At 44.3% G+C, this 57671-nt stretch carries 55 protein-coding genes (2 of these 55 running past the window's edge); 35 read left to right on the forward strand and 20 right to left on the reverse strand.

The genetic code is table 11. The features are described 5' to 3' along the window. Positions 1-304, forward strand: the 3' portion of a protein-coding gene (locus D1B31_RS08085) for a ferritin (protein WP_118920248.1). The gene continues 221 nt to the left of window position 1, outside the view; the window shows 304 of its 525 coding nt (coding positions 222-525); its start codon lies off the left edge, out of view; it ends in the stop codon at positions 302-304. A 65-nt stretch (positions 305-369) separates the two neighbouring features. On the opposite strand, the gene D1B31_RS08090 is transcribed toward D1B31_RS08085, so the two are convergent. Then, positions 370-885, reverse strand: coding sequence for a hypothetical protein (locus D1B31_RS08090; RefSeq protein WP_240035209.1), 516 nt, complete (start codon positions 883-885; stop codon positions 370-372). Positions 886-978: 93 nt separating this feature from the next. Between D1B31_RS08090 and D1B31_RS08095 the strand changes: the two genes are divergently transcribed. From D1B31_RS08095 to D1B31_RS08110, 4 genes are all read left to right on the forward strand, one after another. After that, positions 979-1566 carry a vWA domain-containing protein gene (locus D1B31_RS08095; protein WP_118920249.1) on the forward strand — a complete coding sequence of 196 codons (588 nt, stop codon included), beginning with the start codon at positions 979-981 and terminating at the stop codon, positions 1564-1566. 19 nt (positions 1567-1585) lie between these two features. Further along, a complete protein-coding gene (locus tag D1B31_RS08100) occupies positions 1586-2140 on the forward strand; it encodes a DUF4352 domain-containing protein (protein ID WP_118920250.1) in 555 nt (184 codons plus the stop codon). A gap of 183 nt (positions 2141-2323) precedes the next feature. Beyond that, positions 2324-4051, forward strand: a complete 1728-nt coding sequence (locus tag D1B31_RS08105; RefSeq protein WP_118920251.1) for an ABC transporter ATP-binding protein — start codon at positions 2324-2326, stop codon at positions 4049-4051. 171 nt (positions 4052-4222) lie between these two features. Continuing rightward, the gene (locus D1B31_RS08110) at positions 4223-5590 is read left to right on the forward strand and encodes an MATE family efflux transporter (protein WP_118920252.1); all 1368 of its coding nucleotides are present in this window, start codon (positions 4223-4225) and stop codon (positions 5588-5590) included. 43 nt (positions 5591-5633) lie between these two features. On the opposite strand, the gene D1B31_RS08115 is transcribed toward D1B31_RS08110, so the two are convergent. The 3 genes from D1B31_RS08115 to D1B31_RS08125 form a co-directional block, all read right to left on the reverse strand. Then, positions 5634-5834, reverse strand: a complete 201-nt coding sequence (locus D1B31_RS08115) for a YwbE family protein (RefSeq protein ID WP_118920338.1) — start codon at positions 5832-5834, stop codon at positions 5634-5636. Then, positions 5834-6031: a hypothetical protein gene (locus D1B31_RS08120; RefSeq protein ID WP_118920253.1), complete on the reverse strand. Its 198-nt coding sequence runs from the start codon at positions 6029-6031 to the stop codon at positions 5834-5836. Before D1B31_RS08120 ends, D1B31_RS08115 begins: the two co-directional genes overlap by 1 nt. A 220-nt stretch (positions 6032-6251) precedes the next feature. After that, positions 6252-7907 (reverse strand): glycerol-3-phosphate dehydrogenase/oxidase, encoded by a 1656-nt coding sequence (locus D1B31_RS08125; RefSeq protein WP_118920254.1) that lies wholly within the window; start codon positions 7905-7907, stop codon positions 6252-6254. A 284-nt stretch (positions 7908-8191) separates the two neighbouring features. On the opposite strand from D1B31_RS08125, the gene D1B31_RS08130 reads away from it, so the two are divergent. Next, positions 8192-8746 (forward strand): hypothetical protein, encoded by a 555-nt coding sequence (locus D1B31_RS08130; RefSeq protein WP_118920255.1) that lies wholly within the window; start codon positions 8192-8194, stop codon positions 8744-8746. A 134-nt stretch (positions 8747-8880) separates the two neighbouring features. Here the strand turns inward: D1B31_RS08130 and D1B31_RS08135 are convergent, their stop codons facing one another. From D1B31_RS08135 to ilvE, 10 genes are all read right to left on the reverse strand, one after another. Next, positions 8881-9891 (reverse strand): threonine ammonia-lyase, encoded by a 1011-nt coding sequence (locus D1B31_RS08135; protein ID WP_240035210.1) that lies wholly within the window; start codon positions 9889-9891, stop codon positions 8881-8883. A gap of 25 nt (positions 9892-9916) precedes the next feature. Next, complete coding sequence (gene leuD / locus D1B31_RS08140; RefSeq protein WP_118920256.1) at positions 9917-10498, reverse strand: 3-isopropylmalate dehydratase small subunit; 582 nt, start codon at positions 10496-10498, stop codon at positions 9917-9919. Continuing rightward, entirely contained in the window at positions 10499-11917 is a 1419-nt protein-coding gene (gene leuC / locus D1B31_RS08145) for a 3-isopropylmalate dehydratase large subunit (protein WP_118920257.1), read from the reverse strand. It lies immediately after the preceding gene. A gap of 16 nt (positions 11918-11933) precedes the next feature. Further along, positions 11934-13037 (reverse strand): 3-isopropylmalate dehydrogenase, encoded by a 1104-nt coding sequence (leuB, locus tag D1B31_RS08150; RefSeq protein WP_118920258.1) that lies wholly within the window; start codon positions 13035-13037, stop codon positions 11934-11936. Positions 13038-13507: 470 nt separating this feature from the next. Beyond that, positions 13508-15055: a 2-isopropylmalate synthase gene (locus D1B31_RS08155; RefSeq protein ID WP_142922576.1), complete on the reverse strand. Its 1548-nt coding sequence runs from the start codon at positions 15053-15055 to the stop codon at positions 13508-13510. Between the two features lie 343 nt (positions 15056-15398). After that, positions 15399-16409 carry a ketol-acid reductoisomerase gene (gene ilvC / locus D1B31_RS08160; protein WP_118920259.1) on the reverse strand — a complete coding sequence of 337 codons (1011 nt, stop codon included), beginning with the start codon at positions 16407-16409 and terminating at the stop codon, positions 15399-15401. Positions 16410-16445: 36 nt separating this feature from the next. Further along, positions 16446-16967 carry an acetolactate synthase small subunit gene (ilvN, locus tag D1B31_RS08165; protein ID WP_118920260.1) on the reverse strand — a complete coding sequence of 174 codons (522 nt, stop codon included), beginning with the start codon at positions 16965-16967 and terminating at the stop codon, positions 16446-16448. Continuing rightward, a complete protein-coding gene (ilvB, locus tag D1B31_RS08170; protein ID WP_118920261.1) occupies positions 16964-18718 on the reverse strand; it encodes an acetolactate synthase large subunit in 1755 nt (584 codons plus the stop codon). The genes ilvN and ilvB overlap by 4 nt, the downstream gene beginning before the upstream one ends. Before the next feature lie 581 nt (positions 18719-19299). Further along, positions 19300-20967 (reverse strand): dihydroxy-acid dehydratase, encoded by a 1668-nt coding sequence (ilvD, locus tag D1B31_RS08180; protein WP_118920263.1) that lies wholly within the window; start codon positions 20965-20967, stop codon positions 19300-19302. A gap of 10 nt (positions 20968-20977) precedes the next feature. Beyond that, positions 20978-21886, reverse strand: coding sequence for a branched-chain-amino-acid transaminase (ilvE, locus tag D1B31_RS08185; RefSeq protein ID WP_118920264.1), 909 nt, complete (start codon positions 21884-21886; stop codon positions 20978-20980). Between the two features lie 496 nt (positions 21887-22382). Here ilvE and D1B31_RS08190 point away from each other — a divergent pair, with 496 nt between their 5' ends. The 12 genes from D1B31_RS08190 to D1B31_RS08250 all read left to right on the forward strand — a co-directional run bounded on the left by D1B31_RS08190 (position 22383) and on the right by D1B31_RS08250 (position 35117). Further along, positions 22383-24248 carry an FUSC family protein gene (locus D1B31_RS08190; RefSeq protein WP_240035211.1) on the forward strand — a complete coding sequence of 622 codons (1866 nt, stop codon included), beginning with the start codon at positions 22383-22385 and terminating at the stop codon, positions 24246-24248. A gap of 184 nt (positions 24249-24432) precedes the next feature. After that, positions 24433-25092, forward strand: coding sequence for an acetate CoA-transferase subunit alpha (atoD, locus tag D1B31_RS08195; RefSeq protein WP_118920266.1), 660 nt, complete (start codon positions 24433-24435; stop codon positions 25090-25092). Beyond that, complete coding sequence (locus D1B31_RS08200) at positions 25092-25742, forward strand: 3-oxoacid CoA-transferase subunit B (RefSeq protein ID WP_118920267.1); 651 nt, start codon at positions 25092-25094, stop codon at positions 25740-25742. Before atoD ends, D1B31_RS08200 begins: the two co-directional genes overlap by 1 nt. Positions 25743-25793: 51 nt before the next feature. Then, positions 25794-26981 carry an acetyl-CoA C-acetyltransferase gene (locus D1B31_RS08205; RefSeq protein ID WP_118920268.1) on the forward strand — a complete coding sequence of 396 codons (1188 nt, stop codon included), beginning with the start codon at positions 25794-25796 and terminating at the stop codon, positions 26979-26981. Between the two features lie 288 nt (positions 26982-27269). Then, positions 27270-28706, forward strand: coding sequence for a GntP family permease (locus D1B31_RS08210; RefSeq protein ID WP_118920269.1), 1437 nt, complete (start codon positions 27270-27272; stop codon positions 28704-28706). 33 nt (positions 28707-28739) lie between these two features. Then, positions 28740-29522, forward strand: a complete 783-nt coding sequence (locus D1B31_RS08215) for a 3-hydroxybutyrate dehydrogenase (protein ID WP_204562997.1) — start codon at positions 28740-28742, stop codon at positions 29520-29522. Positions 29523-29675: 153 nt separating this feature from the next. Then, positions 29676-31082, forward strand: a complete 1407-nt coding sequence (locus D1B31_RS08220; protein WP_118920271.1) for a sigma-54 interaction domain-containing protein — start codon at positions 29676-29678, stop codon at positions 31080-31082. 145 nt (positions 31083-31227) lie between these two features. Further along, on the forward strand, positions 31228-31989 hold the full coding sequence (yunB, locus tag D1B31_RS08225) for a sporulation protein YunB (protein WP_118920272.1): 762 nt from the start codon (positions 31228-31230) through the stop codon (positions 31987-31989). Between the two features lie 77 nt (positions 31990-32066). Then, on the forward strand, positions 32067-32561 hold the full coding sequence (locus D1B31_RS08230) for a DUF1259 domain-containing protein (protein ID WP_118920273.1): 495 nt from the start codon (positions 32067-32069) through the stop codon (positions 32559-32561). Between the two features lie 613 nt (positions 32562-33174). Further along, the gene (locus D1B31_RS08240) at positions 33175-33468 is read left to right on the forward strand and encodes a D-alanyl-D-alanine carboxypeptidase family protein (protein WP_118920275.1); all 294 of its coding nucleotides are present in this window, start codon (positions 33175-33177) and stop codon (positions 33466-33468) included. Positions 33469-33537: 69 nt separating this feature from the next. Next, complete coding sequence (locus D1B31_RS08245; protein ID WP_118920276.1) at positions 33538-34524, forward strand: proline dehydrogenase family protein; 987 nt, start codon at positions 33538-33540, stop codon at positions 34522-34524. Between the two features lie 143 nt (positions 34525-34667). Beyond that, positions 34668-35117, forward strand: a complete 450-nt coding sequence (locus tag D1B31_RS08250) for a CBO0543 family protein (protein WP_118920277.1) — start codon at positions 34668-34670, stop codon at positions 35115-35117. Here the strand turns inward: D1B31_RS08250 and D1B31_RS08255 are convergent. From D1B31_RS08255 to D1B31_RS08270, 4 genes are all read right to left on the reverse strand, one after another. Next, positions 35114-36223 (reverse strand): GerAB/ArcD/ProY family transporter, encoded by a 1110-nt coding sequence (locus D1B31_RS08255; RefSeq protein WP_158587496.1) that lies wholly within the window; start codon positions 36221-36223, stop codon positions 35114-35116. The genes D1B31_RS08250 and D1B31_RS08255 overlap by 4 nt on opposite strands. A 19-nt stretch (positions 36224-36242) precedes the next feature. Further along, the gene (locus D1B31_RS08260; protein WP_118920279.1) at positions 36243-37331 is read right to left on the reverse strand and encodes a Ger(x)C family spore germination protein; all 1089 of its coding nucleotides are present in this window, start codon (positions 37329-37331) and stop codon (positions 36243-36245) included. A gap of 17 nt (positions 37332-37348) precedes the next feature. Continuing rightward, positions 37349-38854, reverse strand: a complete 1506-nt coding sequence (locus D1B31_RS08265) for a spore germination protein (protein WP_118920280.1) — start codon at positions 38852-38854, stop codon at positions 37349-37351. 131 nt (positions 38855-38985) lie between these two features. Further along, positions 38986-39891, reverse strand: a complete 906-nt coding sequence (locus D1B31_RS08270) for a TetR/AcrR family transcriptional regulator (RefSeq protein WP_118920281.1) — start codon at positions 39889-39891, stop codon at positions 38986-38988. 185 nt (positions 39892-40076) lie between these two features. Here D1B31_RS08270 and D1B31_RS08275 point away from each other — a divergent pair, with 185 nt between their 5' ends. The 14 genes from D1B31_RS08275 to D1B31_RS08340 all read left to right on the forward strand — a co-directional run bounded on the left by D1B31_RS08275 (position 40077) and on the right by D1B31_RS08340 (position 51043). Beyond that, positions 40077-41597, forward strand: a complete 1521-nt coding sequence (locus D1B31_RS08275; RefSeq protein ID WP_118920282.1) for a DHA2 family efflux MFS transporter permease subunit — start codon at positions 40077-40079, stop codon at positions 41595-41597. Positions 41598-41736: 139 nt separating this feature from the next. After that, positions 41737-42084, forward strand: a complete 348-nt coding sequence (locus tag D1B31_RS08280) for a sulfurtransferase (RefSeq protein WP_118920283.1) — start codon at positions 41737-41739, stop codon at positions 42082-42084. 16 nt (positions 42085-42100) lie between these two features. Next, the gene (locus D1B31_RS08285; RefSeq protein ID WP_118920284.1) at positions 42101-42361 is read left to right on the forward strand and encodes a metal-sensitive transcriptional regulator; all 261 of its coding nucleotides are present in this window, start codon (positions 42101-42103) and stop codon (positions 42359-42361) included. 91 nt (positions 42362-42452) lie between these two features. Beyond that, the gene (locus D1B31_RS08290; protein WP_118920341.1) at positions 42453-42680 is read left to right on the forward strand and encodes a sulfurtransferase TusA family protein; all 228 of its coding nucleotides are present in this window, start codon (positions 42453-42455) and stop codon (positions 42678-42680) included. Between the two features lie 59 nt (positions 42681-42739). After that, positions 42740-43216, forward strand: a complete 477-nt coding sequence (locus D1B31_RS08295) for a DsrE/DsrF/DrsH-like family protein (RefSeq protein WP_118920285.1) — start codon at positions 42740-42742, stop codon at positions 43214-43216. A gap of 14 nt (positions 43217-43230) precedes the next feature. Next, complete coding sequence (locus D1B31_RS08300) at positions 43231-43590, forward strand: rhodanese-like domain-containing protein (protein WP_118920286.1); 360 nt, start codon at positions 43231-43233, stop codon at positions 43588-43590. 26 nt (positions 43591-43616) lie between these two features. Next, positions 43617-43913 (forward strand): rhodanese-like domain-containing protein, encoded by a 297-nt coding sequence (locus tag D1B31_RS08305; RefSeq protein WP_118920287.1) that lies wholly within the window; start codon positions 43617-43619, stop codon positions 43911-43913. Between the two features lie 35 nt (positions 43914-43948). Beyond that, positions 43949-44515, forward strand: coding sequence for a sulfurtransferase TusA family protein (locus D1B31_RS08310; RefSeq protein WP_118920288.1), 567 nt, complete (start codon positions 43949-43951; stop codon positions 44513-44515). Between the two features lie 98 nt (positions 44516-44613). Then, positions 44614-45741: an MBL fold metallo-hydrolase gene (locus D1B31_RS08315; protein WP_118920289.1), complete on the forward strand. Its 1128-nt coding sequence runs from the start codon at positions 44614-44616 to the stop codon at positions 45739-45741. A gap of 13 nt (positions 45742-45754) precedes the next feature. Further along, positions 45755-46531: a sulfite exporter TauE/SafE family protein gene (locus D1B31_RS08320; protein WP_118920290.1), complete on the forward strand. Its 777-nt coding sequence runs from the start codon at positions 45755-45757 to the stop codon at positions 46529-46531. Positions 46532-46698: 167 nt separating this feature from the next. Continuing rightward, the gene (locus D1B31_RS08325) at positions 46699-47874 is read left to right on the forward strand and encodes a tetratricopeptide repeat protein (protein ID WP_118920342.1); all 1176 of its coding nucleotides are present in this window, start codon (positions 46699-46701) and stop codon (positions 47872-47874) included. 145 nt (positions 47875-48019) lie between these two features. Continuing rightward, positions 48020-49690: a glycoside hydrolase family 13 protein gene (locus D1B31_RS08330; RefSeq protein WP_118920291.1), complete on the forward strand. Its 1671-nt coding sequence runs from the start codon at positions 48020-48022 to the stop codon at positions 49688-49690. A gap of 16 nt (positions 49691-49706) precedes the next feature. Beyond that, the gene (locus tag D1B31_RS08335; protein ID WP_118920292.1) at positions 49707-50228 is read left to right on the forward strand and encodes a methylated-DNA--[protein]-cysteine S-methyltransferase; all 522 of its coding nucleotides are present in this window, start codon (positions 49707-49709) and stop codon (positions 50226-50228) included. A gap of 293 nt (positions 50229-50521) precedes the next feature. After that, positions 50522-51043, forward strand: coding sequence for a hypothetical protein (locus D1B31_RS08340; protein ID WP_118920293.1), 522 nt, complete (start codon positions 50522-50524; stop codon positions 51041-51043). A gap of 111 nt (positions 51044-51154) precedes the next feature. On the opposite strand, the gene D1B31_RS08345 is transcribed toward D1B31_RS08340, so the two are convergent. Further along, entirely contained in the window at positions 51155-52000 is an 846-nt protein-coding gene (locus tag D1B31_RS08345; protein WP_118920294.1) for a hypothetical protein, read from the reverse strand. Between the two features lie 437 nt (positions 52001-52437). Here D1B31_RS08345 and D1B31_RS08350 point away from each other — a divergent pair, with 437 nt between their 5' ends. Continuing rightward, complete coding sequence (locus D1B31_RS08350) at positions 52438-53157, forward strand: toast rack family protein (RefSeq protein ID WP_118920295.1); 720 nt, start codon at positions 52438-52440, stop codon at positions 53155-53157. A 175-nt stretch (positions 53158-53332) separates the two neighbouring features. Here the strand turns inward: D1B31_RS08350 and D1B31_RS08355 are convergent, their stop codons facing one another. After that, complete coding sequence (locus D1B31_RS08355) at positions 53333-54115, reverse strand: SDR family oxidoreductase (RefSeq protein ID WP_118920296.1); 783 nt, start codon at positions 54113-54115, stop codon at positions 53333-53335. Between the two features lie 201 nt (positions 54116-54316). Between D1B31_RS08355 and D1B31_RS08360 the strand changes: the two genes are divergently transcribed. Together D1B31_RS08360 and D1B31_RS08365 are read left to right on the forward strand one after the other, a co-directional pair. Beyond that, positions 54317-56275 carry an LTA synthase family protein gene (locus D1B31_RS08360; RefSeq protein WP_118920297.1) on the forward strand — a complete coding sequence of 653 codons (1959 nt, stop codon included), beginning with the start codon at positions 54317-54319 and terminating at the stop codon, positions 56273-56275. Between the two features lie 68 nt (positions 56276-56343). After that, positions 56344-57671: the 5' portion of a PAS domain-containing sensor histidine kinase gene (locus D1B31_RS08365; RefSeq protein ID WP_118920298.1), read on the forward strand. It continues 145 nt past the right edge of the window; the window shows 1328 of its 1473 coding nt (coding positions 1-1328); its start codon is at positions 56344-56346; its stop codon lies off the right edge, out of view.

Genomic DNA, 57671 nt, shown 5'->3' on the forward strand with positions numbered 1-57671 from the left:
GCAGCAAAGTGACTTTGGGACTCCGCTGGAAACGTTTCAAAAAGTGCTTGCTCATGAACAATTTGTCACCAATGCTTATAGACAGGCTTTTAATTATGCAAATCAATCTGACCCGCAGACTGCTGTCATCATTCAGGAGTTTTTAAGGGAACAGATTGATGAAGAAGCACAGGCGCAAACCATCGTATCCCGTCTGACATTGGCAGGCAATAATCCATCTGCTCTGTTACTGCTTGATCAGGAGCTTGGCCAAAGAGGCGCAGGTGGAGCGGCAGCTGCTCCCGCGGCTCCAACGGCGGGCTGATCGAAAGGTAAATAAATAGTTGAGAAAACCCAGAGAATGTTTATCCATCCCTGGGTTTCGTTTGTTTAAAGCATTACCCCGCCAAGCGGTTTTTGGCTGAAGTATTCCAATGCGAGATTGACCTGGTGGATATCATAAATCTTCCTTTCCAGGCAAAATTGAATCACCAAATCAGACATATCACTGCTTGATAACGAGTAGCCGGCCGAGCTTAACAGCTTGCCGGTTTCTTTTTTATTGAGCTCAAGTGCTAGCGCCAGGGCAATAACCGTGTTTTTGCCAGGACGGTAGTCGGGGTTGGAGCGAATCTTTGAGAAGTGGCGGCGGTCGATCAGCGCTTTCTTATATATATCTGCGTCAGCCGCTCCTTTGCTGTCAATGAAATTGAAGAGAACTTCCCGGAGGACAGGCTGTCGCTTTTGTTCAATAAACTCTTCGATTTCCATTCGTGAAATGCTTTCCAGAATAATTTCCGGTTCTGAAACCTTATGGGAGTAAGTAGCGCTTTCAAGGGCTATTGTCTCCAGATGTTCATTTATATAATGTTCCAATTCAATAAGGATTCTTTGATCGAGCATCATGGCGCACCTCCGTTTTTGTCGCCCGGCAGGCGACCAATTGATAGGCTTATCAAGTTACCATTATATCAATTAAACCAAAGGAGTTGACGGATTGTGAACAAAGAATTAACGGAAATCATTTTTCTCCTCGACCGCAGCGGTTCCATGGCCGGGCTCGAGCAAGATACGATTGGCGGGTATAATTCCTTTCTTGGACGCCAAGCCGGCCATAATGGGGAAACAATCGTAACGACAGTCCTGTTCGATGACAAATATGAAACGTTATGGGGCGGAATCAACGCGAAAAACGTCAAACTGACAGAAAAAGAATACTTTGTGAGGGGAACGACCGCTTTGCTTGATGCCGTCGGGAAAACGATTGTCGATGTTGGCTGCAGGTTAGCCAAAACTGGCGAGCAGCAGCGTCCCGGCAAAGTCATTTTTGTCATTACAACTGATGGAATGGAAAACGCGAGCCGCGAGTTCACCTATGAAAAAATAAAGGAACTCATCCGGCATCAGCAAGAGAAATACAGCTGGGAATTTATCTTCATGGGAGCCAATATTGATGCGGCAGAGGAAGCCGGCAATTTGGGCATAGATGAAAAACATGCCTATAACTTTGAGGCTTCCAGCGATGGCATGGAAAAAATGTACGATATGGTAACTGAAGCGGTTTTGGAAGCCAGGAACAGAAAATAGTAGCGTGGGGGGAAATAAAATGAGACTAATTGGAACAAAGAATCTTTTCGCGGGACTGTTGGGAGCCAGTGTCATCTTTGCATTGGGCGGTTGCGGAGCGGAAGAGAAGCCTGAAAAGGTGAGCCAGGCTGCCGGTGCTTTTTCTGAGGAAAATAAGCTTGAAGCAAAAGAAGAAAAACCCGAAAAGGAAATTTTCGCAGTCGGAGAACAGGTCAAGCTGGGGGATAATATTCTCACTGTTTCCAAGGTCGCAAAGTCCAACGGCAGTGAGTTTGATAAGCCGAAGGCCGGCCATGAATTCGTCATCGTTACTGTAGAAATCAATAATTCAGGCAAGAAGAACATATCTTATAACCCATTGGATTTCAAAATGGCCAACAGCCAAGGGCAAATCGTCGACCAGGCATTCACAACGGTGGACAGCGATACGGCCCTTCAATCAGGGGAATTAGCACCAGGCGGAAAAGTTTCAGGCACGCTGTCCTTTGAGCAGCCTGTAGGAGACAAGGGGCTAGAACTCCATTATACACCTGATTTCTGGTCTGACAGCACGGTTAAAATAAACCTTCAATAAACGTAGGGAGCATTTTCTGCTCTCTATTAAACATGATTATTTACTTGTTTGGCATTAAACGTCCTATCTCAACCAATCTATTTCGGTTCTCGAAAAAATATTGAATGAAATTGAGTTTTTTCTGTTGTAGATTCTCCCGCCCTTGGCATATAATCACAGGAAGAACATGGGGGGATATATAGAATGATACGGCGTTTTTTTACTTACTACAGGCCTCACCGCAGGCTTTTCATCATTGACTTTTCCTGTGCAGTCATTGTAGCCGCGCTTGAGCTGGCTTTTCCGCTTGCGGTTCAACATTTTATTGATACACTTCTGCCAAGCGGTAATTGGAATGCAATTGTCGGAGTGAGCATCGGACTTCTTCTATTATATATCGTGAGCACGCTGCTTCAGTTCATTGTCAACTACTGGGGCCATAAGCTTGGAATCAATATCGAGACAGATATGAGACAAGAGCTTTTCCAGCATGTCCAAAGGCAATCCTTCCGCTTTTTTGACAATACGAAAACCGGCCACATTATGAGCAGGATCACCAATGATTTATTTGACCTTGGTGAGCTTGCGCATCATGGTCCGGAGGATTTGTTCATTGCTGTCATGACGTTTGTCGGTGCTTTCTGGATTATGCTCACAATCAATGTGAAGCTCGCACTGACGGCGATGATCATCGCACCTTTCCTCGTCTGGCTGATTTCATATGCCAATAAAAAGATGAATGCGGCATGGAAAAACATGTACAGTGATATCGCTGATGTGAATGCGCGTGTTGAAGATAGCGTTGCGGGTGTAAGGGTTGTCCAGTCATTTACAAATGAAGAATTTGAAATCGAACGGTTTACAAAGAACAACCGCAAGTTCCGCCTTGCAAAATTGGCTGCTTATAAGGTGATGTCATTCAGTTCTTCAGGCATGTACATGTCGACAAGGATGATGGTATTAATTGTCCTCGTTTATGGGGCTTGGCTAAACTTTACAGGGAACTTGAGCCATGGTGAGATGGTCGGGTTCGTCCTCTATGTCAATGTACTGTTTAAACCGATTGATAAAATCAGCGCCATTCTCGAGCTCTATCCAAAAGGGATGGCTGGTTTCAAACGTTTTACTGAACTCATGGACCAGCAGCTGGACGTCGTTGACAAGCACGACGCCATTGAAGTTCCCCATTTGAGAGGCGACATTTCATTTAGGGATGTTACCTTCAGCTATGATGAACATAAGCCTGTTTTAGAAGGAATTGATTTGGATATCCATCACGGTGAAACAGTTGCATTCGTCGGGCCGTCCGGTGCAGGCAAAACGACGATTTGTTCGCTGATTCCCCGCTTTTACGATGTAAGTGGCGGCGGAATTTATATTGATGGCATCGATATCCGTGACATAACGAAAAAATCGCTTCGATCGCAAATTGGGATTGTCCAACAGGATGTGTTCCTCTTTACCGGAACACTCCGGGAAAACATTGCCTATGGCTCGCTCGGCGCCTCGCAGGAGGAAATCAAGGATGCGGCTAAACGGGCCCATCTTGAAGACTTTATCGCTTCACTTCCTGATGGCTACGAGACGCAGATCGGCGAGCGGGGGCTAAAGCTTTCCGGCGGGCAAAAGCAGCGGATTGCAATTGCCAGGATGTTCTTGAAGAATCCGCCGATACTTATCCTCGATGAGGCAACATCTGCCCTCGATACGGAAACAGAACGAATTATCCAAGAGGCGCTGAGTGAACTGGCCAAAGACAGAACGACGCTTGTCATTGCCCATAGGCTCGCTACAATCCGAAATGCCGACCGGATTGTCGTTGTAACCGAGGATGGTATAGCCGAGGAGGGCAGTCACGAGGAACTGATCGAGCAAGATGGTATTTTTGCCAACCTTTATAAAGTTCAATACGAAACATCGCTATCCAACTAACAAACAGCCCAAAGGATGAAGCCTCTTTAAGAGTTATCCGGAGGGCTGTTTTTTGCCAAAAGCCTGAAAAAAGATTGGACATAAACTGGAAAATGCACTAGAGTAAAAAGGTTGGGGTTTTAAAGAACACAAATTTATGGAAGTTTTATATAGAAGAAGGTGGAACATTTTATGCAAGCAGCAAAGAATAAGAGCTTCCTGGAACCCGGGCTTTTTGCCTTAACATGGCCAATATTCATTGAGTCATTTTTGCATATGCTTATGGGCAGTACGGATACCTTTATGCTTTCCTATGTTTCAGATGAGGCCGTTGCTGCGGTTGGGGTAGCCAACCAACTAGTTTTCTTCACAATTCTCGTTTTCGGTTTTGTCGCAACTGGTACAACCGTCCTTGTTTCTCAAAATCTTGGGGCTGGACTAATAAAGGATGCAAGAAGAATATCCGGCATTTCCATTTCTCTTAATCTTATTTTTGGTATTGCAATCAGTGCGCTCGTTGTCCTATTCAAGGGACAGTTTTTAAATCTATTTGATCTTACATCGGAGATTCACCGGCTTGCCGGGCAATATTTAACGATTGTCGGAGCCACTTTATTTTCCCAGGCACTCCTTGTAACGGCTTCGTCCATTTTAAGGGCGAATGGCTTTTCTAAGGAAGCCATGTTGGTTTCAATTTTTATGAACATCATCCATCTAGCAGGGAACAGCGTGTTGATTTATGGCCTGTTCGGCATGCCGCAGATGGGGATTCAGGGAGTTGCCATTTCAACCGCGGCAAGCCGTATCATCGCTGTCGTGATGATTTTCTGGTTATTGTATAAACGTCTTCCTGTCAAAATCAAAAAGGAAGACTATCTAAACTTCAGTCCCGTTTTTATTAAAAAAATCCTTAAAATCGGCGTTCCCTCTGCTGGTGAGAACCTTGTTTATAATACAAGCCAGATGGCGATGACGGCAATTATTGCAATGATCGGAGCAATGGCTCTGACAACAAGGGTCTACACCTGGAATATCATGGCGTTCATGATGCTTTTTGCGATTGCGCTTGGTCAGGGCACCCAAATCCTTGTTGGCTATCGAGTCGGGGCAGGCGACTATGACGGCGCTTACCACCGTCTGCTGAAAAGCTTAAGATGGAGCCTCATCATGACGATTGTTGTCGTGATCCCGATGGTTGTATTCAGGGAGAATCTACTGGATATCTTTACCGACAATCGTGAAATTATCAACCAGGGGGGGAAGCTCCTTTTGCTCGGTATCATCCTTGAGCCCGGCAGGACATTAAATATTGTTATTATTGCCGCGTTAAGGGCAGCTGGCGATGCCAACTTCCCGGTAAAAATGGCTTTTGTTTCGATGTGGGGAATCGGCGTTCCGCTCGCTTATTTCCTTGGGATTACGATGGGATACGGATTGGTCGGAATCTGGATCGCCTTCATTGCCGATGAATGGTTCCGGGGCATTGTTATGTATTTCCGATGGAAGAGCCGCGTGTGGGAAAGCAAGGCGCTAGTTGAACAAAAGGTGCAGACGATTTAAATAAAAAGGAAAAGCATTCGGGAACGTTTCCCCGAATGCTTTTTTACTGTTCATGATGGATGTGTTTTACCCGGCCAACTTGGCCATCCGTCAGCCTGACTTTGATGCCGTGGGGATGGGTGCCTGATTTCGTCAGGATATCCTTCACCACACCTCTAGTAAGCTTCCCGGTTCGCTGATCTGCCTTACGGACAATATCCACTGTTAGCCCTGGAGAAAGATCTTGTCGATTTTGCCCGTTCATCATACACCCATTTTCCGGCGCGTATTGCTTGGTTTCTTTGTCATCTGGCTTTGCATTTTCTTTGTGGATGTGTCGGCGCCGCCTTTTCCTTTGGCAAAATTGGCAGCTGAATTTTTCTTGTTTGCCAGCTGCTGCTTCATTGCTTCCTGCAGGCTGATTTTCTTTTTAGGCTCTTCTTGTCTTGTGTTTTCGTCCATGTGGGATTCTCCTTTTCGGATGGTGGTTAGTAAAGTATACTCTATTTTTGACAGTAATTGAACTTGATGCCCTAATAGCGGAAAAACATTGAAAAAGTCGCCAAGAGGGGGTCTTGATATCCTTTTCGTTAAAAAAGCTATTTAAAAGTCACCAAGAAGCTTCCTTGGTGCCCTTTTGACCAAAAAAGCTAAGAAAAAGTCATCAAGAGCAGGAAGTTCTTTACTGCCCCGGTTCTTCAGCATGCGCCACTGCTTCATCAAGCCCCATGATATACGCTGATTTTTCTTCTTCCATCCATCCAAGCTTATATGCCATGTATTCGATAACGGGCTGTTTGTACTCCCTGACCAAATCAATATTAAACAATAAATCTCCCGTTCTGCGATTGAAAAAGTCGACAGGTGTTACAGCCATTTCACACTTGATTGCATAAATCAGCTGGGCGAATAGGACAAGGGGGAGGCCATGTTCAGCCGCTTCTTCCTTATGGCGGGCGACAAGTTCAAACACTTTCGGTACATTCGATCCGTAAAAGTATGCAAGCTGTTTTGCCTCTTCCTTTGAAAAGCCTGTCATAACCCCGCTTTCTACTTTGCTCTCGACATAGGCATCAAGGTTGGCTGCGCCGCCAACATGCCCGCCTGAAATCGGCAGCATGTGTGTTGTGCAAGGTCGAAAGCTGCGCCCTTCTTCACCAGACAATTCCTTGGTGAGTAAATCAGTGATTGTTTCCGCCATTTTGCGATAGCCTGTCAGCTTTCCGCCGGCGATTGAAATCAGGCCGGTAGGGGATTCCCAAATTTCATCCTTTCTGGAAATCTCGGAAGGCGCTTTGCCATCTTCATGGATGAGGGGCCTGAGTCCCGCCCAGCTCGATTCAATATCCTTTTCGCTAATCACAACTTCCGGGAACATATAGTGGATGGCCTCGAGAAGATAGTTCTTATCAGCATCTGTAATATCGGGATCAGCTATATCGCCGTTGTAGAATGTATCGGTCGTTCCAACATACGCCTTGCCATTTCGCGGAATGGCAAAAACCATTCGGCCATCGGGCGTGTCGAAGTAAATCGCCTGTTTCAGAGGGAAAACTGACTGATCAATGACAATATGCACCCCTTTTGATAAATGCAGGGTTTTGCCAGTCCGCGAGTTATCGATGTCCCTCACTTGATCAACCCAAGGCCCTGTTGCGTTGACGACTTTTTTTGCCCGGACTTCATATTCCTCATGCGTCAATAGATCCTTTACGACGATTCCGCAAATCACTCCGTCCTCATAGATGAACTTATCGGCTTTTGAATAATTCACTGCGGTGGCGCCACTCTCAACGGCCTCTTTCAAAACTTCAATTGTCAGCCGCGCGTCGTCAGTCCGGTACTCAACATAATAGCCGCCGCCTTTTAAACCGGTTTTTTTAATCAGCGGTTCTTTTGCGAGCGTTTCGTCTGCATTGAGCATCATCCGCCGTTCGCCTTTTTTGACCCCGGCCAAGAAATCATATAACTTGAGGCCGAATGAAGTTGACATCTTTCCAAACGCTCCGCCTTTATGAAAGGGGAGCAGCATCCATTCAGGTTTTGTCACATGTGGCCCGTTTTCGTGAACAATTGACCGCTCATGGCCAACTTCCGAAACAAGTTTCACTTCAAATTGCTTTAAATAGCGGAGGCCGCCATGAACGAGCTTTGTCGAGCGGCTGGAAGTCCCGGCGGCAAAATCCTGCATTTCGACAAGAGCCACCTTCATTCCTCTCGCAGCAGCATCCAAAGCGATTCCAGCCCCGGTGATTCCGCCGCCAATAATCAATACATCAAATTGTTCTCCTTTTAATTTATCAATCATGTTGTTCCGGTTGAGATTTGAAAACGCCATGGCGATACTCCTCCCTAATCAGTTCAGCATTCCTATCTTTCCGCACAAATTGGTTTCCTATCTCTATATCCTATATCACCCTTAGGGAAACGTGCCAAAGATAAAGCTTCATAATGGCAAAAAAGAAAGCCAACTCATCGAAAAAAACTGGCTTTCTTCTATTGTTATAAGAAGGACTCACAACAAAAATGAATAGAGTACTTTTATGGTAGTATCTAAAATTTACCATTAACTCTATAATAGAATAAAGGACAATGACAATAATGGGGGTAGGAGTAACTGACATGGATGAGAACAAAGTTTTAAATTTTGCGGTTGAGATGGATTTGATTGAAAAATTCAATATGGCATTAAAGCTAAATAATGAAGAATCTAAGGTTGTTTTTACCCGTTTAATGAATGAGTATATTGCTGAAGCCTTTTCTAAGGCAGCTGGAATTGTACCAAATCGTATCAGAAAAACAAAGCAGGTTAAGATTACTGAGGAAATGACTCATGTTGCTTATACATATGCCAAGAAGGTCTATCGGGGTGAGTTAAGCAGAACAGAAGGCAAGTTGGAAGTAGAACGGATTTCAGGTATGAAAGCTGGCTCTGCTCAAGATTATATTACCGACTTCTTAGCAATGATGGAAGGTAAGGAATATCAAAGGGTTATGAGTAATTATGGAACTCAATATTTTTTAGAGAATATTAGAAAGGATTTTGGAGAACAAGCTTTTTTAAATGCGATTGAGGCAACAGAAAAGCATATTAAGTATTATAATAGCCTAGGCTATGGGAGATTAAAGGCAAAAGAAGAATTAGTAAATAAATTACGGGAAACTGTTAATGTATAGAAGTCTAATCTATTAATGATTATGAAGCCAAAACTAATTTTTGTTATTAAAAAGACGATGCCAATTTAAGCATCGTCTTTTTGGGGTTTTCATATAAACGGAACGTTAAGTCATTTTCATAAGTGCATAGAATGTTATGCTAAACAAGTCAGTGGCCCATCATAAGCAAGCTGTTGGATGGACCCGAGCCGGGACACATCCATGTTACCGCCGCTTACAATGATTCCGCAGTTTTTGGAGCGAATCGTGCTGCGATGGGCGAAGAGCGCGGCAAAGGCCGCTGCGCCCGCCCCTTCGACTAATGTTTTTTTCCTTTCGAGCATGGTAACAATGGCAGAGGCAATATCGCTCTCACTGACAGTAACCATATCGTCCACAAAGTGGCGGATAATTGGCATCGTCAGCATTCCAGGCTCCTTGACAGCTATGCCTTCCGCAATCGTTCCGTTAAACGGGCTGCCGGGGGAGGGGAGGTTGTGAAAATGATCGTGAACAACCTTTGCTCCTTTAGCTTGGACGCCGATAATCCGGATTTTTGGCTGCAAATGTTTTGCCGCAACCGCAACGCCGCTAATCAGGCCACCTCCGCCAACGGGAACAATCAGCGTATCGAGAAAAGGTTGCTGCTTCAGCATTTCAACCGCAATTGTTCCTTGGCCCGCCATAACATCGTAATCGTCAAATGGATGGAGAAAATAGCCTCCGGTCCTTTTTTGCTCCAAGCAGGCCGCCTCATACGCTTCCTGAAATGAAGCACCGGTGATGACAGTCTTCGCTCCATAATACTCCGTCGCCTTGATTTTTGCGTCAGGCGTATTTTCAGGCATGAAAATTTTAGCAGAGACCCCTCTTTGGGAGGATGCAAAAGCCACGCCCTGGGCATGGTTTCCGGCGGAAGCGGCAATCACACCATTCTGGGCTTCCATTTCAGTGAGGCGCGACATTTTGTAGCTGGCGCCGCGAATTTTGAAGGCACCGGTTTTTTGCTGATTTTCCATTTTAAAATAGACGTTTTTCCCGACAAGATGATTCAGGAAGGTAGATGTCGTAAGCGGAGTCCGGTATACGGTTCCTGCCAATTGTTCCATTGCATCGGAAATCATGTTAGTCGTTAAAGAATCCCCAAGGGGTTCACGCTCCTTCATACTTGAGTTTTGCAACGAATAAATTTTATTGGCTGTTTTCAAACTGTGAAATTTTATCTTCATATTGTAAGGTGATGCCGATGTCATCCAGCCCGTTATAGAGCATTTCCTTGGAATATTCGGCAATATCGAAATGATACGAGAATTCTTTCCTGTCCGTGACTGTCTGGGCTGCGAGATCAACCGTTAAGGAGACATGGCCTGATTCGGCTTTTTGCATAAAGGGCTGGATTCGTTCATAAGGCATTTCAATCGCCAGGATGCCATTTTTGACACAATTGTTTTTAAAAATATCGGCAAAGCTCGGAGCGATGATAATCTTAAAGCCGTAATCCAGGAGCGCCCAAGGGGCATGTTCCCTAGAAGAACCACAGCCGAAGTTATCACCTGCGAGCAAGATGGAGGTCCCGGTGTATTTCTCTTCATGGAGCGGAAAATCTTTTATCGGGTTGCCTTCATGGTCAAAACGCCAATTGTAAAAAAGGAACTCACCGAATCCCTGGCGTTCAATCCGCTTCAAAAACTGCTTTGGAATGATTTGGTCGGTATCAACATTGCTGCGGTCAAGCGGAAAGACAAGACCGGTATGGACTGTAATGGGTTCCATTTATATCACCCCCACTGTGGCGTATTCCCGGATATCGACAAAACGGCCTTCGATTGCAGCGGCGGCTGCCATTTCCGGACTAACGAGATGGGTACGGGCGCCTGTTCCCTGGCGACCTTCGAAATTCCTGTTTGACGTCGATGCGCATCGTTCGCCTGGAGGAACGAAGTCGTCATTCATCGCCAGGCACATGCTGCAACCGGCATCTCGCCATTCAAATCCGGCATTTTTGAAAATAACATCCAGCCCTTCCTGTTCCGCGGCTGTCTTTACACTCTTTGAACCAGGCACTACAATTGCCCGGACAGTAGGATTGACTGCGCGTCCCTGGATCACGGATGCAGCCCTCCGCAAATCGCTTAACCTCGAATTCGTACAGGAACCTATAAAGACATGTTCAATGGTGACGGAGGAAATAGGTTGGCCGCCTTCAAGCCCCATATAGTCCAGAGCGCGAACAATTTCCTGCTTTTCGTTCTCTGTGGCTGCTGATTCCGGAGTTGGAATCGTGGCATCAACTGGGATGCACATGCCTGGATTCGTGCCCCATGTGACCTGAGGGGCAATTTTGGAAGCGTCGATTTCAATCGTTTTGTCGTAGACGGCGCCTTCGTCAGTAACAAGCGCACGCCACTTTTCAACGGCCTTCTCAAAATTTTCCCCTTGCGGTGCATACCTTCTTCCGCGAAGGTAGGTAAAGGTCGTTTCGTCAGGGGTAATCAAGCCCGCCCTTGCACCTGCTTCAATGGACATATTGCAGACGGTCATCCTTTCTTCCATTGAAAGAGAGCGGATCGCTTCGCCTGTATATTCAATGACATAGCCGGTTCCAAACCGGACGCCATTTTGGGCAATGATGGCCAAAATCAAGTCTTTTGCCGTAACCCCATAGCCGAGTTTGCCGTTCACTTTGATATTCAGCGTTTTTGGGCGCTGCTGCCAAAGGGTCTGGGTCGCAAGGACATGCTCGACTTCACTCGTTCCGATTCCGAAGGCAAGTGCCCCGAATGCACCGTGTGTGGAAGTGTGGCTGTCCCCGCATACAATCGTTTTTCCAGGCTGGGTTAAGCCAAGTTCAGGGCCAATGACATGGACAATCCCATTATCCGGGTGCGTGATATCCGCGAGCGGAATATTGAATTCAGCGCAATTTTGCTGTAATGTATCAATTTGCTTTCTTGAAACTAAATCCTTAATGACCGATTGATTTTTCGTCGGAACATTATGGTCCATTGTCGCAAAAGTAAGGTCGGGCCTGCGAACAGTCCTGCCGTTCATTCTTAAACCTTCAAATGCCTGCGGCGAGGTTACTTCGTGGACAAGATGCAGGTCAATATATAGGAGATCCGGCCTGCCTTCTTCCTGATGGACAATGTGAGAGTCCCAAATTTTCTCAATGATTGTTTTGGCAGTATGCATAGTCAAACCTCCTTGTTTAGGCGTAGCAGCTCATTATGCAGTTCGCTGCACTTCTCGTTTTAATCGATCCAATAATTAAACTCGTCATTTCTTCAGTTCCGACTTTTTTGCCAGCGTTTTTAAGGTCAGCGGTATGGAAACCGGCATTCAAAATCGATTCAACCGTATCCTCAATTACGTCGGCTTCCACTGTCAGCTGGAACGAATGTCTCAGCATCATCGCAGCAGATAGAATCATGGCGACCGGATTGGCCACGCCTTTTCCAGCAATATCCGGAGCCGATCCATGGACCGGTTCATAGAGACCGAAACCATCTTCTCTCAGGCTGGCAGAAGGAAGCATTCCAAGCGATCCTGTCAAAACTGATGCTTCATCACTTAAAATATCGCCGAACATATTCTCTGTCACGATGACATCAAACTGGGATGGGTTTGTAATCAGCTTCATTGCCGCTGCATCCACAAGAACATGTTCTACTGTGACATCCGGATATTGCTGCTTTTTCTTTTCAACGACTTCGCGCCAAAGCTTACTCGATTCAAGCACGTTCGCCTTATCAACAGAAGTTAGATGGCCCCGGCGCTGCTGCGCGCATTGGAAAGCTTTATCGACGATTCTTTCGATTTCGGAACGCGTATAAAAGAGGGTGTCGACAACGACTTGACCGTTATCCCGCCGTTCACTTGGTGTTCCGAAATAGAGCCCGCCTGTCAGCTCCCTGACAATAAGGAGGTCACTGCCTTTTACCACTTCTTCCTTCAAAGGAGAAGAATGGAGGAGTTTCTCAAACCCTTTAATCGGGCGCAAGTTTGCAAAAAGGCCAAGTTCCTTTCGGATCCCAAGCAAACCTCTCTCCGGTCTGAGGTGGGAAGGATTGGCGTCCCACTTTGGACCCCCGACCGCCCCAAGTAAGACTGCATCTGCCTTTTTGCAAGCAGCGGTTGTTTCAGGAGGAAGCGGGTTGCCATGGCGGTCAATTGCTGCTCCGCCAATATCATGGCTTTCAAAACTGAAGGAGTGGTTGAATTCTTCGGCAATTGTATTCAATACGGCCTTTGCAGATTCCATTACTTCTTTTCCAATTCCATCACCGGGGAGCAAGACAATATGTTTTTTCACGGCATTGGCCTCCTTGTATTGTTTAGTGTGTATTCGGACTCTTGTAGCCTCAAAAACTCGATCAGAGTCCGAATTCGGGGTTTATTCGGACTCTTGTAGCCTCAAAACCCCGTTGAGAGTCCGAATTCGTGGTTTATTCGGACTCTTGTAGCCTCAAAAACTCGATGAGAGTCCGAATTCGAGGTTTATTCGGACTCTTGGAGTCTAAAAAACTCGTTTAGAGTCCGAATTCGTGGTTTATTCGGACTCTTGTAGCCTCAAAAACTCGATGAGAGTCCGAATTCGAGGTTTATTCGGCTCTTGGAGTCTCAAAAACTCGATGAGAGTCCGAATTTGGGGTTTATTCGGACTCTTGGAGCCTAAAAAACCTGATCAGAGTCCAAATCCGATGGTTTCTTCAAACTCACCAAGCCATCAAAATGCATTCATTCAATGGCCGAATCCCGCAAGCAGTGAATAAATAAATCAACTTAGCTATTGGCAGGCTGTAAAACCTTAACAGGCTGGCTATAGAAGACGCGGTTCACAGCATTTAAAAATGCTCTTGCGGATGCTTCGAGCACATCTTGGGATGCACCCCGGCCGCTTACCGGAAAGTCATTGACGACCATTTTCACATGCACCTCTGCCAGGGCATCACGTCCTTGCCCGACCGAACTTAATTGGTATTTTGCCAAATGGATTTCCTCTTTTATAAGAGCCTCGAGGGTATTATATAAAGCTTCGACTGGCCCTTTTCCTGTTCTCGCAGTCTCTACCCTGATTCCTTCAGGCGTTGCTAAAGCAACCGTTGCAGTTGGGAGATTCATCGAACCGGACTGAACCTGATAGGCGAGCAGTTCATACTTCTTCACGTCCGTTACTGATGTCTGGATGTCTGTCAAAATCGTAAACAAATCTTCATCCGTGACTTCTTTTTTACGGTCAGTCAGTAGCTTGAACTGCTTAAACGCTTCTTCAGCCTTGTCATCTGCAAGCGAAAACCCTAGTTTCTCAATCTTATCCTTAAACGCATGCCGGCCCGAATGTTTTCCGAGTACAAGTTCGTTCGATTGGATTCCGACCATGGCTGGGTCAATAATTTCATAGGTTTGCGGATGCTTAAGGACCCCGTCCTGATGAATACCCGATTCATGGGCAAAAGCATTCTGTCCGACGACCGCCTTATTCGGCGCAATTGCCATCCCAGTCAGCTTACGGACTAAATCACTAGTTCGCTTAATCTCTTTCAAGTTGAGACTTGTAGAGTAAGGGTATTGGTCCTGCCGAATCGCCATTGCGACTGCAAGCTCCTCAAGGGCTGCATTGCCGGCCCGTTCCCCAATACCGTTGATTGTTCCCTCTATTTGCGTTGCACCGTTTTCGACAGCAGCGAGGGAATTGGCAACCGCCATTCCTAAATCATTATGGCAATGCGCGGATAGTACCGCTTTATGAATGTTCGGGACGTTTTCCTTTATATATCGGAACATCCGGCCATATTCTTCAGGGGTTGCATAGCCGACAGTATCAGGAAGGTTGATGACTGTCGCCCCGGCATCAATGACTTTTTCAATAATCTGAGCGAGGAAGTCCAGGTCTGAACGGGATGCGTCTTCTGCGGACCATTCAACCTGGGGAAACTTCTCCCTGGCATACCGGACCATATCAACAGCGAGTTGTACGACTTGATCAGGTGATTTTTTCAGCTTATACGTCATGTGAATGGGGGAGGTGGCAATGAATAAATGAAGGCGGGGGGCTTCCGCAACCTTCAATGCCTCCCAAGTAGTATCAATATCAGACTTCGTTGCCCTCGCCAGGCCAGCAATTGATACATTCCTCACTGTACGGGCAATCGCTCTGACAGCTTCGAAGTCACCCTGTGAAGAAGCGGGAAAACCGGCCTCCATCACATTCACGCCAAACCTCTCAAGCTGCCTGGCAATCTCCAGCTTCTCCAGCTGATTTAAATTGACTCCGGGAGATTGCTCCCCGTCGCGCAGTGTTGTATCGAAAATGTGAATGTTCTGCACCATTTGAATTCCCTTCCTTCATTTTTTTCGACCCCAATCCTTTTGAACGAAGGAAAGGGGGCCGGATAAATAGATAATTATTGAACATTGAAATCTCTTTAGAGCCCGAAGGACTGTCTGGCCAAGGCCGTTCGGTCGCTAAGTCTTTCTTTAGAGCCCGAAGGACTATCTGGCCAAGGCCGTTCGGTCGCTAAGTCTTTCTTTAGAGCCCAAAGGACTATCTGGCCAAGGTCATTCGGTCGCTAAGTCATTCTTTAGAGCCCGAAGGACCATCTGCCCATAGCCGTTCGGTCCCTAAGTCTTTCTTTAGTAGCCAAAGCACCGCGCCCGGCAATAACCATATTTATTAACGGGACATGACTGGTTGTTTAGGTTTCACAAATGGCATCAGCTCGCGGAGCTCACGTCCAACCTTTTCGATCGGATGATTATTTTCTTTTGCATTAATCGCATTGAATTGCGGGCGGTTCGCCTGGTTTTCAAGAATCCAGCCTTTTGCAAAAGCACCGCTTTGAATGTCTTCGAGAATTTCCTTCATGCGGGCCTTCGTCTCTTCATTGACAACACGCGGTCCGGAAACAAAGTCTCCCCATTGGGCAGTATCAGAAATCGAGTAGCGCATATTCTCAAGGCCGCCTTCGTACATAAGGTCGACAATCAGTTTCAATTCATGCAGGCATTCAAAATAGGCAACTTCAGGCTGGTAGCCGGCTTCAGTCAATGTTTCAAAGCCCGCTTTCACGAGGCTCGTCACCCCGCCGCAAAGGACAGCCTGCTCACCGAACAGGTCGGTCTCCGTTTCCTCCTGGAAGGTTGTTTCCAATACGCCCGCTCTTGCTGAACCGATTGCTTTCGCATAGGCGAGGGCGACTTCCCGTGCCTGACCCGAATAATCTTGATGGACAGCAAATAGGGCAGGGACTCCCGCGCCTTCCTGGTACGTCCGGCGGACAAGATGTCCAGGTCCTTTTGGCGCAACGAGGAATACATCAACATTGGCAGGCGGGACAACCTGGCTAAAGTGGACATTGAAGCCGTGGGCAAAAACGAGCGCTGAACCCGGCTTCAGATTTGCTTTAATGCTCTCTTCGTAGACCTGCGGCTGCCTTTCGTCAGGCAGGAGGACCATGACGACATCCGCCTGGGCGGTAGCTTCTGCAACGGAACAAACGGCAACTCCATCTTTCGCTGCCTTATCCCATGATTTACCTTCTCTTAAACCAACGACGACATCAAAGCCGCTATCTTTCAAATTCAGCGCGTGTGCATGTCCTTGTGAACCGTAGCCGATTACCGCGATTTTTTTTGCTTTCAAAACCTCGTCGAAAATGTCTTGATCATAAAATACTTTTGCCATTTTAAATTCATCCTTTCAATTTAGAAAATTTCCGTTTTAAATTTGTAAAGTGTATGAAGAAAATTCGGTTATTTGTGGCTGGCTTCCGCGTAGGAGGGCGGTTACGCCTGTCCTGGCTATTTCCTTAATCCCGTAAGGCCGAAGCAGTTCAATTAACGCTTCCACCTTTTCGGGTTTCCCGGTTACTTGGACGGCGAGGCTTTCTTTGCTGACGTCTATGACCGCCGCCCGGAATGGGTCAATGATTTCTTTGATTTCCCTGCGGAGCTGTCCGCTGCTTGTGACCCTAATTAGTGCAAGCTCGCGAAGGACCAGTGCTTTATCGGTAATGTCTGAAACTTTGAGAACATCAATTTGCTTGTTTAATTGTTTAGTAAGCTGTTCAAGTTTTTGGCTGTCCTCCACATCGACGACAAGTGTCATTTTTGAGACGCCGTCAACTTCGGTTTGGCCGACGGAGATGCTTTCGATATTGAATTGCCTTCGCTGAAGAAGGCCTGTCACCCGGTTAAGCACGCCGCTTTTATTTTGAACGGTAGCCGTAATGATCCGTCTCATGGTTTCACTCCTATCATTTCATGCAGTCCTTTGCCCGGGGCGATCATCGGATAGACATTTTCGGTTAAGACAACTCTGCAATCAATGACGACAGGGCCGTCATAGGCCAGTGCTTCTGGCAAAATCGTCCTCAATTCTTCTTTCGTTTCAATTTTCACTCCCTTAATCGAATAACTTTCCGCCAATTTCACAAAGTCGGGCTGGACAGGGAGGAGGGATTCTGAATAGCGTTCTTCATAAAACTCTTCCTGCCATTGGCGAACCATCCCGAGTGCGCCATTGTTGACGATGATCACCTTGACTGGAAGATTCCTTTCCTGAAGGACCCCTAGTTCCTGGAGAGTCATCTGGAAACCGCCATCACCGACGAGTGCGATGACTGTTTTATCGGGTGCCGCTAGCTGGGCGCCGATTGCGGCAGGGAAGCCGAAGCCCATCGTTCCAAGTCCTCCGGAAGTTACCCAACAGTCCGGATTGTTTAAGATATAATGTTGGGCGGCCCACATTTGGTGCTGCCCGACATCAGTGGTCACAATCGCTTCGCCACCTGAAGCATGATAAACTGCCTGAATGAGTTCCTGTGCGCTGAGCGCCTGCCCATAATCTTCGTGCCAAAGCGGATAGTGCCGTTTATTTTCCTCCAGCTTGCTTAGCCAGTCCGCATGATGGAGCACTTCAAAGGATTGTTTCAAAAGTTCAGTCAAGGCTTCACGAGCATCTGCGACGATAGGGATGCTTGTCGGGACGTTTTTTCCGATTTCAGCCGGATCGATGTCAATATGGACCACTTTCGCGCTAGGCGCAAAATGGTTCAAATTGCCTGTCAGCCGGTCATCAAAGCGGGCTCCGATATTCACGAGCAAATCACATTCATACAAGGCCATGTTCGCGGTGTACGTACCGTGCATACCGGCCATTCCGAGTGATAACTCATGGCTGCCTGGAAAACTGCCGAGCCCGAGCAAAGTTGTCGTGACCGGGAGCCGATGCCTTTCTGCCAGTTGCCTTAATTCAACGACCGCTTTGCCATGCAGGACGCCCGCACCCGCCAGGATGACTGGCCGCTTTGCTTTCGATAAAGCGTCCGCCAGTTTAATGATTTGTAGCGGATTGGGCCTTGTCGTCGGCTGATATCCGGGAAGGTGGAAATCCGTATTCATTTCACCTCTAGGAACAGGATTGGCCGAGATATCCTTCGGCATATCAATTACGACCGGACCGGGTCTGCCGGTGGTTGCAATATGGAAGGCCTCCTTGATGATTCTTGGCAATTCCTCAATTGACCGGACCTGATAGTTGTGCTTCGTGATCGGGGTTGTAATTCCGATGATATCCGCTTCCTGGAAAGCATCTGTCCCAATGACGCCAGTTGCAACTTGGCCAGTAAAGATGATGAGCGGAAGTGAGTCCATCATCGCATCGGCGATTCCGGTAATCAGGTTGGTTGCGCCCGGGCCGGATGTCGCAATCACGACGCCGGGCTTTCCGGTTACACGGGCATATCCTTCGGCAGCATGAATGGAGCCTTGTTCATGCCGGAAAAGAAGGTGTTTGATTTGGTCCCTGGCCCGATAGATGGCATCGTAAATGGGTAAAACGGCCCCTCCAGGATATCCAAAGATCGTTTCCACGCCCTCATTTACTAATGATTCGATTAGGACATCGGCACCCGTTTTCGGTGCTACGGCCCGTTCGATGGCCGGCATTGTTTCCACTTTCACGTTGTCATCCCTCCAGATTTTTAATTTCATATACGAGGTTGTTGATTTCTGCTCCAGGCGCTTCGCTTTCCGCGGGCGGTCTGGGAGCCTCCTCGGCGCAAGCGCCTGTGGGGTCTCCCACTGACCTTTTCTCCCGCAGGACAAACCCGCTTCTGCGAATAATCATCGCACGAAGGAAATGCGATAGCATTTTCGAGGAGTCTACGCGCCTTTCGCTCCAATCAACTGTGTTGGATATCAACTATCGTCTTTAACACAGCCATCAATAAAAAAAGCCTTTTCCCCCACGAAATTCCTGCCGTTTTGAATAACAGCTGGATTTTCGGGGAGAAAAGGCATGTGTCTTTCCTCGGTACCACCCGGATTTGCAACAGTCTTACAACTGCCGCCTCATGGAGCGAAAAAAGTGATCCGCTCCGTTTTTGTAACAGGTGCTGAAAAACACCCGGTCGAGCCTAGTAGGGGGTTGGCCCGTTCAGCTTAACACTCAGGGATGATGTCGGAATAAGTGGTATTTCCGGGCTTCCACCATCCCCGGATCTCTGTAAATACCGAATTCTTATTCCTTTATTCCCGTCATCGATTTATCGATATGCACATATGCAAGTTTTTTAAAATTTCATGATTCCGCCTGTACTGGCCGAGGTGACGAGTTTGGCGTATTTTGCAAGGTAGCCGGTTTTGATTTTCGGTTCCGGCTTCACCCAGTTTTTCCGCCGGTCTTCCAAAACCTCACCATCAATAATCAGATTGATGGAACGGGCTTCAAGGTCGATGATGACCAGATCGCCATTTTCGACAAGTGCGATTGGACCGCCTTCAGCCGCTTCGGGTGAAATATGGCCAACTGAGATGCCGCGGCTGGCTCCGGAGAAGCGGCCGTCCGTAATCAACGCGACTTCTTTATCCAAACCGCGTCCGGCGATGGAAGCGGTAGGAGCAAGCATTTCCGGCATTCCCGGACCGCCTTTTGGCCCCTCATACCGGATGACAACAACATGCCCTGGTTGGACGATGCCGCTGTCAATTCCAGCTTGGGCTTCTTCCTGCGATTCAAACACAATCGCCTCGCCGGTGAATCTCTTGATCGATGGATCGACCGCTCCGACTTTAATGACGCCGCCGTCAGGTGCGAGATTGCCGAACAGGATGGACAAACCGCCTACCGGGCTGTAAGGGTTATCCCTTCTGCGGATGACCTGATCGTTTGTAATTTCAGCATCCTTTATATTTTCATAAAGGGTTTTTCCTGTAATGGTGATGGCATCCTTGTGGATCAGCCCGTCAATTTTACACAACTCGTTAATAATGGCACTAACTCCGCCGGCATGATGCACATCCTCCATGGAATAATCGGAAGCTGGACTTATTTTTGAAAGGTAAGGAACCTTTTCAGCAATCCGGTTGATGTCCTGCAGGTCATAATCAATTCCGGCCTCATGGGCAATGGCCAATGTATGCAGAACTGTGTTCGTTGAGCCGCCCATTGCCATATCAAGTGCAAGGGCATTATTAAAAGCTGCCTTCGTCATAATGTCGCGCGGTTTGATATCTTTTTTGATAAGGTCAATCAAGTGTTTCGCCGCATTGTTAATCAATTCGTGCCTTTTATTGGAAGTGGCAACAATCGTTCCGTTATCAGGAACAGTCATGCCGAGCATTTCCATGAGGCAGTTCATTGAGTTTGCTGTGAACATGCCTGAACATGAGCCACAGGTCGGACATGCATTCGTTTCAATATCCAATAGTTCCTTCTCGGTAATTGCTCCTTTGTTATACGCTCCCACCCCTTCGAAAACAGAAACGAGTGAAAGGGGTTTTCCTGTTGACGAAACGCCGGCTTCCATCGGACCACCTGAAACGAAAACCGAAGGGACATTCGTCCTTGCTGCCGCCATCAGCATGCCGGGAGTAATCTTGTCGCAATTCGGGATATAGAAAACCCCGTCGAACCAATGGGCGTTAATAACGGTTTCCGCACTATCGGCGATAATTTCGCGGCTCGGCAGGGAATAACGCATCCCAATATGGCCCATCGCGATTCCATCATCAACACCAATCGTGTTGAATTCGAACGGGACGCCGCCCGCCTCGCGGATTGCCTGCTTGACGACTTCAGCAAAAACATTCAGATGCTTATGGCCGGGAATGATGTCGATATAAGAATTGCAAACTCCGATAAACGGTTTATCAAGGTCGCTTGTTTTCACTCCGGTTGCATAAAGCAGGCTGCGGTGCGGGGCCCTGTCGAACCCTTTCTTAATCATGTCGCTTCGCATATTGACCTCCTTAACCCACTACTGCTTTTTGTTTGGCCTCCGGGTAGCATTGGACGCCATCTACTGTAACTAGCTTTCTAAATTCTTCGAGGAGATGATTCGTAACCGGTCCCGGCTTGCCATCCCCAATTTTTCGTCTATCCACATCAATGACGGCGATCACTTCTACGGCAGTGCCCGTAAGGAACACTTCATCCGCTATATATACGTCATGCCTAGTGAATGGCTGTTCTTTGACTTCATAACCATTTTGCTTGGCAAGTTCGATAATGGCGTTTCGGGTAATGCCCTCCAGAGCGCCAAGATAGACAGGTGGGGTGAAAATGACCCCGTTTTTGATAATTAATATATTGTCGGCAGACCCTTCCGTTACATAGCCCTGATCATTGAGCATGAGAGCTTCATCAACGCCTGCCTGGTTGGCTTCAAGTTTTACAAGGATATTGTTTAAATAGTTCAGGGATTTAATTTGCGGGCTTAACACATCCGGACGGTTCCGTCTCGTCGCAACCGAACCAACTTTCAGGCCGCGCTCGTATAGTTCTTTTGGAAAAAGGGACAGCGGTTCGGCTATCACGATGACCCTTGGCATTGAACATGACGCCGGATCCAGCCCGAGGTTTCCCATGCCCCTGGAAACGACCACGCGTATGTAAGCGCTGGATAATTCATTTTTTCTTACTGTTTCAACAATGATTTGGGTCATTTCCTCGGCTGTATAGGGAATGGCCAACATGATGGAATGGGCCGATTCATACAGCCTTTTCAAGTGGGCATCCAGCCGGAAGACATTTCCGTCATAAACACGGATTCCCTCGAAAACTCCATCGCCGTAAAGAAAACCGTGGTCGTAAACTGAAACGACCGCATCTTCTTTCCTTACAAACTCACCACCAAGAAAAATATACTGACTGCCCAAAACACATTCACTCCTCTTAAACCATTCGCTAGGTTTATATTCTTAGTGATTAAAATAATTTGGTATGTCCCAGAAAAGCTGCAAATGAAGTACGTGAAACCGATAACTAACTTTTCTGAGATTTCCGTCTATAATACACCCATCCTTTAACACTTTCAAGTCGAAAAATAAGATTAGTCTGATAAATTAGAATCTTTAAGTAATATGTTAGCGTTTACAATGCTGGTAGATGAAGGAAAGAGGGAATCAAAATGTTTTTTTAAAAAAATTAAAAACTACTCACGTATCGTTTTAGTTTAGAAGGAAGGAGGAGAGGAAATTCATGAGCAGACACTCATGTATAAAATGAAAATAGGCGTATAATATGAAAAGTATTGTGATAAGGGAGGGTTTTGCCTGAATGTATTTTTAGGCAGATAAATGGATGGACAACGCAAATAAAACATCGAATAAATCTAATATTTATACAGTTTTTCAAACTTTTAAAAGTGCTTTTATGTTCAAAAGAAACCCATTTCCATGGCGAAAGGCTTTATGTGCAGGATTGGCATCTTCACTGCCAATTTTGATTGGAATTCTAATGGGAAATATGGGATATGGGCTTGCAGCCGGCATTGGGGGATTTGCGTATTTATACGTCTTTAATCAGCCTTACGCACAGCGTGCTAAAATGATCTTCTTAGTGGCACTGGGACTTGCTTTTTCCATGGCATTGGGAATCCTTCTTTCCCCTTATCCGGTCGGAATGGCGATTGGGCTCGGGGTTCTAGGTGCTCTTGGAATTTTTTTGTTTGGCGCTCTCAAAATCCCCGGTCCTTCTGCAGTGTTTTTCGTTCTATGCTTTGCCATTGCAACAGGGCTTCCCGCAACACCGGACGAGGCGCGGATACGGGCAGGCCTCGTTTTACTAGGAGGATTATTATCGTGGCTGATTAGCATGGCTGGCTGGTTTTTTCATCCGCATGGTCCCGAAACTGCAGCAATGAAAAAAGCGTATAGCCAGCTTGCCAATTTTGCGGTATCGGCCGCGGTGGGGAAAAGCGAAGAACAGTATAAAACGGTAACTGCCTTAAAAGAGGCGGAAGCGATTCTCCTCTCTGGCTACTCTTTCTGGACTCATAGTGAACAATATAAACGCCTTTATCTACTGAACGATCATGCCAATCGTTTGTTTTTGGAAATCCTTGATTTAACCCGTAATGGGAAGGCGCTTCCTCTAGAAATCAGCCAGTCTTTGCTGGCACTGGCCGGGGCAATTGGCTCGCGGAAGAAAAACGAGGCTAAGATTCTGCAGCCTGAAATGAGCAATGGTAGGATTGCCAATTTATTCATGAAAATTTATGACGCGGATGCCATTATGAATGAGCCGATCGAAAAAATTGAACAATCTGTAAAAATTGTCAAGCCCTCAGTAAAATCGCAGTTGCTTGGTGCTTTTGATAAGAACTCAATTGTTTTTTTATCTGCTCTGAGATACGGCATTGTTCTCATCGTTGCTTCGCTTATTTCCTATGCATTGCCAGTTGAGCGGCCGTATTGGATCCCGCTTTCGTGTGCAGCTGTCATGCTCGGGTCAACAATCGTTGCGACATTTCACCGTGCCATACAGCGAACGTTCGGTACGATGATTGGGCTTATTATTGCAAGTGTCATCCTGCTCAATATCCAGAATGCCTTCTTGGTCGTGCCCACGATTTTTGTACTTACTTTCCTGACAGAGCTGTTCATTGTCCGAAACTATGCCTTGGCAGTAGTGTTCATTACGCCTTCAGCTTTGTTGATTGCCGAATATTCAACGAGCATTCATAACTTCACCCTATTTGCGTCAGCCAGGGCCGAGAACATTGTTATTGGCAGCCTGATTGGTTTATCAGGGGTCCTGTTGTTTGGGCGTAAGGCAGCTTCAAGCAAGTTGAATCATTTTCTTGCAAAAACAATTCGCAGCCAGGGGCAATATGTGGTCGGGCTGTTTTCAGAGGACAATAAAAAAATGTCTTTTCATGAAAGCGGCGAGCGGAGAAAAATGCATGTCAACCTGGTGAACCTGATTACGATTTACACGTCCGCCCTAGGTGAGCGCGCGGTTGGGAAAAGCAAACTGGAATCGTTATGGCCCGCCATCTTTTCAATCGAATTATTGGGTTACTATCTTGATTCTGCCTTGAAATATGAGGAGAGGCCGATTCTTTCCGACCAGGAACTGGCGCAACTGCTCTATGTATTTGAAACAATGGCCAGGGCAGTGGAACAAAATCTCCCGCCAGTGCCAAGACAAATCCCAGAACTGCAAAAATTCTCAACGATCCGAAATGAAATCATTCGGCTTCAGAAGGCCTTAACAATTGGGGTGGAGTTTGCTTGATAGAGCAGACAAAATACTATTTAACAAAAATAGAATGGCATGAATCGGAATCGAGCCTGCTTCAGTAGCAGGTTCTTTTTACGGGAAAATTGTGAACATCTAAACTTTGGCACACTTCTTGCATCTTAGAATGGTGTGAGAAAGAACAACCTCACGTACAAATACATTCGGGGGTGTTTTTAGGGTGAACAAAGTAATTTCAAGAGAAGAAGTTTCTTCGTTTTTCCGGGACGGAATGACAGTGATGGCGGGCGGCTTTATGGGGGTGGGAACTCCACAGGAACTCGTTGATATTATGCTAGAAAAAAACATTAAGGACATTACACTGATTGCAAATGATACCGCCTTCATTGAGTCCGGGGTCGGGCCACTGGTTGTTAATCACCGGGTAAAAAAAGTTATTGCTTCGCATATAGGAACAAATCCGGAAACCGGAAGGCAAATGATTGCAGAAGAAATGGAGGTTGAACTAGTTCCCCAAGGAACTTTGGCTGAACGTGTCCGTGCTGGCGGCTCTGGTCTTGGCGGAGTATTAACACCAACTGGAATAGGAACAGTTGTCCAGGAAGGCAAAGAAGTCATCACGGTTGATGGGCGTGAATTCCTGCTTGAGAAACCACTTAGGGCAGAGGTGGCGATTCTTAAAGCTTATAAAGCTGATAAAGCGGGGAATCTTGTTTATCACCGTTCCGCTCGTAACTTTAATCCGCTGATGGCTTTAGCTGCTGACGTTGTGATTGCCCAGGTGGAGAAAGTCGTCGGGGTAGGCGAGATTGATCCGGATGAGGTCATGACTCCGGGTATTCTAGTTGATAAAATTTTGGTTCAGGGAGGCTGCCAATAATGACTATTACACTCTTAAGCCCAAAACAAATCATTGCAGCGCGTGTTGCAAAAGAAATGAAAGACGGTGATGTTGTCAATCTTGGAATAGGACTACCGACTATGATACCGAATTTCCTGCCGGAAGATGTCAATGTTATTTTGCAATCGGAAAACGGCTATATCGGCCTAAAGCCGCTTGAAGGGGAAATAGATCCTGATCTTGTCAATGCGGGAGGCCAGCCGGCAGGGATTATTCCCGGAGGAGCATTTTTTGACAGCTTGTTTTCATTCGAACTGATTCGCGGCGGGCATGTGGATGTAACTGTGCTTGGTGGACTTGAAGTTGATGAAAAGGGCAATCTTGCAAACTGGATGGTTCCTGGCAAAATGGTTCCTGGCATGGGGGGAGCGATGGACCTTGTGACAGGCGCAAAAAAGGTAATCGTCGCGATGGAGCACTGCGCAAAAAGCGGAACTTCCAAAGTCCTTAAAGAATGCCGGCTTCCGTTGACCGGTAAAGGAGTGGTAGACCTGATTGTGACCGAGATGGCGGTATTCCGTGTTACACCGGAAGGACTCCTGCTTGAGGAATTGCAAGAGGGAGCAACTCTTGAGGAAGTTAGGGGAAAAACTGAAGCATCATTTAAAGTCAATCCAGCTTTATTATAGGTAAAACACGCTTTAGGTTTACACAAAAAGGTAAAAATAGGGGGAGAAGATATGCGTGATGTTGTAATTGTAAGTGCGGTCCGGACTGCAATAGGCAGTTTTATGGGGACATTGAGCAATACGCCAGCAACAGAGCTTGGGGCAATAGTAATTCGGGAAGCTTTAAAACGGGCGGGAATCAGTGGAGAACAGGTAGACGAAGTGATCATGGGCAATATTCTTCAAGCCGGTCTTGGCCAAGGGCCCGCCCGCCAAGCAGCACTTAAGGCCGGATTACCTGTTGAAGTGTCTTCGATGGCAATCAACAAGCTATGCGGCTCGGGGTTAAAGGCGGTCCATCTTGCTGTACAGGCGATACAAACTGGCAATGCCGAAATTGTTGTCGCAGGCGGAATGGAGAATATGAGTATGGCGCCTTATCTACTGCCTAACGGGAGAAGCGGCTATAGAATGGGCGATGGCAAGGTTTTAGATAGCATGATAAAAGACGGCCTTGAATGTGCGATCAACAACTATCATATGGGGACCACAGCCGAAAACCTCGCCGGCAAATACGAATTATCAAGAGAAGAACAAGACGAGTTCGCAGCCTGGAGCCAGCAAAAAACTGAAATAGCCATTAAGGAAGGAAAGTTCAAGGATGAAATCGTGACAGTGGAAATTCCGCAGCGCAAAGGGGAGCCAATCAGGTTTGATACAGATGAATTCCCGCGCCAGGGGATAACCGCGGAAAAGCTTTCAAAGCTAAAGCCTGCTTTTAAAAAAGATGGTACTGTTACAGCTGGAAACGCTTCGGGAATTAATGACGGGGCAGCTGCTTTGATTGTGATGAGCAGAGAGAAAGCAGTCGAATTGGGCATCGAACCGCTCGCAGTCATTAAGGCAAACAGCACAGCGGGGGTGGATCCTAGTATTATGGGCATTGGGCCAGTTCCTGCAGTGAAGAAAGCACTGCAAAAAGCTGGTCTTTCCATGGAGGAAATCGATTTGATTGAGGCGAATGAGGCGTTTGCCGCCCAGGCCTTGAGTGTTGGTCGCGAGCTTGGCATCTCAAAGGAAAAGCTGAATGTAAACGGCGGGGCAATCGCGCTTGGACATCCAATCGGAGCAAGTGGCGCCCGCATACTTGTCACCCTGCTCCATGAAATGAAACGCAAGAGAGCCCGCTTTGGTTTAGCGACTTTGTGCATCGGCGGCGGCCAAGGAATTGCTACAATTGTAGAAATGGAAGGAAAATAGATAAGAGTCAAACTTCCTTGATTCCGGAATTCCGGAGTGAAACTTGTCCGGTTTTCCGGAATTACGGAAAAAAACAAACAATTAATAAGTGATTTAGCAATAATGAAAGGAGTTAAAATGATTGAAAAGTGGGTATTTTTCAATTATTTTAATAAATAATGGAATTTTTCAAGTTTAATTATTTTTATGGCACGATACTTGCATCTTAATTAGATTGCTAGCTTCATTTTGTAAACGCTTACCAAGGGGATGAAATGGAGCTCGCACAAAAAGTGAAGGGGGATTTACATGGAATTATTCGGTATTCTTTTAGCGCTTGGGCTTCTAATGTTTGTCGCCTACCGCGGGTTTTCTGTCATTCTTTTCGCGCCAATCTGTGCACTCTTAGCTGTCGTACTTATTGAACCAAGCCATGTCCTGCCATTCTATTCAGGTGTTTTCATGGAAAAAATGGTTGGATTCATCAAATCATACTTCCCTGTATTTTTGTTGGGGGCAATATTCGGGAAAGTAGTTGAGATGTCCGGCATTGCAGAATCAATCGCCAAGACAATTGTTGGCTGGCTTGGTGCTAAAAGGGCAATTTTGACAATCGTTTTATTGGGCGCCATTCTGACATACAGCGGGGTCAGCCTGTTCGTAGCTGTTTTCGCCATTTATCCGTTTGCTGCCCAGATGTTCAGGCAGTCCAACATTCCTAAACGGCTCATTCCGGGTACAATCGCACTCGGCGCATTCACATTTACAATGGATGCTTTACCCGGCACCCCGCAGATTCAGAACGTTATCCCGACGTCATTTTTTAAGACTAATATTTACGCATCTCCTATTCTGGGTATTATCGGTGGGATTTTCGTCTTTGCATTAGGAATGGTTTACCTCGAATGGAGAAGAAAAAAAGCTGCGGAAGCCGGAGAAGGATACTTCGGTTTCGATTCTGAAAATGCCGCAGCCGCGGAACAGCTTGCCACAGAACAAAATGAATCGGTTCCGGATATGTCACAGGGACAATCCCGTGCAAGACAAATCCTGGCATTTGTACCGCTCGTCCTTGTCGGAGTGACGAATAAATTGTTTATCACTTTGATTCCAAAATGGTATCCTGAAGGGTTTGATTTTGCCGCCATCGGCCTCAATGCATTTACTGTAGATGTATCGGCGGTTATGGGAATCTGGGCCGTTGAAATGGCCTTGATTGTGGGAATCATTTCAGCTTTGTTTTATAACTGGAAGCGTGTAACGTTTAAATTCAAGGAAGGCCTTAACCTAGCTATTGCAGGCTCGCTCCTGGCCACAATGAATACAGCTTCCGAGTACGGATTTGGGGGAGTTATCTCATCTCTTCCTGGTTTCGCGAAAATAAGCGACGGCATCTCCAATACATTTACAAACCCACTTGTAAATGGCGCGGTTACAACAACTACTCTTGCTGGTATTACTGGTTCGGCTTCCGGAGGAATGGGGATTGCGTTAAGTGCGATGGCTGACAAATACAATGCGGCGATTGCTGCGGCAAATATTCCACCTGAAGTTATGCACCGAGTTGTATCAATGGCTTCCGGCGGTATGGACACGCTTCCGCATAACGGGGCGGTCATCACGTTGCTTGCTGTTACGGGCTTGACCCATAAGCAATCATACCGGGACATTTTTGCGGTAACGATCATTAAAACATTGGCAGTATTCGTCATTATTGGCCTTTATTCTATGTTCGGCCTTGTCTAAAAAGGGAGTGTTAAACAAATAGGGAGGTTTATTATGAAACAGTTAGATGGAAAAGTCGCCTTTATTACTGGATCAGCAAGCGGGATTGGACTCGAAATAGCCACTGCTTTTGCCAAAGAAGGGGCGAAGGTTGTGATTTCAGACCTGAATGCGGAAAAGAGTGAGCATGTAGCAGAAACGCTACGCAGCGAAGGCTTTCAGGCATTTTCCGCGCCATGTGATGTCACGAATGAAGAAGCATATAAAAATGCCCTTCTGTCTGCAGCTGAAAAGTTCGGTAAAATCGACATCCTGGTCAACAATGCAGGGCTGCAGTTTGTTTCGCCAATCGAAGAATTCCCAACCGAAAAGTTTGAGCTGCTTGTAAAAGTCATGCTGACCGCCCCGTTCATCGGCATTAAAAGCGTATTTCCAATGATGAAAAAACAGGGCTTTGGCCGCGTAATCAATATGGCTTCCATTAATGGTGTAATCGGTTTTGCCGGAAAGGCTGCTTACAATAGCGCGAAGCATGGGGTAATCGGCCTGACCAAGGTGGCCGCCCTTGAAGGCGCTGCAGATGGAATTACTGTCAATGCACTTTGCCCGGGCTATGTCGATACACCGCTCGTCCGCGGCCAGCTTGGCGACCTTGCCAAGACAAGGAACGTTCCATTGGAAAGCGTCCTTGAGGAAGTCATTTACCCGCTAGTTCCACAGAAGAGGCTTTTATCAGTATCAGAGATTGCAGACTACGCCATCTTCCTGGCAAGTCATAAAGGCCGGGGAATTACTGGCCAGGCAGTCATCCTTGATGGAGGCTATACTGTCCAATAGAAGAATGGCTAGTTTACTATCTCTGTCTTTCTAGTCCCATCAATCCTGTCCAGCGTTCCGGACAGGGTTCTTTTTTGTAAAACGATTGAAAACGGGTACATTTCTTGAAGTTCCTTGTTATAATTACCGTAATAGTCTGTCAAAGGTGGGGAAATGGTGAACGTACGAATTGATGACATTCCTGTGCATTGGCTTGAGGAAATTATTAATCTATCTGCTGAGAAAATCGTTGTGACCGACCGTGACGGCATCATTCTTTATATCAACGAATCCTATTGCAATTTTCTCGGGACAACTGTGGAACAGGCGATGAGAAGGCCTGTCCAGGAAGTGATAGAGAATACAAGAATGCATATTGTGTCCCGCACCGGTCAGGCTGAAATTGCAGCCGTCCATCACATTAATGGTTCCGAAATGATTGCTAACCGGTTTCCGCTTATTGTATCGGGTGAACTGGTAGGAGCCGTTGGGACTGTCATGTTTAAAAATCCGGAAGAATTGCATTCATATAAGGGGAAAATTCACCATCTTGTCGAAGAGTTAAAATACTATAAAACAAAATTAGAAAAAGAGCTAACGAGTAAATATAGCTTTTCCGACCTCATTGGGACAAGCCGGGCCTTCATGGAAGCGAAAACACTCGCAGAAAGAACTTCCGGCAGTAAATCGGCGGTTCTGCTGCTTGGGGAATCTGGCACAGGTAAGGAGCTGTTTGCCCATTCCATCCATTCATGCAGTTTGCGGAATGGCTTTCCGTTTGTCGCTATTAACTGTGCATCCATTCCTGAGCATTTGCTTGAATCTGAACTGTTTGGGTATGAGGACGGGGCGTTTACTGGTGCAAAAAGAGGCGGGAAAAAAGGCCAATTCCAGTTAGCGAACCGAGGTACTATTTTTCTTGATGAGATCGGCGATATGCCGCTGGCGATGCAAAGCAAGCTTCTCCGTGTACTGCAGGAAAAGGAAGTACATCCGGTAGGCAGCCAGAAATGTGTCAAGGTGGATGTCAGGATTATTGCGGCGACTCACCGGGATCTTGAACAGATGGTGGAAGAAGGCACATTCCGCCAGGACTTATATTACAGGCTGAATGTGATAAAAATTGAAATCCCACCACTTCGCAACCGGAAAGAGGACATTAAACTTTTAGCCGAAAAACTTGTGGAAAAGCTCGAGAAAAAGTTTCACCGTAAATTTACGGACTTGTCCCCGGAGGTTGTTGCAATCTTGGAAAAGCACTCGTGGCCGGGCAATATCCGTGAACTGGAAAACGTTATGGAACGCTGCATTAATGTACTGGATGGGGATACAATCAAAATTCACCATCTTCCGCTTTACCTTCGTGATCAGGAAATATCCGCTGGGAAACAAGCAATTGAAACAAAATCTAATTCTGTTGAATCGGTCAGACCGTTGAAGGAAATCATAGCCGAAGCCGAAAAACAGGCCATCATGAATGCGTTGGCAGCCGCGGATGGGAATCGCCAAGAAGCGGCCAAGCTGCTCAACATTGGCAAAACAAGCTTTTATGAAAAATGCAGGATTTATTCAATTAAGTGAAGCGCCAGGGCCGCGTGTCGCCTCCTTCGTGGATGCGTGGATTGAAATGAATTTGCTGATAAACCTATTAACAATCCCCTCCTGTAATACCCCGGCTTACGGAAGCATATACAAGTATTAGGCTTACCCGGGGGAGGTCCTGTGGATGAAAATCAGAAGGCGCTATCGCAAGAGGCGGGGACCACTGCCTTTAAAATATGTGCTTTTGATCACGTTAGTGACGTTTATCATCGTTACTTACCAAAGCTTGAACATTATTAACAAACACATTGAGCCAAGCCTAATAAAAATTGCTGAAACAAAGGCGAGGGAGTTTGCATCTCAGGCCGTGAACAAGGCAATAGCGCAAGACGTAACGGCAAACATTGATGTTAATGAGTTACTTATTGTCCACAACAACTCTGGGGAAGTCAGCTATAGCTTTAACCCAAGGGTCTCCAATCGGGTTATCGCTGAGACGACCAGAAAAATCCAAAGGTATCTAAATTTACTTGAGGATGGAAATATAGAAGATCTAGAAGCATTTAAAGAATTTAATGCTGATGAGTCCAAAAAGCAGAGAGGCATTATTTATGAAATTCCAATCGGAATGGCTACAAATAACACCCTCTTTTCCAATCTAGGTCCGAAAGTACCAGTCAGGTTTGAAATTGTGGGGGATGTAATAGCAAATATTGAAACGAAAATAAAGGAAACGGGAATTAATAATACTTACTTGGAAGTGTATGTCAAAACGAATATACAGATGAGTGTAATTATTCCCCTCGTAGAAAAAGATATCAATGTGGTAAATTCAGTTTCGATAGGTAACTTGTTTTTGCCTGGAAAAGTCCCTCAATATTATAATGGGGGTGGAAAGGGCGGAAGTGAAGTAAATCCAATTGTCATACCGGATGGAGACGGTTAAAGCCTGCAGGTGATGGACCTGAGGCTTTTTTTACATAGAAAGGTTGCCTGGTGGGAAGCTAGTGATGGAGGTGCAGTATGAAAAAATTAATCATTATTGGGTTATTTTTTTGCTCTATCTTTTTCCCAGATTATATTTACGCAAAACAAAACACTGACTGCAAGGTACTTGAGCAGATTTTTAAAACGAAAGTCGAGGCAGCTGATGGGGTATGCAAGGTAAGAATTGTCCGGAAAAATTTAGATGTGATGCATATGGGAAAAAAAGTCTCGCAGGAAATGATGGATTTGGCTTTTGATTTGGCTTTTGAAAAAGTTGATGAACAGATGAAAGTTATGGGGGAGATGGCGTTGCTGCAAAATGAGGTCAATCCCGTCCTTGATGAGTTACGCAAGGGCGGACTTGAAATTACAGCCATCCACAACCACTGGCTTAACGAGAAGCCAAGAATTATTTATCTGCATTTCCAAGGCAAGGGGGATATGATTAAAGAGGCTAATTCGATAATCAATGCAATTGCAGTTACAAAGGAACTTAAGCTAATTCAACAATCTGCAGATCCTCTTCCTTAGTAATCAAAAACTTACCCTTAAAGTGGAAACAAATTGAAATGATAACTCGTCAAATTGATTGGGGAAAAGCGACGGGTAGAAAAAATAAGCAGGAGCCAGTTCCTGCTTATTTTTTTCGGAAAGCTGTCTAGTCCTTAAAAATGCTTTCAATAAGACTTCTTTTTATTAAAGGGGGAGAAAGAATGCGTTATGAAACCAAACAGATGCTAAGAGATTTTTGCAAAGTTTTAATGGATTGATTGCGTCCAACTGCGCGTCTACTGCCATCATAGGTTCGGCAGGTTTACTGAATGGAAAATTTACAACAATGCCTCATATAAAAGACCACTTCGCTCATTACTTCAAGGACGGCATTTACTGTGACTGTGACATCGTAGCGGGAGAGAAAATTATCACTGCTCGGGGATATGCACACTATGAGTTTATGATGGCTGTCTTGGCTAGACTTGAACTCCTAGAGTCTAATCCCAGGCTGGTGAAGATGACTCTAATACTATCAAAAAACCAGAGCTAGACAAATAGAGTCAGGAAGAAATTTCTCTCAGTAATTTATTTTTGGATGGTGAACAATTTAGAATATTATCTCAGAATCCATGAAACTGCAGGATAAATAATGAAAAACTCGGAAAGGTATAAAAATATGAAAAATATTCGTAGACTGTTGGCTGCACTTATGATTATATTTGTCCTCGCAGTTGGTTTGGCCTATTCAACTTTTTACATAAAGGGCCCGAATATAGACGCAAAAGCTGCCATATTGATGGATGCGGAAACAAATACAATCATTCTAGCTGAAAACGAAAATACCCCTTATCCTGCTGCCAGCATGACAAAAATGATGACCGCCTATTTGCTGCTGGAAAAAATCCAGACAAGAGTAAATGTTATTGCAGGAAAATATTATTAGTTTAAATTATTAATAACTTTGATAGGGGAGCATGTTATAATAAAGAAAAAATAGCAAGGAGCAAAAGGGATGCTAAGAGACTTATTTATCGGACTTTCAAAAAATCAACTTCTGAATGCAGCAGCCAAAAATTACGGCTTGAAGCTGGGCGCGCAAAATGTTGTCGCAGGCACAACGATTGAAGAAACGATTGAAAGCATTAAAGAGCTTAATAGGTTTGGAATTTCCGCGACTGTCGATAATCTAGGTGAATTCGTCTTTAAAGAAGAGGAAGCGACCGAAGCGAAGCTGCAAATCCTGAATGTCATCCAGGCGATCCATGATCATCAGGTGGATGCCCATATTTCGCTTAAACCAACCCAGGTTGGCCTTGATATCGACTTTGATTTCTGTCTTGAAAATGTAAGAGAAATTGTTGCAAAAGCTGCGCAATATGACATGTTCGTCAATATTGATATGGAAGATTCCAGCCACATGGATGCAACGTTGAAACTAGTCGATTTACTTTCCGCCGACTATGAGAACGTGGGAACTGTCATCCAGGCTTATTTGCACGATGCGCAAAATCAAGTTGAAAAGTATCAACATATGCGCATCCGTCTTGTAAAAGGCGCGTATAAAGAGCCGGCCGACATTGCTTATCAGAACAAAAGCGAGATTGACGCGAACTATATCCGCATCATCGAATGGCACTTGCTGAACGGCAAGTTTACCTCCATTGCGACACATGACCATGACATCATTAATCATGTTAAGCAATTTGTGAAAGAACACAGTATTACGAACGACAAATTTGAAATCCAAATGCTCTACGGTTTCCGTAGGGACATGCAGCTTCAGCTTGCAAAAGAAGGCTATAATTTCTGCACGTATGTGCCATTCGGAAAAGACTGGTACGGCTACTTCATGCGCCGCCTTGCAGAAAGGCCGCAAAATCTGACCCTTGTTTTCAAGCAGGTATTCAACAAAAAGACAAACACGATTCTTGGGGTTGCCGCAGGTGCTTTCCTTGTGGGAAGGCTTTCAAAAGGAAAAGACAAGAAAGATAAGCGCTAAGTATACCAATACTTATACGTTTAATGGGCCGGGTAGCTATACAGTTGCCCGGCCTATTTTGTGTTTCCAATATTACTCGATAAAACGACCCCATCTTGGGAATCTTATCAATAATAATCTGCAGAATGTATGGGGTGATTGAAATGGTCATCATAACTATTACGGCGTTCGTTTTAATTGCAGCGATTATCTTCATCCCAAAACGGATTTCATACTTGGAAATGTATACGACTTCCTTATTTGCCGCTTTTCTTGGATCCTTTGTTGATCTGTATTTGGATGTAAAGCTTCATCTGTATGGCTTTTTAACTAAGGGAGTAAATTGGGGTTACATCTTTATCCTGCTGATTATTTATCCCGCCGCAAATATCCTCTATTTGAACTTTTATCCTTATCAAAGCCGAATGGGTAAAAAAGCGTTATATATCATTTCATGGTCGCTGGTAATTTTATGTTTTGAATATTTCGCATTGCAAACCAAAATATTTTATTACGGTAATTGGAGGCTCGGCTATTCCGCTATTTTATATCCATTCATCTTGATGCTTCTCACTTTGAACCATTCTTTTATTCGGAAACTGTCCCGAAATTAAGTTGCTTCGGAACCCCCACGCTTACGTCCGATCCTTTTTTTTACTAAGCTGACAATAAAGAGGAAAGGGATATAAAAGTATAAAAAGAAAAGACCTATATAGGATGAAATACCGTTTAGCTTCCTGCCGTACATGATATTCTCAAGGCCAATGTTAAGAAGAAAGAAAGCTAGAAGAATGCCAAATAATGACCATGATGGTTTGAAGTTAAACGAAATTTTCAGCGTCCTAGTCGCAGACCAGAGCAAGATGCAGCCCGATGAAACAATGACGATGAAGAAGACGAAGATAAATATGAATTCAAAGCTTTCCACAATTGTAAAGGAAATGACTTTAATCATCGTAAGCGTCGCCCACTGGCTGCGCAGCAATTTTCCTTGTGTGTAATATAAAAAGGTAAGGATCGTTAAAACAAAATATAATAATGTCGTTGCCAACAGCCCTAAATGAGCCCATTTAGCCGTCTTGTCGCCTTTTTTTATAAAAGGGTAATAAATAAACACGCACTCAAACCCCATAAACATAAAAATCGATTCTTTTCCGGAAATGACATAATCTTTCACTCCATGATTGAAGAACGGCATAATATTCTCGAGTTCCAAGTATTGAAGAGTAATGAGAAAGGGAGGTATAAAGACAAGCGGAAGGACAACTCCCCAGAATGCGACCCCGGTAACGACTCTGAACCCGCCCAAGACAATATAATAGAGGACGAGGCAAATGCCAAAAGTTAATTCCCACGCGGGGATTCGTTCAAAGCCGAAAGTTTGCAATAAATCGACGTAATTATAAAGGGACAAAAAACTGGTTAGCAAAAAATAAAAAACCAGACCGACGTTGAGGGTTTTTCCGATGAATTTTCCGAAAACATCGATATGAAAAGAAGCCAAATTTTCGCCTGAACTATTTTTTATAACGATCAAGCCCATAAAGAGGAGGACCTGAAGGCTTAGTCCGACGAATAGAACGGATACCCAAGCATCCTGCCCGGCTCCTGTTGCAATTTTTGTTTGAAAGTTTAAAATTCCTGTTCCAACTTGGGAGGATTGGAGTAGGAAAAAGAGAAGATAGGGTGAAACCTTATATCTTTCCTGGACAATGGCCATCGTTTTACCCCCGTTGTCATTACCGCTTGATACCGGCCTGGATGATTGTTGTGCTAATATCAATGTTTGACTTAAGTTTTTTGTATTCCACCCGATAGAACCTCTGCTCATTCCAGCGCCTATCTCTTCCCCTGATTTTGTCGCCAATGCCAATCGGGTCCACACCATATTCCTTGAACGTATCCAGTAGCTTTCCGATGTCCTGTTTTAAAGTTATTTCGATTGCATGCTCCAGCAGATGAATATCCTTTTCGTCATGTAAGTTGATCCATTCGGGGTACTCCCTGATGATAACAAACACATTGAGCAAAAGATCGATTCTCGGAGAACTTCCACCTTGAATATTGCGCCATTCAGGCTTTTCCTTCATTATACGGAGTATAAATATGCCCTTTTTCTTGCCTTTTTGAATAGGGACTTCAGAAACCCCTTGATGATTGAAACGGTCAAGCAGGCCAAATAGAAAAGTCTGATAGCTGTCCAGTGTGAGTTTGAGTTTATCATCCTTAAAGACTGCGAGACCTTTCACATATTCGTTCGCTTCCGTTCCCATCTCCAAAATAGGCATATAGGGATCCCTGCCTTGGCCGTAAAAATCATTAAGAAATAGATGCAGGCTTGTCCTCGGAAGGGATTGCGTAGTGAAGTTTTGTTCGATCGTTTCCGAAAGGGTCAGTGAACCTTTTTTCTGAACTTGCTCAAGAAATTCTCTAGCAGAAGGTTTAACAACAGCTGTCTGAATATCTGTCGAAATAATTGGATTATTAAAAACGGTATCAATAATATGGCCAATTCCTTGTTTCGCAAAATCCTCACCGAAGACAAACACTTGTGTTTTTGACAACTCGATTGGTTTTTTTGTCTGTTCGTTTGACCTGGCCGTCATCATACTGGAGGTTTTTCCCCGCGCTTTTCTGATTTGGATACTGTCTTTGTTTTTGCCCTGTGTATAATCAGGATAAAGAAAGGTACCTCTAAATTGGCCGGCCTCATCTCTGTCGTATCCAATCGTATGCAGGATACTAAGCTGGTCGACAATTTTCGTTCTGGCGCAACCGGAAAAAAGGAGTGCCATGAAAATCAAAACAATCCAGAATTTCTGCTTCATAGAAACCCTCCATCTTCTTACTCAGTGTTAAGGTCCTTTCTCCTATCCTTATTTTCTTTTGGAGAATATTTCTTCCTACCGAGTACCCTTAAATACCCGGGGCGGCTGGATGATTTGGCATAAGGCGACTTGATGAAAGTATCGGCGGTCCCCGCCATTCTGAAAGGATAGAGAGGAACCATATACGGGCTTCCGAGAGATGTCAGGCGGAAAAGATGTGTCATGAGCAAAACAATACCGACCGCAAGCCCATATCCACCCCAGATTGCTGCTAAAAGAATCATCGGGAACCGTAGCAGCCTTACCGTATTCGACATTTTGTAAATAGGCGTTGTAAAAGATGACAGAGCGGCAAGAGCGACGATGATTAATAAAATATTACTCGTCAACGCTGCTTGCACTGTTGCCTGGCCAATTACAATACCTCCGACAATTCCGAGTGTTTGGCCAATTTTGCTTGGAAGCCTCGCACCAGCTTCTCTTAGGAGCTCGATCGTGATTTCCAGGAAAAGCACTTCTAGATAGGGGGCGAAAGGGACGTTCGCTCTAGAATATATGATTGGTCCGAGCAGGTTGTTTGGAATAATTTCATAATGATACGTTAAAACAGCGACATAGATTGGAGTCGAAAAAACCGAGAATGTTGTTCCGAAAAAACGGATCATCCTGAAAAACGAGCCTTGAAGCCAGGATGTATAGTAATCTTCAGGTGAATTGTAAAAATCTAATACAGAGACCGGAGCTGAAATGGCATAACAGGAACCGTCACAAAAAATAACAATTTGGCCAAGTGCTAAAGAATAGGCAGCCTTGTCGACTCTTTCTGATGGAAGAAAGAGCGGGAATGGCGTTAGGTTATGGTCAGACAGCAACTGCTCCAATATTGTCGTATCCTGAAGGATATCAAAATCGACATCCTCAATTCTCTGTCTCGCCGTCTGGATATACTCAGGATTTGTCAATCCATTTAAATAAGCGAGGACGACCCTTGTTTTTGACAGATTTCCTACCACGAATTCTTCAACAATTAGATCAGTCGTCACAAGCTGCTTTCGCAGCAATTGCAAATTTGTATCGAGGTTTTCGATAAACCCAACTTTAGGGCCAATAACACTGAATTCATTATCCGTTTCATTGTTTTGGCGAATGCCCTTGGCAGAGTCGCTTAAGCTAACTAATGCACACTTTTTTCCTTTATCCATCTGGATGAGTGCGAATCCGGTGTGAAGTTTAATTTCTGCATCTGCAGCATCATCCGTCACGGTAATGTCTTCTATAGGGACATAGTTTTTAATGTCAGTGAGGTTTCGAATATTTTCTGCATTTTCCTGAATCCCCGAAAGCAGGCTGCGGCGAAGCATTTTCTCATCAATTAAAGTTTTATAGCAGCTAATGGTCATTCGCCCATTTTCAAGAGGGGAGAATTCGATAAAATCACTGGACTTTTTCGCTGCCTGCAAAATTTCGTCGAGTTGTTTCTCTTTCTCTTTATTTTCCGATGGATTCCTCTTCCATTTGAACATGCTGGCCACCATATTCCTTTTTAATCGTTCAGTCGTTTATTAGCTTAGTATGGATATTTTTTGGAAGGACTATACAAAGCTGTTTTTTTGCGCAAAAAAGCCTCCAGTATATAACCGGAGGTGGTTTAGGTTTATCCATTTCCTGATGAGGAATTGGATAAGATAACGGCAGAAAGCTGTTCCAATTCTTTTAGGGCCGGAGCATTTCCATCTTTCCGGAGGAAGGTATCCAAAGTATGAAGCACGCTTTCGATCAAGAACTCCCGGGGTTCGCTGGATTTTGATAGTTCTCCTTCGATAAAATCGAGTAATTCAATGTATCTGTTTTCCCCATTTGTTTTATGCACAGCTTTTTTCAAGGCAATAATGGAGAGATAGAGTTTTTGCTGAAAGTCATGATTGGCGGTCTGGCGATCAGAGTTCCATTTTTCAAGCAAAATGGGATCAAGCAATTGTTCATTCGTTTTTGAGACTTCTTCAACAACATGCGAAATCCGTTCTACGCTGTAGCGGACGATGCCATGAATGCTAGCCTTTGGCCCATAGGCCAGATGATTAAACTTCAGGTTTTGCTGGAGCATTCCCATGAACATAATCGCGCAATCAAGAAGATAAGTTTTTTTATCCTCGCCAAAAACATCGGTAAAGCGTTGGAATAACCAATCAATACTTTTAAGCCGGTTTTTCTTCAAGAAATCTTTCAGGACTGGATCATTGGAAACCATTATTTCATCAAAGAGATAAAGCAGTTTGTTTGCTCGGTTTGTTTTTAAATGCAGTTCAAGCTGCTTGATGAAAATTTCTCTGTCGGCATGGCTCTTTCCAACAAGTAATTCATTCCGCTCTAATTCAAGCTGTTTATAGATAGATGTAATTAGAGCGATTAGCAATTCGTTTTTAGAGGGAAAGTAATTATAAAATGTTCCTTTTGAGATGCCGCTGTTGTCCAGAATATCCTGAATGGAAGTGGCCTGGAATCCTTTTTCAATAAATAGCTGATGGGCGGCTTGGATCACGCGCTGTTTTCTATCGTTCATTTTATCACCTTAGATTCATTGTACTACCTGTATAAAAAGTATACTACATCATCGTGAAATCTTAAACAAACTCAATAAAATTGAGGTAATTTTTGATTGAAATTTTTGAACTGGTGGTATATGATAAAGTGCATGTGTAACGACAGTTTACTATTTTGAACCCGAAGTATACAGGAGGAACTACAATGGAACAAACAATAAATAAACACGGGCGGCCTCCCTATGGAATCATAGCCATACTCATGATAGGTGCGTTTATTGCATTTCTTAATAATACATTGCTTAATATTGCGCTTCCATCCATTATGAGGGATTTAAAAGTGGAGCCGCCAACCGTCCAATGGCTTACAACCGGCTTTATGCTAGTGAATGGAATTCTTATTCCAGCCACAGCCTTTTTGATTCAAAAATATTCAGTGAGAAGACTTTTTCTCGCTGCCATGGGTTTATTCGCAATCGGGACCATCGTCGCTGGAACTGCCCATGTTTTCCCGGTTCTGCTGACAGGGAGGATGCTTCAGGCATCGGGCTCGGCGATTCTAATGCCGCTTCTGATGAATGTGATGCTTGTCAGCTTCCCGATTGAAAGACGTGGGACGGCCATGGGCGTTTTCGGATTAATCCTGATGTTCGCGCCTGCGATAGGGCCGACTTTGTCCGGCTGGATTATTGAGAATTATGATTGGCGGATGCTTTTCCACTTTGTCACGCCGATTGCTATTGTCATACTCCTTGTAGGCTTTTTCCTGCTGAAAGATAAGAAAGAGAAAGTAGATATTCGGCTTGAGTTTGTTTCACTCGTTTTATCGAGTATCGGATTCGGCGGCATTTTATACGGATTCAGCTCGGCGGGAAATAAAGGCTGGGACAGTCCATATGTATATGGGACGATCGCGATAGGGGCCATTTCTCTGATTGTATTCATTTTACGGCAGCTGAAGCTTGAAAAGCCGTTTCTTAATTTTCAGGTTTACCGCTTTCCGGCATTTGCGCTAGCTTCTGTTATTTCAATGAGTGTAAATATGGCGCTCTTTTCCGGCATGATCCTGCTTCCAATCTACGTGCAAAATTTAAGAGGCATTTCCCCGATGGATGCCGGATTGCTGCTCATGCCCGGAGCTATTCTAATGGCATTTATGTCGCCGATTACTGGCCGCCTTTTTGATAAAGTCGGCGGCAGATTATTGGCCATTACCGGGTTGGGGATTATTGTCATCACAACCTTTGGGTTCAGCCGGCTGACACTTGATACCTCTTATACGCACTTGCTAATTCTTTATTCTGTACGGAGCGTCGGGATGGCAATGGTGATGATGCCAGTGTCAACAAACGGTCTGAACCAGCTGCCAACTCGCTTATATCCGCATGGAACGGCGATGAACAATACGATGAATCAGGTTTCCGGCGCGATTGGAACAGCCCTGCTTGTCACAATCATGACGAACAGGACCGAATCGCAGGCAAAAGAGCTTGGCCAGGAAGCAATGAAGAAGCTGACTGAGCAGCCAACACCAGAAGTGCTCGCCCAAATGAAACAGCAAGTTTTAGCCGAAGCGATGTTGCATGGGATTAACTTTTCGTTTTTCGTCGCTACATTTATCGCTGGTGTTGCGCTTGTCCTTGCGTTTTTCATTAAGCGCGCAAAACAGGCTGAAGATCCTTTGGAGGCACAGGGAGCTGGAGGACAGCTAGCGGAAAACAAATAGCATACTAGGATGAGGCAACTAACCTTATGTGTTGGTTGCCTTTTTGGTTCAAGAAAATGAAAAGGGTTGACAATATACCCGATGGGGTATATTATAAGAATTGTCACCAGGTAAATCTTTTGAGAGAGGGGAATGCTGATTGTTCGTATATTTTATGGCCATTCTTTTTATCAGCATTAGCTTTTTACTTTACAAAAGATACATTCCAGTCTTCGGAGTCCCGTGCAGGGAAGTGACTGAAGGGCACTTAACTAATAATGATATACTATTGGATATACGTGATTATACGATTGCTTCCAAAAATCCGGTCAATGGGTCCTTCTCAATACCTGCCCCGTATTTGAACAGGTATATGAGCGAGATACCGGGAAAACATGTGCATCTTGTCGCTTCTGACAGACTGGAGAAAAATTGGGCAATCCGTGTGTTAAGGAAAAATGGCTACCACGTTGTTGGCTACTCATTGGCCGGCTGTGGGTGCCAGTGAGAAGGAGGGGAAAAAAGTGAATTATGATGATCAAATGAAAAACAGGGTCAAGAGGATGGAGGGCCAGCTGCGCGGCATTCTTAAAATGATGGAAGAGGATAAGAATTGTAAAGACGTTATTACGCAATTATCCGCTGTCCGTTCCGCGGTTGACAGGACAATTGGGGTTATTGTCAGCTCCAATCTTGTAGAGTGTGTACTGGAGGCCGAGAAGAATGGCCAAAATACAGAGGAATTGATTCAAGAAGCTGTAAGCCTTCTTGTCAAAAGCCGTTAAAAAATAAAAGGGTGGGTCACCCTCTTTTATTTCACAACTTTATATACCCCTACGGGTAGATGTATAATAACAATTTGGGAGGAATAGTATGATGGAAAAAACAAAATTTTTGGATGCAAAAGGGCTGGCATGTCCAATGCCGATCGTTAAAACGAGGAAGGAAATGAAGGAAATGGACCCCGGCCAGGTGCTTGAAATCCATGTGACTGACAAAGGTCTCAAAGCGGATCTTACCGCTTGGGCGGCATCGACAGACAACGAAATCGTAAAACATGAAGAGGAAAATGGTGTCTATAAATTTTGGATTAAAAAAGTTTAATTTTTTTTGAAAAAACATATACCCTAATGGGTAAATTGAAGGGAGATTGACTAGAAAAAATGGAAAAGAAGAAAACGACAATTATCCTCTTTAGCGGGGATTATGATAAAGCAATGGCAGCCTACATTATCGCGAATGGTGCAGCGGCCTATGATCACGAGGTGACGATTTTCCACACTTTTTGGGGATTGAATGCACTCCGTAAGGACGAACCAATCCAGACAAAAAAAAGCTTCATTGAAAAAATGTTTGGCAAAATGATGCCAAGAGGAGCTGATAAGCTTGGCCTTTCCAAAATGAATTTTGCCGGAATGGGACCGAAAATGATAAAAGAAGTGATGAAAAAGCATAATGCAATGACTCTTCCGCAACTGATTGATATGGCCCGCGAACAGGATGTCAAGCTCATTGCCTGCACAATGACGATGGATTTGCTTGGCCTCAAGGAAGAGGAGCTTCTTGATAACATTGAATATGCCGGGGTTGCAGCGTATCTTGCTGATGCTGAAGAGGGCAATGTAAACTTGTTTATTTAATAGGAGGGTTCTGATTGGACTATTTAAACTGGCTTTTAATTGGCATCACCGGATTTTTCCTGCTAAAACAATTCCTTCCGGCAAAAGGCGTCCGCAATATAGGGGTTGCGGAATTAAAACCAATGCTGAAGGATCAAGCCATTCAATTCGTTGATGTGAGGAACCCCGGGGAATTTAGAGATCGCCATATTCATGAGTTTAAAAACATCCCGCTTCACCAGCTTTCTCAAAAGGCTTCCCAATTGAATAAGGAAAAGGAAGTGGTTGTCATTTGCCAAAGCGGGATGCGCAGCAGTAAAGCAGCCAGACAGCTAAAGATACTTGGTTTTAATAACATTACAAATGTCAAAGGCGGCATGAGCGCCTGGTTATAATTTTGCAAAAAGGGAGAGGGAATACCATGAAGGAAATCTCACCAAAAGAATTGGAACAGTTGCTGGCTAATGGGGAAGCATTGAATATCATTGACGTCCGCGAGACTGATGAAGTGGCCGAAGGAAAAATCCCGGGGGCGGTCAATATTCCGCTCGGCCTGATTGAATTTAGGCTGAATGAACTTGATAAAGAGAAGGAATATGTGATGGTCTGCCGCTCAGGCGGACGAAGCGGGAGAGCCTGCAAATTCCTAGACAGCTACGGCTTTAAGACAGTGAACATGGCCGGGGGAATGCTTGCCTGGGCAGGGATTATCGAATAAATTCTTGTAAATGAAAGAATAGAGGGGAATGACAAATCGTGATAAAAGCAGATATTCAGTTGGATGCAACGGGCCTTGCCTGCCCAATGCCGATTGTCAAAACGAAAAAAGTGATGGCAGCACTTGAAGAAGGGCGGGTGCTAGAAGTAGAGGCAACCGACAAAGGCTCAAAGGCCGATCTGAAAGCCTGGGCGGAGAGCACCGGCCATCAATACCTTGGTACTGTTGAAGAGGGAGATGTCCTCAGGCATTACCTGCGGAAATCATCCGGCGAGGAAAAGGAAGAGAGAAGCTTTCCTCATACAATCAGCAATGAAGAGCTCGAGCAAAAGCTGAGTGCCAATGACCCCTTCGTCATTCTTGACGTCAGGGAGGAAGCAGAATTTGCCTTTAGCCACATTCAGGATGCTGTAAACATTCCGCTTGGCGAACTGGAGGAGCGATTAGGTGAAATAGACAACGATCAACCGGTTTTTGTTGTGTGCCGGACAGGCAGCCGGAGCGATCTTGCTTGCCAAAAGCTTGTTGAAAAAGGGTTCAAGAATGTGAAAAACGTTGTACCAGGAATGAGCAAATGGAATGGGAAAAAGGAAAGCTTATAATCAAAAATGAAAACTATGAGGAAATCCTAAAGATGTAATGGATCAGGATTCCTCTAAAATTTTACCCAAAATAATACCATGGGGGGTATAAGTGAATCATGACTGTAAAACAAATAACTGCGAAAGAAGTTACAAAAAAGATTATTGACAAGGAACCTTTATTCATCCTGGATGTCCGGAATGAGGCTGATTTTAAAGATTGGAAAATAGAAGGCCATTATTTCACTCATTTGAATGTCCCTTATTTCGAGCTTTTGGACGGAGTGGAAGACGTACTTGAGCAACTGCCGAAAGATAAGGACGTTCTCGTTGTTTGCGCAAAAGAAGGCTCATCAATCATGATTGCGGAGATGCTTTCCGAAGCAGGCCGGGACGTATCCTATCTTGAAGGCGGAATGAAGGCGTGGAGTGAATATCTTGAGCCGGTAAGGGTCGGTGATATAAATGGCAATGGCGAGCTTTATCAATTCGTTCGGATTGGAAAAGGCTGCCTATCCTATATGGCGGTATCAAATGGGGAGGCTGCTATTATTGACGCTACAAGGATGACGGATGTCTATCTTGATTTTGCAAAAGAGTTAGGGGCCAAAATTACCCATGTCTTCGATACCCATCTGCATGCCGACCATATCTCAGGCGGCAGAAGGATTGCCGAAGAAACAGGGGCTGCATACTGGCTCCCTCCGAAAGATGCGACAGAAGTGACCTTTGATTACGAACCGCTTGTGGATGGAAACGAAGTGAGGATTGGCGATACAAGTATAAACATCCATACGCTTTATTCTCCAGGACATACAATTGGTTCAACTTCCTTTGTCATTGATGAGAAGTACCTGCTATCAGGCGACATTCTGTTTATTGATTCTATTGGGCGTCCGGATCTTGCTGGCATGGCGGAAGACTGGGTTGGAGATTTAAGGGAATCACTTTATAAGCGTTACAGGAAACTGTCAGACGAATTAATTGTCCTTCCTGCCCATTTTATGATTATTGATGAACTGAACGAAGATGGAAGTGTCGGCAAAGAACTTGGTATTCTTTTTGCTGAAAACCATGGGCTGAATATAGAGAGCGAGACAGAATTCAGAAGGCTTGTAACGGAAAATTTGCCTCCGCAGCCTAATTCTTATCATGAAATCCGGCAGACGAACATGGGCAAGATGACTCCTAATTTGGAACAGCAGCGTGAAATGGAAATTGGTCCAAATCGCTGCGCCGTTCGATAAGGGGATGTTGGCTTTGGATATCTCCTTTATTGTAACGATTTTTCTAATTGGCTTTATCGGTTCATACATTTCCGGTATGCTCGGGATTGGCGGGTCGATTATTAAATATCCGATGCTTCTTTACATTCCGCCTCTTTTTGGCCTGGCTGCATTCAGTGCCCACGAGGTTTCCGGCATTTCCGCCGTCCAAGTCTTGTTTGCCACAATCGGCGGGGTATGGGCTTACCGAAAAGGCGGTTACTTGAATAAGACATTGATCATTTACATGGGCAGCAGTATTTTGGCCGGCAGCTTCATCGGCGGATTCGGCTCGAAGCTTATGTCCGAGGCTGGGATCAACATCGTCTATGGGATTTTAGCTCTGATTGCAGCGGTGATGATGTTTGTTCCCAAGAAAGGCATTGACGATATTCCACTAGACCAAGTGAACTTCAATAAATGGCTGGCGGCAGGCCTGGCGCTGATTGTCGGGATTGGTTCAGGCATCGTTGGAGCGGCGGGAGCGTTCCTTCTTGTTCCAATCATGCTTGTCGTTCTTAAAATCCCGACAAGGATGACGATTGCCTCCTCGCTAGCGATCACGTTCATTTCGTCCATTGGGGCTACGGTTGGCAAAGTGACAACAGGGCAAGTTGCCTATTTTCCGGCATTCATTGTGATCATTGCCAGCCTGATCGCCTCGCCGCTTGGAGCCGCGGCAGGGAAAAAGATGAATACTAAAGTTCTCCAGATAATCTTGGCGGTCCTCATCTCGGCAACTGCGATTAAGATCTGGCTTGATATTCTTTGAAAAAACGGCAGCCCCCGGTGGACTGCCGTTTTTCACTAGAGTAATGGTTGTTTTTAAAACAGACTTTAATGAGTTAAGATGAAATAGTTAGAGGAATAATGGACTATATGAGGTTTCTCTTATTCCACTCCATTGATCGTTTTGGAAAAAGGAAGGTGCATCACCAGATGGAATATACACAATTGGATTCACAGTTAATAACTGCTAGTGAAGAAGGGGATACAGCAGCTATCCAACAGCTGTTAAGAGAAGGCGCTAGCGTCAAATTCAAGGATGAAGACGGTCGCACGGCGCTTATGGCTGCTACCCAGAAAAACCAGCTGGAAGCGGTAAAAATTTTACTCGAGGCGGGCAGTGATGTAAATACAAGCGATAATACCCAACTGACACCGTTCATTTGCGCGGGGGCGAATGGGTTTCATGAAATACTGAGCCAGATGCTGGGTTACGGCGCAGATTTAGGCAAAGTAAATCGTTTTGGCGGGACGGCGCTGCTGCCGTCCAGTGAAAAAGGATACTTGAAAACTGTCCAGAGGTGCCTTGATGCGGGAATCCCTGTTAATCACGCCAACAACCTTGGCTGGTCTGCACTTCTTGAATCCGTTATTTTAGGGAACGGGGGCCGCCTCTACTCTTTCATGATTGAACTCCTCGTACATGCAGGAGCTGACCCACATTTGAAGGACTTTGACGGCAAATCCTCCATTGATCATGCAAAAGAACTGGGACAGGAGAAGGTTTACAGCATTTTGTCAGGAGCATTTACTGAAAAAGATCCTTTTATTCAGGAAGTGAAAGCCCTGTACCTTGAAGACCGTTACGAAGAGGCGATTGCTAAGCTTGATGAGGCACTGAAAGACAAACCGGATAACACTGATGTTTATTTTTATCGAGGTTATTGCCTTCAGGAATTGAAAAGATATGAAGAAGCTTTGGAGACATTTAACAGAGGATTAGCCATAGATGCAAATGATCTTGACTTTTATTTTTACACGGCCAATTGCCTGAGGCTGATGAACAGAACAGAAGATGGCTTGACTGAGTATGATAAAGCGGTTGGGCTTAATCCAACAGAAACTTTTTATCGATACCACAAATCGAACTATTTACGTGAACTCGGCAGGCATGCGGAGGCTGTAGAGGAAATGGATCGCCTTCTTGCCCTCCAGCCGAACAGATACGACTTTTCATTCCATAAAGCGAACAGCCTGCGATCGCTAGGAAAGCACGAGCTAGCAATCGAAGCAATAGAAAAGGCGATTGCCATTCATCCTGATAATCCGCTTTACCACAAACACAAGGAACAATCTCTTAAATTGCTACCCAAGTCTACTCTTACATAAGCCAGCTCTTTAAAGGCTGGCTGGTAAGACCGTTTTTTGGACCGGCTGAAAGATTGGAAAATATATGCTACACTTATTGGGGTTTGAAATAATTAGAAATCAAGAAAAAATTCATAGATTTCATGATATATTTTGAGGTGGAATGATGACTAAAAAATGGTGGAAAGAAAGTGTCGCTTATCAGGTTTACCCAAGAAGTTTCATGGACAGCAACGGCGACGGAATCGGTGATTTGAAAGGGCTTACCCTGAAGCTTGATTACCTAAAGGATTTGGGCATAGATGTCATCTGGCTGTCCCCGATGTATAAATCCCCTAACGATGATAATGGCTACGATATATCTGATTACCAGGATATTATGGAAGATTTCGGGACGATGGAGGATTTTGATGAACTGCTTGAAGAGGTGCATAAGCGGGGAATGAAAATGATCCTTGATCTCGTCATTAACCATACGAGTGATGAGCATCCTTGGTTCATCGAGTCGCGCTCATCGAAAGACAGCTCGAAACGGGACTGGTACATATGGCGGGATGGTAAGGATGGGAAGGAACCGAATAACTGGGAATCTATCTTCAGCGGACCGGCCTGGAAATATGATGAAGCAACAGGGCAGTATTTTATGCATCTTTTTTCGGCAAAGCAGCCTGATCTGAACTGGGAAAATCCTGAGGTCAGAGAAGTTCTTTATGAAATGGTCAACTGGTGGCTAGAAAAAGGAATTGACGGGTTCCGGGTCGATGCCATTTCTCATATCAAAAAAGAACCGGGACTGCCTGATATGCAAAATCCGGAAAACCTTGAGTATGTTTCGTGTTTTGAATATATGATGAACGTAAACGGGATTGATGAATTCCTGTCCGAGTTTTCGCGTGAAACGATAAAAAATTATGATGTGATGACAGTCGCGGAGGCCAATGGCGTCCGGCTCGTCGATGCCGACAAATGGGTTGGCGAGGAAAATGGCTATTTTAATATGATTTTCCAGTTCGAATTCTTGGACTTGTGGGATAAGAAAACAAAGGATTCAGTTGATGTAGTAGCATTGAAGCGCGTTCTGACCAAGTGGCAGAAAGGCTTGGAGGGAAGAGGCTGGAATGCGCTCTTCATCGAAAACCACGATCAGCCGCGCCGTGTTTCAAGCTGGGGGAATGACCGGGAGTTTTGGAAGGAAAGCGCCAAAGTGCTCGGCGCTATGTACTTTTTGATGAAAGGGACACCTTTCATTTACCAGGGGCAGGAAATTGGCATGACAAACGTCAAATTCCCAAGAATAGAAGATTATGATGATGTTGGGATGATAAATTACTACAAGATAGAAAGCGAAAAAGGCCGACCGCACGAGGAAATTATGGAGGTTGTCTGGAAAAGGGGCAGGGACAACTCCAGAACCCCGATGCAATGGGATTCGACTCACATGGGCGGCTTTACAAAAGCTGATAAAACGTGGCTTGGGATTAATCCGAATTTCAGGGAGATTAATGTGGAAAGCCAGCTTGCCGATGAAGATTCCATCCTGAACTTTTATAAAAAGATGATTCGTCTCAGGAAGGAAAACCCTCTCTTTATATATGGCCAATACGAGCTCTATCACCCTAATCATCCAAAGTTATTTGTCTATACGCGTACACTTGGCAGGCAGAGAGCCATTATTATCTGTAATCTACACGGCACACCGACTAGATACAAAATGCCTACAGCCATTTCCTATAAGTCAAGTGAACTGGTCCTACAAAACTATGAAATACGGGACACTCGTTTAAGAAGGGAATTTACATTGAGGCCGTTTGAAACGAGAGTCTATTTCCTTAAATAAGGAAGGGGAAAGGAAAATGGCAAATAGTCCGAAGTCTATATACTGGTCAATGTTTGAAAATAAAATTGGGCCAATGGTTGTTGCTGCTACGGAAAAAGGGCTCTGCTATGTAGGGTCACCAGGCAAAGGCATCGGCGAACTGGAGAAGTGGGCCGTGAAATACTACCCAGGTTCCAGTCTGAATGAAAACGAAGAGGTAGTAAAGATCTATACGGCGGAACTTGCCGAGTATCTAGAAGGAAAAAAACAGTCTTTTTCCGGAACTTTAGATTTTAAAGGCACCCCCTTTCAGGAAAGCATTTGGGCGGCATTACGGGAAATTCCTTATGGCAAAACAACCTCGTACAGTGAAATAGCTCAATTAATTGGAAAGCCGGCAGCTGTCCGGGCAGTGGGAACGGCTATCGGGGCCAACCCGCTATTAATCGCTATTCCTTGCCACCGTGTCATTGGAAAAAGTGGAGCGATCACCGGGTACCGCGGCGGGCTGGAAATGAAGCAGCATTTACTTCAGCTTGAATCCGCCGGCACAAAGTAAACTTAATATTTATTGAAGGCAGGAATTCGGGGGCGGATTTCTGCCTTTTGTTGTGGTTTAGAAAATTATAAAATACCAGCCTGTGGATCACTCCAAAAAAATTTGAGTGATCCGGCTCGTGGTCCTAGCTTAAAAAAGTATAACTGATACTTATATAATGCATAGGAGTGCCACATCATAATTGATAGGCGAAGGGTATTTACATACTTTATATAAAACAATATATTTTAAATAGTGTGGAAACTTCACAAGCGCTATAGTATAATTTAGTGGAAAATGGAAGGGGTTTTTTTGTGAAAAATCGTTTATTAACCTATTTTGCGATTTTTTTATTATCAATAACCTTGTATGGATGCAATAAAAATGTAGCAGCCTCAAAACAGATATTTTACTCAACCAAAGAGCAAGCAATTGTTAAATCTTTTGAATATGAAGGATTTAATACAGATAATATTCTTTCGATTGAAAAACATTCCGGGGAAGAAATAATTATATTTTTAAACAAAGGAATAGGGTTTGCATTTATTCAGAAGAATCCAAAGGGATATAGTGTCACGTTTGATGGGATATTTAGAGATTATAAACTGCAAGATCGAACAGATGGGGTTGAAAGTTTTACTTCGATCACTACACCAACAGGGGCTAAGATTCCTGTGTTAGTAGGAAAAATTTTAAACTCATCAGTAAGGGAAGTTAAAGTGACTGACAATATTTCTAATTCATATGAGGTAGTAAATATTAAGAAAGACCAAGTCTTCTGGTATTATTTTTATAAGGGTAAGTGGGAAAATAAAAAGGTTGAATATATAAAATGATAGATATTATTTAAAAATCCAAATTGATGTATTAAAAAATTCATAAAAAACAACGCTGTGGGAATGTGCCTCAGCGTTGTTTCTTTATTATATTTAAAAAGAGTAAATTTATTACCGACAGTAGGTAGAGATTTGAGTTGATGTCATTGCTGATGTCTTACCAACGAGATCTCCGCTTAATTTTCCACTACTTAGTTTTGGATATGTGCCTACAACCCATTTGGAGGATGTAACGCTACCACCCAAATAATGTCTAACATAGCCGGAGCTTTTTCTTAAATAAGGATAGAAATCAAACCAACCTCTATATTTTGGTCTAATTGTTATTGTATCTGTCCCAGACACCGTTGCAGATGAAGTGAATGTATAACTTACTCCAGCTTTAAATGCGGAGAATTCTGGTGAAGTAAGGGATACATTAAATCCATGTGATTTAGTAGCGCTATATGATAAGGACTTTGTAGAATTATCTAAAGTACAGTTATATGAATAATTTGTTGCCTTTTGAGCACTACCTGTCAAATTAGAGTAGGAAGACTCAGTATACTTTGTACTTACTCCCCCAACACATGCTATACAATCTGGTGTGATCTCACCTGTTGAAGTAACTTTAATTGGAACTCTTTTTGACGAAGAACTATCTCGTTCCTTCGCTTTCTTTACCTCAGCCTCTTTTAATTTTCTCTCGTTGCCTTGTTTTTTAATCTTTTCAACATATTCACCAACAGTAATTTCTTTTACTGTACCATCTTCTAAATAAGAATGTACAGATACAATTTGCGCACCGTCGCTCACATCAATAACTTGACCATCTTCAGTTACTTCTAGTGTTACTTCTCCATTAGAAACAACTTCTTTTACTTTTTTTTCCTTTTCTTTTGCGCTTGTTGTTAATGGTGAAAAAAGGGTCCCTATTAACAATGCAGTACAAAAAATAGTGCTCAGTACTTTTTTCATGTTTTCACTCCTCGTTTTCTTTATTTTCTGAATTATCTTAATACATTTTCTAATATTTAACAATACATTTTTTGGTTTTTAACATATTAAAGAGGGGTTTCCCAACCTTAAGGCCTTTAATATTTGATGTTTTTATAGATTAATTGATTTATTTATAAGAAACTGTATCTAAAACGAAAAAGTTTCCCAACTTTAATATTAGGTAACTTGATTTATTTAGTAACAAAACTTGACTATTGCACTTATTGATAAAAAACTAGTGCATACGTGTAGTGCAGTTATAAAAACTTTTTTAAGCGATCAGTTTGAGAGTTTTCAACAGCTTTTATCTTCGTTCCTAAGCCCTAAGTCTTAGCGGAAAATATGGCAGGAGGCGGTATTCATAGAACGATAACTCCATTATGATGAGGGTATAACGATGACTGGGGGAGTTTTTAATGAAAAAGTTGGTTGGAGCCTTAGTAATTGCGGCTGTGTTAATTTTTGCAGCAAGATTTGCCGTCGGGGCTATTATGGGTGGGAACAATGAGTCAGATATTCATGTTGATAAAGACAAGGCGAAAAATCTTGAGGTCGCCTTGGATATCGGAGTGAGTAAGCTTACAGTCACAGGCGGAGCGGATGACTGGCTTGAAGGAACAATCCACCATGAAGGTGCAAGGTATAAACCTGTGGTTTCCTATAAACGTTTAGGAAAAGAAGGGCGAATTAAAGTAACTCAAGAAAAAAAGAGGCTTTGGAATTTTCATTTTGGCAAAGAGGATAATGACTGGAAGATTGCCTTAACTGATGATGTTCCAATTGACTTAAAAGTCGATGCAGGTGTTTCGGATGCCACCCTTGACCTGCGGGGCATGAAATTGTCCAGCCTTGACGTTGATGCAGGGGTGGGGGACGTTGAAATCAACCTAGCGGGAGAATGGGATGAAGGTTTTCAGGCTGATGTTCAAATGGGGGTCGGGAAGACGACGGTTATTTTGCCTAAAGACATTGGAGTCAAAGTTATCGCTGATAAAGGAATTGGTAAAGTAAGTTATGACGGATTCATTAAGAAAAACGGAAACGTTTATGTGAATGAAGCATTTGAAAGTGCAAAAAAGACGATTATTGTAAATGCCGATCTTGGAATCGGGGATGTTAAATTTAAGGTGAAATAAGGAAATTATAAAATATGTCCTTGTGGAAAACTCAAAACAAGTTGTTGTAATCCAGCTCCAGCGCCTAGCCCCTCGAGGTCACAAGCCATTCCGGCCAAAAGGTTAAAGAACGAACCTTTCGTCCGGCTCGTCTTGTGCTTGTCGGGGCTGACCAAGGCGCTTGCGCATTTTGTTCTTAAAGCAGTGACTCCGCACCATCAATATAAATCTCAGTGCCGGTAATATGGCTTGAAAAATCAGAGGCCAGAAAGAAGACCAAATCGGCCACTTGCTCCGGCTTACCAGAACGGTTTTCAAGTGGCTGGTTTCCTTCGGGATACTCCACAGGAACAGTGATTTTTTCAAGCTGCTCTTCTTCCCTGAATGTATTTTCTTCAATATTTGTATCAATAGCCCCTGGGCAAATTGTATTTACCCTAATCTTATAACTGGCGAGCTCAAGAGCAGCCATCCTTCCAAAGCCAGCCTGGCCGATTTTTGAAGTACTATAGGCGGACATGCCAAAATTCTTGAAAATCCGGTTTCCGTTAATTGAACTTGTGATGATGATGCTGCCGCCATGCTTTTTCAAATAAGGAATCGCATACTTCACTGTCAGGAAGGTACCTTTTAGGTTAGTGGTGATGGTTTCATCCCACTCATCGGGCTCCAAATCCTCAATTGGCGCGACGACCCCGTTTATACCGGCGTTCGCAAAAACGATATCGATCCGGCCAAATGCTTCAACTGCTTTCGTATAAGCGTTTTTTACCTCTTCAGGTTTTGAAATATCACATTCTACAATAACAGCCTCACTGCCTTTTTCCTCAATCAATGTTTTTACTTCTTGAGCATTTTCTTCTTTTATATCGGCAAGGACGACTCTTGCACCTTCATCAGCAAGTTTAATTGCGGATGCACGACCGATTCCCGAGCTTGCGCCAGTAATAAATGCTATTTTTCCGTCAAGCAATCCCATCTCACTTGCCTCCTTTTAACAAAAAAGTTCTCTACATTCTTATCCCCAATTTATGCAGAAGGAAACATGGCGTGGAGGCGATGGATTGAAGAAATTTGTTTGGTGAAACGAAAATAAGTGATATGACGTCAGTGTAGACGAGTATACTAAATTTAGAAATAAAAATAAGTAAATGGCCAGGAGAAAGGATTGGAGTCCACCATGGCAGAGATTGTAAAGCGGGACAGTTTGCTTTTGTATGTATTTTTTTCAATGTTGTTCATCGATTTGATATTCAGGCTTGGTACAGTGGAGGTTTTTCAGAGCCGGGATTTTATTTTATCGATCATCTTTATCCTTGCCATTTCGCTGTTTCTCTATTTCCTTATCAGTTTCACCTCTGGCAGGGCGGCCAAGCATTTCTCGTCAGTGATGCTGGGTCTTATTACTTTTCTTTATCTTTCTCAATTTGCTTATTTCCGTTTTTTCAAAACGTATTACAGTGTCTACTCTGCCGGAAATGGCGGTCAGATATTGGAGTTTTGGAAGGATATTACCTCGCATTTGTTCGAACAGTTCCTTTGGATTGCAGCCATGCTATTACCGTTACTAGTCTTGATCTTCTTTGGTGGGAGATTCATTCACTTCCAAAAGCATGATAACTTCAGCAGGTTGTCCATTCTTGGCTGTTTTATCATCACCCAGCTCGCAGGAGTCGGCACTGTTTTTGCAAGCGGGAAGAAAGTGAATTCAGCCTATGACCTTTATTACAGGAGCAGCATTCCGCTCCTTTCGGTTGAACGGCTCGGCCTGCTTACGACGATGAGAGTTGACCTGCAAAGGCTTGTAACTGGATGGGCGCCAACAATCGATATTCCTGTAAAAAATAACCTGGGATGGGGGTCAAATTTACTGCCAGGCTTCCCGGATGAACAGGAAGCGCCTATCGAATACAATGTGATGAATATTGACTTTAAAGGACGAATCAGCAATGAAAAGAATCAGGAAATAAAAAAAATGCATACGTATTTCAGTCAGGTCCCGCCTACTGAAAAAAATGAACATACCGGAAAATTTAAAGGGTATAATCTTATTTTTATTACGGCTGAAAGCTTTTCTCCCTATGCGGTTCATAAGGAAATCACGCCGACCTTATATAAGCTTATTCATGAAGGATATCATTTCAAAAATTTTTATAATCCGGTTTGGGGAGTTAGTACGTCAGACGGTGAATATGTGGCCTGTACAGGCCTTTTGCCAAAGAGCGGGGTCTGGAGCTTTCAGGAGTCAGCAGCCAACTATTTGCCCTTTGTGATGGGGAATCAACTAAAAAAGATTGGATATAACACAAAGGCCTACCATAATCATACGTTTTCCTATTATAGGCGGGATTTATCCCATCCTAATATGGGTTATGACTATAAGGGGCTTGGCAAAGGGCTCACAGTTAAAAAGACGTGGCCGGAGTCAGACATAGAGATGGTTGAAAAAACGGTTCCCGAATACATTGGCAGCGAACCTTTTCATGCTTATTACATGACAGTCAGCGGACATATGCAATATTCTTTTGGCGGAAATTATATTGCCTGGAAAAACAAAAAGGCTGTCGAAGGGCTTCCTTTATCGAATCAGGCAAAAGCCTATATCGCTACTCAGGTTGAGCTGGACAGGGCGCTTGAAAAACTGTTGAAGGAATTGGAAGCTGAAGGGAAAGCGGACCGGACCTTGATTGCTCTCAGTGCGGACCATTATCCATACGGACTGGAAGAAAGGACAATTGATGAACTTGCCGGGCACAAAGTTGAGAAAAACTTCGAACTTTATAAGAGCCCTTTCATACTGTATGCGAAAGGGATGGAGCCTGAAGTAATTGACAAGCCGGCTTCAAGCCTCGATATCATTCCGACTCTGTCAAACTTGCTTGGGCTTGAATACGATTCCCGGCTGCTTATGGGAAACGATATTTTTTCCAATTCCCCTCCGCTTGTTGTATTTTTAAATAAAAGCTTTATTACGGAAAAGGGAAAATACAATTCGGTCACAGGGGAATTTACAAGTACGGGAGCAGAGGAAGTAAATCAATCCTATCTTGATCGAATTTCGATGATGATTCAGGAAAAATTTTATTACTCTGCAAAAATATTAGAAACGGATTATTACAGAAAAATATTTAACCCTTAAAATCTGGAAATTAGACCTAGGAAGAAGCATCACGCTTTTTTGCCGATATGAATTATAGGAGGTATCTTATGTCCGATAGCACCCAGTTGTTTGGCGATAACCATCATTCCGCTGATTTTGATGCGGATCAATTAATTGATTTGTTTTTAAATTGCAACCCCGACGGGTTTGCTATTGTGGACATGGACAACCGCTTTGTCAAAGTCAATCCCATGTACTGCAAGATTTTCGGGTTTGAGGAACACGAACTGATTGGCCGGAATGTACATGAATACCTCAACTCAGAACGAGTAATGAGAACGATTGAAGAAGTGAAAAAAGGAAGGATGTTTACAAATATTAAATCCCGGAGCTTCCGTAAAGATGGCCGATTGATAGATATTGCCGTCTCCTACTCTCCTTTTCGGAATGCGAAGGAAGAAATTATTGCTGTTATTGTCATAGTCCGGGATATAACAGACGCGAAGGTTCTGGAAAGAGAATTGGAGCGGACCCAGGAACTATACAGGCTAATCACTGAAAACACAAGCGATTTAATCAGTGTGTTCGCAAATACAAAGGAACGGACATTTATTTATGCTTCGCCTTCCCACGAAAAGCTATTTGGTTTACCGATTTCAAAAATTGTCGGCAAAAGCTTCTATGATTTCGTTAGCTCTGAGGATGCCGGGAACTTTGAATTGCTTTTGGAACGGTATCGTAAAACGGGGGAACCAATCATTTTTGAAAAAGAATTGAAGTTGTCTTCAGGAAAAATTGTACATCTGGAATACAATATTTCCCCCACCTATAATGATAAAAAAGAAATCGAAACATTTGTGGCGGTTGCTAGAAACAATACCGATCGGGTCAATAATGAAAAAGCACTCCGTAATTTGGACCGCCTTTCGATTATTGGCCAGCTTGCCGCTGGAGTCGCACATGAAATCAGGAACCCGCTTACTTCACTTAAAGGATTTTCTAAGCTTCTGCAAAATGACACATCGAGGGATAAGCAGGAACAATATCTTGATATCATTAGGAATGAACTGGACAGGATTGACATGATCGTCAATGAATTTATGTCCCTTGCAAAACCACAGGCCATCCAGTTCAGTAAAGTCCAATTAATTTCCATTGTTGAGAGCACAATCAATATCCTCCAGCCGCAAGCAATGCTGCATAACGTCCAAATAAAGACGGATTATCCTGCGGAAGATATTGAATTACTTTGCAGTCCGAACCAGCTTAAGCAGGTTTTCGTAAACTTTATCAAAAATGCCATTGAGGCTATGCCAGATGGAGGAAATGTATTTATAAAGATTCGGAGGCTCACTAACCGAAGTGTTCTCATCGCGTTTACTGATGAAGGGACAGGGATTGACCCGGATGTGATCAAATTCCTGGGAACACCATT

Source organism: Neobacillus notoginsengisoli (assembly GCF_003515685.1).
Classification (GTDB): Bacteria; Bacillota; Bacilli; order Bacillales; family Cytobacillaceae; genus Bacillus_D; species Bacillus_D notoginsengisoli.

Excerpts from the sequence above, each read along its gene's own strand:
- D1B31_RS08120 (WP_118920253.1), bottom strand. The coding sequence starts at position 6,031 with ATGGACGAAAACACAAGACAAGAAGAGCCTAAAAAGAAAATCAGCCTG.
- D1B31_RS08345 (WP_118920294.1), bottom strand. The coding sequence starts at position 52,000 with ATGAAAAAAGTACTGAGCACTATTTTTTGTACTGCATTGTTAATAGGG.
- ilvD (WP_118920263.1), bottom strand. The coding sequence starts at position 20,967 with ATGCGAAGCGACATGATTAAGAAAGGGTTCGACAGGGCCCCGCACCGC.
- D1B31_RS08305 (WP_118920287.1), top strand. The coding sequence starts at position 43,617 with ATGAAGGAAATCTCACCAAAAGAATTGGAACAGTTGCTGGCTAATGGG.
- D1B31_RS08260 (WP_118920279.1), bottom strand. The coding sequence starts at position 37,331 with ATGAAGCAGAAATTCTGGATTGTTTTGATTTTCATGGCACTCCTTTTT.
- D1B31_RS08315 (WP_118920289.1), top strand. The coding sequence starts at position 44,614 with ATGACTGTAAAACAAATAACTGCGAAAGAAGTTACAAAAAAGATTATT.
- D1B31_RS08110 (WP_118920252.1), top strand. The coding sequence starts at position 4,223 with ATGCAAGCAGCAAAGAATAAGAGCTTCCTGGAACCCGGGCTTTTTGCC.
- D1B31_RS08265 (WP_118920280.1), bottom strand. The coding sequence starts at position 38,854 with ATGTTCAAATGGAAGAGGAATCCATCGGAAAATAAAGAGAAAGAGAAA.
- ilvC (WP_118920259.1), bottom strand. The coding sequence starts at position 16,409 with ATGGCAAAAGTATTTTATGATCAAGACATTTTCGACGAGGTTTTGAAA.
- D1B31_RS08325 (WP_118920342.1), top strand. The coding sequence starts at position 46,699 with ATGGAATATACACAATTGGATTCACAGTTAATAACTGCTAGTGAAGAA.
- yunB (WP_118920272.1), top strand. The coding sequence starts at position 31,228 with ATGAAAATCAGAAGGCGCTATCGCAAGAGGCGGGGACCACTGCCTTTA.
- D1B31_RS08220 (WP_118920271.1), top strand. The coding sequence starts at position 29,676 with ATGGTGAACGTACGAATTGATGACATTCCTGTGCATTGGCTTGAGGAA.
- D1B31_RS08190 (WP_240035211.1), top strand. The coding sequence starts at position 22,383 with ATGTTCAAAAGAAACCCATTTCCATGGCGAAAGGCTTTATGTGCAGGA.
- D1B31_RS08155 (WP_142922576.1), bottom strand. The coding sequence starts at position 15,055 with ATGGTGCAGAACATTCACATTTTCGATACAACACTGCGCGACGGGGAG.
- D1B31_RS08295 (WP_118920285.1), top strand. The coding sequence starts at position 42,740 with ATGGAAAAGAAGAAAACGACAATTATCCTCTTTAGCGGGGATTATGAT.
- D1B31_RS08115 (WP_118920338.1), bottom strand. The coding sequence starts at position 5,834 with ATGAACGGGCAAAATCGACAAGATCTTTCTCCAGGGCTAACAGTGGAT.
- leuD (WP_118920256.1), bottom strand. The coding sequence starts at position 10,498 with ATGGAACCCATTACAGTCCATACCGGTCTTGTCTTTCCGCTTGACCGC.
- D1B31_RS08130 (WP_118920255.1), top strand. The coding sequence starts at position 8,192 with ATGGATGAGAACAAAGTTTTAAATTTTGCGGTTGAGATGGATTTGATT.
- ilvB (WP_118920261.1), bottom strand. The coding sequence starts at position 18,718 with ATGAAATTAAAAATCTGGAGGGATGACAACGTGAAAGTGGAAACAATG.
- D1B31_RS08335 (WP_118920292.1), top strand. The coding sequence starts at position 49,707 with ATGGCAAATAGTCCGAAGTCTATATACTGGTCAATGTTTGAAAATAAA.
- D1B31_RS08100 (WP_118920250.1), top strand. The coding sequence starts at position 1,586 with ATGAGACTAATTGGAACAAAGAATCTTTTCGCGGGACTGTTGGGAGCC.
- D1B31_RS08270 (WP_118920281.1), bottom strand. The coding sequence starts at position 39,891 with ATGAACGATAGAAAACAGCGCGTGATCCAAGCCGCCCATCAGCTATTT.
- D1B31_RS08125 (WP_118920254.1), bottom strand. The coding sequence starts at position 7,907 with ATGGCGTTTTCAAATCTCAACCGGAACAACATGATTGATAAATTAAAA.
- D1B31_RS08240 (WP_118920275.1), top strand. The coding sequence starts at position 33,175 with ATGAAAAACTCGGAAAGGTATAAAAATATGAAAAATATTCGTAGACTG.
- ilvN (WP_118920260.1), bottom strand. The coding sequence starts at position 16,967 with ATGAGACGGATCATTACGGCTACCGTTCAAAATAAAAGCGGCGTGCTT.
- D1B31_RS08090 (WP_240035209.1), bottom strand. The coding sequence starts at position 885 with ATGATGCTCGATCAAAGAATCCTTATTGAATTGGAACATTATATAAAT.
- D1B31_RS08210 (WP_118920269.1), top strand. The coding sequence starts at position 27,270 with ATGGAATTATTCGGTATTCTTTTAGCGCTTGGGCTTCTAATGTTTGTC.
- D1B31_RS08245 (WP_118920276.1), top strand. The coding sequence starts at position 33,538 with ATGCTAAGAGACTTATTTATCGGACTTTCAAAAAATCAACTTCTGAAT.
- leuC (WP_118920257.1), bottom strand. The coding sequence starts at position 11,917 with ATGCATACTGCCAAAACAATCATTGAGAAAATTTGGGACTCTCACATT.
- D1B31_RS08105 (WP_118920251.1), top strand. The coding sequence starts at position 2,324 with ATGATACGGCGTTTTTTTACTTACTACAGGCCTCACCGCAGGCTTTTC.
- D1B31_RS08330 (WP_118920291.1), top strand. The coding sequence starts at position 48,020 with ATGACTAAAAAATGGTGGAAAGAAAGTGTCGCTTATCAGGTTTACCCA.
- D1B31_RS08200 (WP_118920267.1), top strand. The coding sequence starts at position 25,092 with ATGACTATTACACTCTTAAGCCCAAAACAAATCATTGCAGCGCGTGTT.
- D1B31_RS08230 (WP_118920273.1), top strand. The coding sequence starts at position 32,067 with ATGAAAAAATTAATCATTATTGGGTTATTTTTTTGCTCTATCTTTTTC.
- D1B31_RS08255 (WP_158587496.1), bottom strand. The coding sequence starts at position 36,223 with ATGGCCATTGTCCAGGAAAGATATAAGGTTTCACCCTATCTTCTCTTT.
- D1B31_RS08215 (WP_204562997.1), top strand. The coding sequence starts at position 28,740 with ATGAAACAGTTAGATGGAAAAGTCGCCTTTATTACTGGATCAGCAAGC.
- D1B31_RS08275 (WP_118920282.1), top strand. The coding sequence starts at position 40,077 with ATGGAACAAACAATAAATAAACACGGGCGGCCTCCCTATGGAATCATA.
- D1B31_RS08290 (WP_118920341.1), top strand. The coding sequence starts at position 42,453 with ATGGAAAAAACAAAATTTTTGGATGCAAAAGGGCTGGCATGTCCAATG.
- D1B31_RS08350 (WP_118920295.1), top strand. The coding sequence starts at position 52,438 with ATGAAAAAGTTGGTTGGAGCCTTAGTAATTGCGGCTGTGTTAATTTTT.
- D1B31_RS08360 (WP_118920297.1), top strand. The coding sequence starts at position 54,317 with ATGGCAGAGATTGTAAAGCGGGACAGTTTGCTTTTGTATGTATTTTTT.
- D1B31_RS08135 (WP_240035210.1), bottom strand. The coding sequence starts at position 9,891 with ATGAAGGAGCGTGAACCCCTTGGGGATTCTTTAACGACTAACATGATT.
- D1B31_RS08250 (WP_118920277.1), top strand. The coding sequence starts at position 34,668 with ATGGTCATCATAACTATTACGGCGTTCGTTTTAATTGCAGCGATTATC.
- D1B31_RS08205 (WP_118920268.1), top strand. The coding sequence starts at position 25,794 with ATGCGTGATGTTGTAATTGTAAGTGCGGTCCGGACTGCAATAGGCAGT.
- D1B31_RS08355 (WP_118920296.1), bottom strand. The coding sequence starts at position 54,115 with ATGGGATTGCTTGACGGAAAAATAGCATTTATTACTGGCGCAAGCTCG.